The sequence below is a fragment of the Bacillus sp. SD075 genome (assembly GCF_017355165.1).
Classification (GTDB): Bacteria; Bacillota; Bacilli; order Bacillales; family DSM-1321; genus Peribacillus.
The window spans coordinates 115343-173013 of the sequence record NZ_JADILK010000003.1; the positions used below are offsets into that span (position 1 = coordinate 115343).

The 57671-nt window shown below is 42.6% G+C and carries 56 protein-coding genes (2 of these 56 running past the window's edge); 2 read left to right on the plus strand and 54 right to left on the minus strand.

The window, feature by feature from the left end:
* From xerC to IOC57_RS03990, 32 genes are all read right to left on the minus strand, one after another.
* Window positions 1-560, minus strand: the 5' portion of a protein-coding gene (gene xerC, locus IOC57_RS03835) for a tyrosine recombinase XerC (protein WP_207437485.1). It extends 343 nt beyond the left edge of the window; only the first 560 of its 903 coding nucleotides appear in the window; the start codon lies at window positions 558-560; its stop codon lies beyond the left edge, outside the window.
* 59 nt (window positions 561-619) lie between these two features.
* The gene (gene trmFO, locus IOC57_RS03840; RefSeq protein ID WP_207437486.1) at window positions 620-1927 is read right to left on the minus strand and encodes an FADH(2)-oxidizing methylenetetrahydrofolate--tRNA-(uracil(54)-C(5))-methyltransferase TrmFO; all 1308 of its coding nucleotides are present in this window, start codon (window positions 1925-1927) and stop codon (window positions 620-622) included.
* Between the two features lie 428 nt (window positions 1928-2355).
* Window positions 2356-4431, minus strand: coding sequence for a type I DNA topoisomerase (gene topA / locus IOC57_RS03845; protein ID WP_207437487.1), 2076 nt, complete (start codon window positions 4429-4431; stop codon window positions 2356-2358).
* A 264-nt stretch (window positions 4432-4695) separates the two neighbouring features.
* Window positions 4696-5562 (minus strand): DNA-processing protein DprA, encoded by an 867-nt coding sequence (gene dprA, locus IOC57_RS03850; protein ID WP_286184509.1) that lies wholly within the window; start codon window positions 5560-5562, stop codon window positions 4696-4698.
* Window positions 5563-5679: 117 nt separating this feature from the next.
* Window positions 5680-6582, minus strand: coding sequence for a succinate--CoA ligase subunit alpha (gene sucD / locus IOC57_RS03855; RefSeq protein WP_207437488.1), 903 nt, complete (start codon window positions 6580-6582; stop codon window positions 5680-5682).
* Between the two features lie 18 nt (window positions 6583-6600).
* Window positions 6601-7761, minus strand: coding sequence for an ADP-forming succinate--CoA ligase subunit beta (sucC, locus tag IOC57_RS03860; RefSeq protein WP_207437489.1), 1161 nt, complete (start codon window positions 7759-7761; stop codon window positions 6601-6603).
* Window positions 7762-8252: 491 nt separating this feature from the next.
* Window positions 8253-8525 carry an EscU/YscU/HrcU family type III secretion system export apparatus switch protein gene (locus IOC57_RS03865; RefSeq protein ID WP_207437490.1) on the minus strand — a complete coding sequence of 91 codons (273 nt, stop codon included), beginning with the start codon at window positions 8523-8525 and terminating at the stop codon, window positions 8253-8255.
* On the minus strand, window positions 8522-10441 hold the full coding sequence (locus IOC57_RS03870) for a hypothetical protein (RefSeq protein WP_207437491.1): 1920 nt from the start codon (window positions 10439-10441) through the stop codon (window positions 8522-8524). Before IOC57_RS03870 ends, IOC57_RS03865 begins: the two co-directional genes overlap by 4 nt.
* Window positions 10442-10453: 12 nt before the next feature.
* Complete coding sequence (locus tag IOC57_RS03875; RefSeq protein WP_396020764.1) at window positions 10454-11236, minus strand: ribonuclease HII; 783 nt, start codon at window positions 11234-11236, stop codon at window positions 10454-10456.
* Between the two features lie 155 nt (window positions 11237-11391).
* Window positions 11392-12264: a ribosome biogenesis GTPase YlqF gene (gene ylqF, locus IOC57_RS03880; protein WP_207437492.1), complete on the minus strand. Its 873-nt coding sequence runs from the start codon at window positions 12262-12264 to the stop codon at window positions 11392-11394.
* Between the two features lie 17 nt (window positions 12265-12281).
* Window positions 12282-12842: a signal peptidase I gene (lepB, locus tag IOC57_RS03885; protein WP_207437493.1), complete on the minus strand. Its 561-nt coding sequence runs from the start codon at window positions 12840-12842 to the stop codon at window positions 12282-12284.
* A 222-nt stretch (window positions 12843-13064) separates the two neighbouring features.
* A complete protein-coding gene (rplS, locus tag IOC57_RS03890) occupies window positions 13065-13412 on the minus strand; it encodes a 50S ribosomal protein L19 (RefSeq protein WP_034313702.1) in 348 nt (115 codons plus the stop codon).
* Window positions 13413-13542: 130 nt separating this feature from the next.
* The gene (trmD, locus tag IOC57_RS03895; protein WP_207437494.1) at window positions 13543-14277 is read right to left on the minus strand and encodes a tRNA (guanosine(37)-N1)-methyltransferase TrmD; all 735 of its coding nucleotides are present in this window, start codon (window positions 14275-14277) and stop codon (window positions 13543-13545) included.
* On the minus strand, window positions 14277-14795 hold the full coding sequence (gene rimM, locus IOC57_RS03900; RefSeq protein ID WP_207437495.1) for a ribosome maturation factor RimM: 519 nt from the start codon (window positions 14793-14795) through the stop codon (window positions 14277-14279). Before rimM ends, trmD begins: the two co-directional genes overlap by 1 nt.
* Before the next feature lie 10 nt (window positions 14796-14805).
* On the minus strand, window positions 14806-15192 hold the full coding sequence (locus IOC57_RS03905; protein ID WP_034313711.1) for a YlqD family protein: 387 nt from the start codon (window positions 15190-15192) through the stop codon (window positions 14806-14808).
* A 221-nt stretch (window positions 15193-15413) separates the two neighbouring features.
* Window positions 15414-15644: a KH domain-containing protein gene (locus IOC57_RS03910; protein WP_207437496.1), complete on the minus strand. Its 231-nt coding sequence runs from the start codon at window positions 15642-15644 to the stop codon at window positions 15414-15416.
* 13 nt (window positions 15645-15657) lie between these two features.
* On the minus strand, window positions 15658-15930 hold the full coding sequence (gene rpsP / locus IOC57_RS03915; RefSeq protein WP_034313715.1) for a 30S ribosomal protein S16: 273 nt from the start codon (window positions 15928-15930) through the stop codon (window positions 15658-15660).
* A gap of 153 nt (window positions 15931-16083) precedes the next feature.
* Window positions 16084-17424: a signal recognition particle protein gene (gene ffh, locus IOC57_RS03920; protein WP_063231885.1), complete on the minus strand. Its 1341-nt coding sequence runs from the start codon at window positions 17422-17424 to the stop codon at window positions 16084-16086.
* 11 nt (window positions 17425-17435) lie between these two features.
* Window positions 17436-17768, minus strand: a complete 333-nt coding sequence (locus IOC57_RS03925) for a putative DNA-binding protein (RefSeq protein WP_207437497.1) — start codon at window positions 17766-17768, stop codon at window positions 17436-17438.
* Window positions 17769-18010: 242 nt separating this feature from the next.
* A complete protein-coding gene (gene ftsY, locus IOC57_RS03930; protein WP_207437498.1) occupies window positions 18011-19027 on the minus strand; it encodes a signal recognition particle-docking protein FtsY in 1017 nt (338 codons plus the stop codon).
* A 27-nt stretch (window positions 19028-19054) separates the two neighbouring features.
* Window positions 19055-22618, minus strand: coding sequence for a chromosome segregation protein SMC (gene smc, locus IOC57_RS03935; protein WP_207437499.1), 3564 nt, complete (start codon window positions 22616-22618; stop codon window positions 19055-19057).
* 20 nt (window positions 22619-22638) lie between these two features.
* A complete protein-coding gene (rnc, locus tag IOC57_RS03940; protein WP_207437591.1) occupies window positions 22639-23382 on the minus strand; it encodes a ribonuclease III in 744 nt (247 codons plus the stop codon).
* A gap of 262 nt (window positions 23383-23644) precedes the next feature.
* The gene (locus tag IOC57_RS03945) at window positions 23645-23878 is read right to left on the minus strand and encodes an acyl carrier protein (protein WP_034313729.1); all 234 of its coding nucleotides are present in this window, start codon (window positions 23876-23878) and stop codon (window positions 23645-23647) included.
* A gap of 57 nt (window positions 23879-23935) precedes the next feature.
* On the minus strand, window positions 23936-24676 hold the full coding sequence (fabG, locus tag IOC57_RS03950; protein WP_207437592.1) for a 3-oxoacyl-[acyl-carrier-protein] reductase: 741 nt from the start codon (window positions 24674-24676) through the stop codon (window positions 23936-23938).
* Window positions 24676-25623 carry an ACP S-malonyltransferase gene (gene fabD / locus IOC57_RS03955; protein ID WP_207437500.1) on the minus strand — a complete coding sequence of 316 codons (948 nt, stop codon included), beginning with the start codon at window positions 25621-25623 and terminating at the stop codon, window positions 24676-24678. The genes fabG and fabD overlap by 1 nt, the downstream gene beginning before the upstream one ends.
* A 27-nt stretch (window positions 25624-25650) precedes the next feature.
* Window positions 25651-26640: a phosphate acyltransferase PlsX gene (gene plsX, locus IOC57_RS03960; protein WP_207437501.1), complete on the minus strand. Its 990-nt coding sequence runs from the start codon at window positions 26638-26640 to the stop codon at window positions 25651-25653.
* Between the two features lie 24 nt (window positions 26641-26664).
* Window positions 26665-27222 (minus strand): transcription factor FapR, encoded by a 558-nt coding sequence (fapR, locus tag IOC57_RS03965; protein ID WP_207437502.1) that lies wholly within the window; start codon window positions 27220-27222, stop codon window positions 26665-26667.
* Window positions 27223-27341: 119 nt separating this feature from the next.
* Complete coding sequence (gene recG / locus IOC57_RS03970; RefSeq protein ID WP_207437503.1) at window positions 27342-29393, minus strand: ATP-dependent DNA helicase RecG; 2052 nt, start codon at window positions 29391-29393, stop codon at window positions 27342-27344.
* Window positions 29390-30274: an L-serine ammonia-lyase, iron-sulfur-dependent, subunit alpha gene (gene sdaAA, locus IOC57_RS03975; protein ID WP_207437504.1), complete on the minus strand. Its 885-nt coding sequence runs from the start codon at window positions 30272-30274 to the stop codon at window positions 29390-29392. Before sdaAA ends, recG begins: the two co-directional genes overlap by 4 nt.
* 37 nt (window positions 30275-30311) lie before the next feature.
* Window positions 30312-30974, minus strand: coding sequence for an L-serine ammonia-lyase, iron-sulfur-dependent subunit beta (gene sdaAB, locus IOC57_RS03980; protein WP_207437505.1), 663 nt, complete (start codon window positions 30972-30974; stop codon window positions 30312-30314).
* A 208-nt stretch (window positions 30975-31182) separates the two neighbouring features.
* Complete coding sequence (locus IOC57_RS03985) at window positions 31183-32853, minus strand: DAK2 domain-containing protein (RefSeq protein ID WP_207437506.1); 1671 nt, start codon at window positions 32851-32853, stop codon at window positions 31183-31185.
* A gap of 18 nt (window positions 32854-32871) precedes the next feature.
* A complete protein-coding gene (locus tag IOC57_RS03990; protein WP_048684651.1) occupies window positions 32872-33234 on the minus strand; it encodes an Asp23/Gls24 family envelope stress response protein in 363 nt (120 codons plus the stop codon).
* Between the two features lie 252 nt (window positions 33235-33486).
* Here IOC57_RS03990 and rpmB point away from each other — a divergent pair, with 252 nt between their 5' ends.
* Window positions 33487-33675, plus strand: coding sequence for a 50S ribosomal protein L28 (gene rpmB / locus IOC57_RS03995; RefSeq protein ID WP_034313767.1), 189 nt, complete (start codon window positions 33487-33489; stop codon window positions 33673-33675).
* A 190-nt stretch (window positions 33676-33865) separates the two neighbouring features.
* Here rpmB and spoVM read toward each other — a convergent pair whose 3' ends face one another.
* The 17 genes from spoVM to IOC57_RS04080 form a co-directional block, all read right to left on the minus strand.
* A complete protein-coding gene (gene spoVM / locus IOC57_RS04000) occupies window positions 33866-33946 on the minus strand; it encodes a stage V sporulation protein SpoVM (protein ID WP_034313769.1) in 81 nt (26 codons plus the stop codon).
* 121 nt (window positions 33947-34067) lie between these two features.
* Window positions 34068-34721 (minus strand): thiamine diphosphokinase, encoded by a 654-nt coding sequence (locus IOC57_RS04005; RefSeq protein WP_207437507.1) that lies wholly within the window; start codon window positions 34719-34721, stop codon window positions 34068-34070.
* Window positions 34722-34801: 80 nt separating this feature from the next.
* Window positions 34802-35449 (minus strand): ribulose-phosphate 3-epimerase, encoded by a 648-nt coding sequence (rpe, locus tag IOC57_RS04010; RefSeq protein WP_207437508.1) that lies wholly within the window; start codon window positions 35447-35449, stop codon window positions 34802-34804.
* Window position 35450: 1 nt separating this feature from the next.
* Window positions 35451-36332, minus strand: coding sequence for a ribosome small subunit-dependent GTPase A (gene rsgA / locus IOC57_RS04015; protein WP_207437509.1), 882 nt, complete (start codon window positions 36330-36332; stop codon window positions 35451-35453).
* 23 nt (window positions 36333-36355) lie between these two features.
* Window positions 36356-38389, minus strand: a complete 2034-nt coding sequence (gene pknB / locus IOC57_RS04020) for a Stk1 family PASTA domain-containing Ser/Thr kinase (RefSeq protein WP_207437510.1) — start codon at window positions 38387-38389, stop codon at window positions 36356-36358.
* 5 nt (window positions 38390-38394) lie between these two features.
* On the minus strand, window positions 38395-39144 hold the full coding sequence (locus IOC57_RS04025; RefSeq protein WP_207437511.1) for a Stp1/IreP family PP2C-type Ser/Thr phosphatase: 750 nt from the start codon (window positions 39142-39144) through the stop codon (window positions 38395-38397).
* A 4-nt stretch (window positions 39145-39148) separates the two neighbouring features.
* Complete coding sequence (gene rlmN / locus IOC57_RS04030) at window positions 39149-40243, minus strand: dual-specificity RNA methyltransferase RlmN (RefSeq protein ID WP_063231900.1); 1095 nt, start codon at window positions 40241-40243, stop codon at window positions 39149-39151.
* Entirely contained in the window at window positions 40243-41595 is a 1353-nt protein-coding gene (gene rsmB, locus IOC57_RS04035; RefSeq protein WP_207437512.1) for a 16S rRNA (cytosine(967)-C(5))-methyltransferase RsmB, read from the minus strand. The genes rlmN and rsmB overlap by 1 nt, the downstream gene beginning before the upstream one ends.
* On the minus strand, window positions 41582-42541 hold the full coding sequence (gene fmt, locus IOC57_RS04040; RefSeq protein ID WP_207437513.1) for a methionyl-tRNA formyltransferase: 960 nt from the start codon (window positions 42539-42541) through the stop codon (window positions 41582-41584). Before fmt ends, rsmB begins: the two co-directional genes overlap by 14 nt.
* The gene (gene def, locus IOC57_RS04045) at window positions 42538-43023 is read right to left on the minus strand and encodes a peptide deformylase (RefSeq protein WP_207437514.1); all 486 of its coding nucleotides are present in this window, start codon (window positions 43021-43023) and stop codon (window positions 42538-42540) included. Before def ends, fmt begins: the two co-directional genes overlap by 4 nt.
* Window positions 43024-43118: 95 nt before the next feature.
* On the minus strand, window positions 43119-45530 hold the full coding sequence (gene priA / locus IOC57_RS04050; RefSeq protein WP_207437515.1) for a primosomal protein N': 2412 nt from the start codon (window positions 45528-45530) through the stop codon (window positions 43119-43121).
* A 6-nt stretch (window positions 45531-45536) separates the two neighbouring features.
* Window positions 45537-46745 (minus strand): bifunctional phosphopantothenoylcysteine decarboxylase/phosphopantothenate--cysteine ligase CoaBC, encoded by a 1209-nt coding sequence (gene coaBC / locus IOC57_RS04055; protein WP_207437516.1) that lies wholly within the window; start codon window positions 46743-46745, stop codon window positions 45537-45539.
* Window positions 46746-47007: 262 nt separating this feature from the next.
* Window positions 47008-47214: a DNA-directed RNA polymerase subunit omega gene (rpoZ, locus tag IOC57_RS04060; RefSeq protein WP_098371057.1), complete on the minus strand. Its 207-nt coding sequence runs from the start codon at window positions 47212-47214 to the stop codon at window positions 47008-47010.
* Between the two features lie 3 nt (window positions 47215-47217).
* On the minus strand, window positions 47218-47832 hold the full coding sequence (gmk, locus tag IOC57_RS04065) for a guanylate kinase (RefSeq protein ID WP_207437517.1): 615 nt from the start codon (window positions 47830-47832) through the stop codon (window positions 47218-47220).
* A 10-nt stretch (window positions 47833-47842) separates the two neighbouring features.
* On the minus strand, window positions 47843-48106 hold the full coding sequence (remA, locus tag IOC57_RS04070) for an extracellular matrix/biofilm regulator RemA (protein ID WP_034313813.1): 264 nt from the start codon (window positions 48104-48106) through the stop codon (window positions 47843-47845).
* A 53-nt stretch (window positions 48107-48159) separates the two neighbouring features.
* Complete coding sequence (locus IOC57_RS04075) at window positions 48160-49035, minus strand: YicC/YloC family endoribonuclease (protein WP_207437518.1); 876 nt, start codon at window positions 49033-49035, stop codon at window positions 48160-48162.
* 155 nt (window positions 49036-49190) lie between these two features.
* The gene (locus IOC57_RS04080) at window positions 49191-51869 is read right to left on the minus strand and encodes a calcium-translocating P-type ATPase, SERCA-type (protein WP_207437593.1); all 2679 of its coding nucleotides are present in this window, start codon (window positions 51867-51869) and stop codon (window positions 49191-49193) included.
* 417 nt (window positions 51870-52286) lie between these two features.
* Here IOC57_RS04080 and IOC57_RS04085 point away from each other — a divergent pair, with 417 nt between their 5' ends.
* On the plus strand, window positions 52287-54008 hold the full coding sequence (locus IOC57_RS04085; RefSeq protein ID WP_207437519.1) for an Rqc2 family fibronectin-binding protein: 1722 nt from the start codon (window positions 52287-52289) through the stop codon (window positions 54006-54008).
* A gap of 53 nt (window positions 54009-54061) precedes the next feature.
* Here the strand turns inward: IOC57_RS04085 and pyrE are convergent, their stop codons facing one another.
* The 5 genes in view from pyrE to carB are tightly spaced (each overlapping or abutting the next) and all read right to left on the minus strand, a layout consistent with a single transcriptional unit that may run on beyond the window.
* Window positions 54062-54697 carry an orotate phosphoribosyltransferase gene (gene pyrE, locus IOC57_RS04090; RefSeq protein WP_207437520.1) on the minus strand — a complete coding sequence of 212 codons (636 nt, stop codon included), beginning with the start codon at window positions 54695-54697 and terminating at the stop codon, window positions 54062-54064.
* Window positions 54691-55407, minus strand: a complete 717-nt coding sequence (gene pyrF, locus IOC57_RS04095) for an orotidine-5'-phosphate decarboxylase (RefSeq protein WP_207437521.1) — start codon at window positions 55405-55407, stop codon at window positions 54691-54693. Before pyrF ends, pyrE begins: the two co-directional genes overlap by 7 nt.
* Complete coding sequence (locus tag IOC57_RS04100; RefSeq protein WP_207437522.1) at window positions 55379-56320, minus strand: dihydroorotate dehydrogenase; 942 nt, start codon at window positions 56318-56320, stop codon at window positions 55379-55381. The genes pyrF and IOC57_RS04100 overlap by 29 nt, the downstream gene beginning before the upstream one ends.
* The gene (locus tag IOC57_RS04105; RefSeq protein WP_207437523.1) at window positions 56317-57096 is read right to left on the minus strand and encodes a dihydroorotate dehydrogenase electron transfer subunit; all 780 of its coding nucleotides are present in this window, start codon (window positions 57094-57096) and stop codon (window positions 56317-56319) included. Before IOC57_RS04105 ends, IOC57_RS04100 begins: the two co-directional genes overlap by 4 nt.
* A protein-coding gene (gene carB, locus IOC57_RS04110; protein WP_207437524.1) for a carbamoyl-phosphate synthase large subunit crosses the window boundary here: on the minus strand, window positions 57093-57671 show its 3' portion. 2628 nt of this gene lie beyond the right edge of the window; the window shows 579 of its 3207 coding nt (coding positions 2629-3207); its start codon lies beyond the right edge, outside the window; it ends in the stop codon at window positions 57093-57095. Before carB ends, IOC57_RS04105 begins: the two co-directional genes overlap by 4 nt.

A 57671-nucleotide genomic window follows, 5' to 3' on the forward strand; every position in this document is an offset into this window, starting at 1 on the left:
TGTGCATATCTACCAACCGGAACGTAGCGATCTTTTTTTCCTTTTCCATGGACCAGTACCGTCCCTAAGGAAAGATCGATATCCTGGAGTTTAATCTCACAACATTCACTTACGCGAATGCCTGTAGCATACAATAATTCCAGTAAGGCACTGTTTCTTATTCCTATCGGTGAATCTTTCTTTAAAGAAGAAAACAACTGATTCATTTCCTTCTCATAAAGAAAACGTGGCAGTCTTTGATCCTTTTTAGGTAAAGAAGCAAGAGAAAAAGGATTATCCTTCACATCACCTTCACGTAGTAAAAATTTATAAAGGCTCCGCAAACAAGAAGTTTTTCTTGCTACAGTGCGCTTAGAAAGTTTTTTCTCATATAAATTCGTTAAATACAACCGGACATCAAAATATTCAACGGACGTGATATCCTCTATGCCCTGTTCATTAAGGAACAGAAAAAATTCGTGAATATCACGTTTATAATTTTCAATGGTGTAATGTGAACTGTTTTTTTCAATTTGTAAATATTCAATGAAGGATGATAATGCCTTTTTTTGATTAATCATGGAAACACCTCGCAAAGGCTAATAAATAGTATCATACTTTAAAACAGCAGGCAAATATTTTACAAATTTTTCACAAAGTTCTGAATTGTGTCCAAAGCGCGTTTAGCATGCGTTTCGTTCCGCTCTTTTTTGGATTTGATTCTCACTTCAAGGTCTGGAAGCAACCCAAAGTTGGCATTCATCGGCTGGAAGCTCTTTCCATTCGTCGACGTTATGTACCTTGCCATGCTGCCCATCGTCGTCTCCGCAGGGAAAATGATAGGCTCCAATCCTTGGACGATCCTTGCAGCATTGATACCTGCAACCAGTCCCGATGCAGCCGATTCTACATACCCTTCGACGCCAGTCATCTGACCGGCAAAGAATAAATCGTCCCGATTCTTGAATTGGTACGTAGGCTTCAAAACATTAGGTGAGTTTATGAACGTGTTTCGATGCATAACTCCATAACGGACAATTTCGGCATTTTCCAAACCAGGTATGAGCTGCAACACTTCTTTTTGCGGCCCCCATTTCAAATGTGTCTGAAAACCAACAATATTGTAGAGTGTTCCTGCCGCATCATCTTGACGCAATTGAACTACAGCAAAAGGACGTTTTCCCGTTTTTGGATCTTCTAAGCCAACAGGCTTCAATGGACCAAATAACATCGTTTTCTTCCCACGTGAAGCCATCACTTCAATAGGCATGCAGCCTTCAAAAAAGATTTCTTTTTCGAATTCTTTAAGTGGGACTGTTTCAGCAGCAATCAAAGCTTCATAAAAGCGGTCAAACTCTTCTTCAGTCATCGGGCAGTTCAAATATGCTGCTTCCCCTTTATCATAACGGGATTTCAAATATACTTTATCCATATTGATGCTGTCTTTTTCAAGAATTGGTGCGGCAGCATCATAGAAGTATAAATATTCTTCATCCATGATTTGCTTTAAGCTGTCAGAAAGTAACTGACTTGTAAGCGGACCGGTTGCAATGACGGTAGGGCCTTCCGGAATTTCCGTCACTTCTTCATTAATGACCGTCACATTCGGATGACTTTTGACCCTTTCCGTAACAAGACCGGCAAATTCATGACGATCAACAGCTAAAGCACCGCCAGCGGGTACAGCACAAGCATCTGCTGCGGACATGATGACCGAATCCAGTATACGCATTTCTTCTTTTAATACACCAACTGCATTTGTTAAAGTATTTGCCCGAAGTGAATTGGAACAAACAAGTTCAGCGAATTTATCGGTATGATGGGCTGGCGTTTGTTTTACAGGACGCATTTCATATAGATCGACTTTAATTCCTCTTTTAGCTAACTGCCACGCTGCTTCACTTCCAGCAAGCCCAGCACCGATTACACTTACTTTTGTTTCTTTCATTTTTCGAACCTCCATGTATAGATATGATAAGACAGGATCATTTATCATTAAAACTGCTTTCATAAAAGTTTCATTTTTAACGATATCTATGTATTTATACCCGAAATACTCTTTCCTGCTAACGATTATTTTAAAGCATATGCCACAAAGCCGGCATTCTTCCTGCATTCCATCTTTTCTAAAAAGGGTAACGGATGCAAATAGGAATTATATCTTTAAAAGAATGTACTTGTCCATTGAATTTTACATCACATGGCCTAAATAAAAAAGTTTCAAGCTTTATCCATTTTCTTCTTGGAAGTAAATCCACATAGTATCATGATATCATACTTTCCTGGACATAAAGAAACCCGGCAGATGCCGAGTCAAGTTATATTTTGGGTTTCTCCATTTGTTCACAAGGAAAGTAACCGATTTCACGGTCTTTTCTATGCTTGGGGCATTTCTTTGAAATCACAATCCATGCACTGGACTTGGACGCCTTTTTTGAGTTTTTTCTCAACTAGTGTACCTTCACATTTCGGACAACTACGCGGCAGCGGTTTATCCCAAGATATGAAGTCACATCCAGGATAAGTATCACATCCGTAAAATATGCGGCGTTTTTTACTTTTCCTTTCAATGATGTTTCCTTCTTTACATTTTGGACATTTGACACCGATTTCTTTAACGATTGGTTTTGTGTTACGGCAATCCGGGAAATTACTGCATGCCATGAACTTTCCATAACGTCCCATCTTAAAGACCATCCCATGTCCGCATTCCACACAATCTTCACCTGCAGGTTCATCTTTGATTTCAATTTTCTCCATCTCAACTTCAGCTTTAGCCAAATGAACTGCAAATTCTTTATAAAATTCGTCGATGACCTTTACCCATTGAATATTGCCTTCCTCGACGCTGTCAAATTCCTGTTCCATCTTGGCAGTGAACTCTGCATCAAGAATATCCGGGAAGAATTCACGTATCAATTCAAGAACGATCTCACCAAGCTCTGTTGGGATGAACCGTTTATTATCCAAGGTAACATATCCCCGTTTTTGAATCGTATCCAAGGTAGGGGCATATGTAGAAGGACGCCCTATTCCCAGTTCTTCTAGGGTCTTGACAAGACGGGCTTCAGTATACCGGGGCGGTGGCTGTGTGAAATGCTGTTTAGGCTCGATATCTTTTGAAAAGAATTGATCTCCTTTTTTCACATCCGGTAGTGCATTTTCCTTTTCTTCCACCGAGTCATCGGACCCTTCAACATATACCTTCATGAAACCCGGAAATTTAACTTTTGAACCATTTGCCCTGAAGATGACATCCCCGTTATGCAGGTCGATGCTCATCGTATCCATGACCGCCGAGGACATTTGGCTAGAAACGAATCGTTCCCAAATCAATTTATAAAGACGGAATTGATCTCTGGATAAGAATTCCTTGACTACACCCGGTTCACGTAATGTGCTTGTTGGCCTGACTGCTTCATGGGCGTCCTGGGCATTGGTTTGTTTTTTCTCCTTGCGCTGTTCAACCTGAACATAATCTTTACCATAATTATTTTGAATGAAGGTATGGACTTCCTCTTTCGCAACATCGGAAATCCGAGTCGAATCAGTTCTCATATATGTGATTAACCCGACTGTACCTTCCTTACCTAGCTCGATTCCTTCATAAAGCTGCTGAGCAAGCATCATGGTTTTCTTTGCCCGGAAATTCAATTTACGTGCCGCTTCTTGTTGCAGGGAAGAAGTTGTAAAAGGGGCAGCTGGATTGCGCCTTCTTTCCTTTTTAGCCACAGCTCCTATCGTAAATTCGCCGCCAATTAAAGAAGCGAGCACTTTTTTGACGTCCTCTTCAGTATTTAATTCCTTCTTCTCGCCGCCAAGGCTGAAGAAGGAACCTTCAAACTGTTCTTTTCCTTTTACAAAATCAGCCTTGATTGTCCAATACTCTTCCGGGATAAAATCTTTGATTTCCTTCTCCCGGTCAATGATCATCCTAACAGCAACCGATTGGACCCGTCCCGCGCTTAAGCCTTTTTTTACCTTTTTCCACAAAAGCGGGCTTATATTATACCCGACCAAACGGTCCAAAACCCTTCTTGCCTGCTGGGCATCAACCAATTTCATATTTATTGGCCTCGGCGATTTAAATGATTCTTTGATAGCCTCTTTCGTGATCTCGTTGAATACCACACGGCAATCTGAGTTAACGTCAACATCAAGACTATGAGCCAAATGCCAGGCAATGGCTTCCCCTTCCCTGTCGGGGTCAGCCGCGAGATAGATTTTTTTCGCTTTTTTTGCAGCGGTCTTCAATTCTTTTAAAACCGGGCCTTTGCCACGGATAGTTATATATTTAGGTTCATATTCATGTTCAACATCGACACCCATTTGACTTTTAGGCAAATCGCGCACATGCCCCATGGAAGCCTTTACTTTATATTTTTTTCCCAAATAACGTTCTATTGTTTTCGCCTTTGCGGGCGATTCCACAATCACTAAGTATTCTGACATCCAATAAATCCTCCTCAAAGAGGTAATATAAATCTTCACTATTATTAATCATTCAAAAATCATTTGTCAACACCTCTTTACTTTTCAAAGCATGCTGATTCATTTATTTATAGATATTTTGACAAGAGGTGCCATTTGCAAAACTTATAACAGTTTTACAATATTTTCAACCTTTTTGTCTAATAATTCAACCCATCCTTCTAAAAAATCGCCCTATTTTCTATTTTCCCGTTTGTTTCTCCGTCTATCTTCTATATTATATTGTCAAAACTCTTCTTCGATCTGCCTGGAACTCAAAACAAGTTTGGCACCATCCTGAATCAATTGATTGGTTCCCAGAGATTCAGGGCTCGTAACATTACCAGGAAGCGCAAATACCTCTCTTCCTTGTTCCGAAGCAGCTTGTGCTGTAATAAGGGAACCGCTCCTTTCTTTTGCCTCGACCACGAATACTCCCTGTGATAATCCACTGATGATTCGATTCCTAAGCGGAAACATCCAAGGTTCCGCCTTCATTTCCGGTGTAGTCTCAGATATAAGCAGGCCTTTATTGATGATTTCTTCAGCAAGAGTAACATTGGATTTCGGATATATTTGCATAAGCCCTCCTCCTAACACCCCGATAGTATCTCCGCCTTCCCTTAATGTTATCTTATGTGACTCTGCATCGATTCCAGCCGCCACTCCGCTTATGATCACGAACTTTTTCTTTATGAGCGGTAATAGAATCGTTTTTAAAGCCTCCAGACCATACGAGGTTGGCTTACGTGTACCAACAACACCTAGCGTATTCTTCCTTGTTAAAAGCTTCTCATCACCTTTTAAATAAAGGACCCACGGTGGATCGAATATTTGCTTCAGCAAAAAAGGATATTCATCATCGAGGATCGTCAAACAATGGATTTGGTTATCTTCGTATTTTTTAAGTTTATCGATGGTATTGAGTGAGTGTAAATCTTTGAGAAAGAGGTTAAGCTTATTTGAAGGGATAGGGAGCATTTTTGCCCATTCAACGTACTTCGTCGTGAACAGGGAAGATAATGACGGATCTTTGGACATGATTGTTTGGATTGTTTTCCATCCTGCTCCGCGGCAATGATGGAGATGGATTAACTTTTCTTTTGTGTTCAATTGGAAACGCTCCTAATCGGATATTTTTAAAGGTAGGTTGATAGTGATGTACTTGGCCTCTTCCGAGGAAATTGGAGGAAAAAAGACCGACCCAAAAAAAGGTCGGCCCAGCTTAAATCAATGTGTTTTACAAGGTTCGTAAATATCTCTTTCTTTCAAGACGGAGATCAATGTTTCACCCATTACGGATGGAGTTTCAGCAACTTTAATTCCACATTCGTTCATAACGCGGATTTTCTCGTCTGCAGTCCCTTTTCCACCTGAGATAATGGCACCAGCATGTCCCATGCGTTTACCGGCAGGAGCCGTACGGCCACCAATGAAACCAACAACTGGCTTAGTCATATTTTCCCTCACCCAGATTGCTGCTTCTTCTTCTGCCGTTCCGCCGATTTCCCCGATCATGATCACCGCATGTGTTTCCGGATCTTCATTGAACGCTTTCAAAACATCAATGAAATCCGTTCCGTTAACGGGATCCCCACCGATACCGACAGCAGAAGATTGCCCAATGCCTGCTTGTGATAATTGGTGAACGGCTTCGTACGTTAAAGTTCCAGAACGAGAAACTACACCTACATGGCCTTTTTTGTGGATATACCCTGGCATGATACCAATCTTACACTCATCAGGAGTAATGACACCTGGACAGTTCGGTCCGATCAAGCGAGTTTTTTTGCCTTCCATATACCGTTTTACCTTGACCATATCCAGGACAGGAATATGTTCCGTGATACAAATGACAAGATCAAGTTCTGCGTCTACGGCTTCTAGAATTGCATCGGCAGCAAATGGAGCCGGTACATAGATAACAGATGCAGTCGCTCCGGTTTCAGTGACAGCTTCGGAAACTGTATTGAATACAGGTACCCCTTCCGCTTCTGTTCCGCCTTTGCCCGGAGTGACTCCACCAACGATTTTCGTGCCGTATTCCAACATTTGTTTTGTATGAAATAATGCTGTTGCACCAGTGATTCCCTGAACGATCACTTTCGTATCTTTATTAATATAAACGCTCATTATGTTCCCCCCTGCCTATTATCCTACAAGTGATACTATTTTTTGTGCCCCATCTGCCATTGATTCAGCAGCCGTAATATTTAAACCTGACTCTTTTAGAATCTTTTTGCCAAGGTCCACATTCGTTCCTTCAAGACGAACAACAAGAGGGACATCCAGGCCAAGCTCTTTAGCAGCAGCCACTACGCCTGTCGCGATGATGTCACATTTCATGATTCCTCCGAAGATATTAACGAAGATGCCTTTAACATTTTGATCGGATAGGATGATTTTGAAAGCCTCTTTTACTTTTTCCTCAGTAGCACCGCCACCAACGTCAAGGAAGTTAGCCGGATCTCCCATATAATGTTTAATGATGTCCATCGTTGCCATAGCAAGTCCGGCACCATTAACCATACATCCGATATTTCCGTCAAGCGATATGTAACTAAGGCCATGTTTTGATGCTTCAATCTCTTTTGCATCCTCTTCATCCAAATCACGGTACTCCGCGATGTCTTTATGGCGGTAAATCGCATTATCATCGAAATTCAATTTAGCATCAAGTGCCATTACATTGCCGTCGCCCGTAACCACTAATGGGTTGATTTCTGCGATCGAGCAATCTTTTTCAACGAAAGCAGTATATAAGTTAACCATCAGTTTGGAAGCTTTATTTATAAGTGAAGCCGGAATATTGATATTGAATGCAATCCTACGTGCCTGGAAACCAGTCAAGCCGACAACCGGATCGATTACTTCTTTGAAAATTTTCTCTGGTGTCTTTTCAGCCACTTCCTCAATTTCCGTTCCGCCTTCTTCAGAAGCCATCAATACGACACTGTTCGTAGCACGGTCTAGGACCAGCCCGATGTAATACTCCTTCGTTATGTCGCAGCCCTCTTCAATTAGTAAACGCTTAACTTCCTTACCTGCAGGTCCTGTTTGATGGGTCACCAGCGTCTTGCCAAGAATCTCTTGTGCATATGTACGTGCTTCATCAAGATTCTTCGCTACCTTGACTCCGCCAGCTTTCCCGCGGCCGCCCGCATGAATTTGAGCTTTGACGACAACAACTTCCGTACCTAACTCCTTCGCTGCTTCTACTGCTTCATCAACAGTAAAGGCAACCCGGCCATTTGGAACGGATACCCCGTATTGTCGCAATATCTCTTTCCCCTGATACTCATGGATATTCATTTCCCATCCTCCTTATCTACTAAAAAACAACTTTGAAATTTAATGCGTGTTTTCTCTACTATATTACAACAAAATTCTCTTTCGTGCATAATATTCTTTCGCAAAATTTTTAAAATATTATTACAATATACTTCTATACCCTTATGTAAAATGGGAAAAACCTTCTTCTGCATGGTGTTATTTTCTTATTAAAATCCTTGATTTTGGTTACGAAATTCTATTTCATAAAAAAGTAATTACAGTTATAAATCTATTAAAAGGGCTCCATTGAAAGCCTTTTCACCATATTCACTCAAAGATCTTATCAAAAAAAATTCCGGTTATCCTAGTCTTGATTCGACGGAAACGCAAAAGGACAAAGCCACGGCCTTGTCCTTTTGCAAATAATTTAGTATTTTTTTAATATAATGAAATTCCATTAGTGATTTCCCTAATATTCTACATAAACCAACAGAAATCCATTTGGTGAAATTACATCGATAATTAGGCTTCTACCGATTCAAGTCCCTGTCAACTTTATAAATGAAGGCAAATACCTCTGCAACAGCTTCATACAATTCTTCCGGAATCGTTTGATTTATATCCAATTGACCTAAAAGTGCAGCAAGAGATTCGTCCCTTTGGACCGGTATATCCAGTTTCATGGCCTTTCCCAGAATGTTTTCAGCCGTTTTCCCTTTCCCCTTCGCCAATATGACGGGCGCTTTGGATGTCTTTTGATCATACTTTAAGGCAATGGCCTCTTTTCGTTTATCATTTATCATATTCGAATATCCACCCCACTATATGAATCGGCTTCTGAAAAAGGAATCGGTTTCACTCTTAGGTCCCGCTCTATTTCATTCACGGGATTTACAAATGAAACACCTGATAATCTGTAATCCATTTTTCCCAGATTCTCTCTCAGGATATCAAGATATTGACCGGCTGCCTTTTCAAGGATCGCACCATGCCCATTTATGACCGTCACTTTTATGATTCGGTTTTGAACCTGCATGTCGATGACCGTACCTTTAAGGCGTTCCAATTCTAAATAAAATAGGATTCGGCAGTAATCCGGGTCTATTTTGCCATCTTTTGTTTTCTTTCCGCTCCATTGTAACGTTAGATCCGTTTGAGTAGACCCCAGATTGAGTGGAAGTGTAAGGAGTATATTCTGAATCGGCCCGTTTTCCTGTGAAAGGATCTGTTGAGCAGTGATCCGATTTAGGATTTGTTCTGCCATCTCCTTGATAGCTGCCGGAATTTGCTCATTCAGCAATTTAAGCAGCAGCGGTTTAAGCGTCTCTAAATCCTTCGGTAAATCCGCCATCTCCTCTCCAGAAAGATTACTGAGTGCATGTTCCAGCTGAAGACCCAGGATCTTGGTCAGTTCTTTCAGTTGGTGTGCAACAGAAGGTCCATTGGTGAAATCGATTGTTTGAAAATCAGCACCCAATACCTGTGAAAGGACCAGCTTCTCATTAATCCTAGCGTATTGGGCCTCAGGAAGCTTATTAAGCGACTGAAACAGCAATTCAGCCGCCTTACCCTTTGAATCAGCTACTTGCACTATGTCCTTATTCAAGTAGCCTATAAGGTCATTCACTTCTATTTTTCCGCCTACTGCATTTTTAGCTGCCGCTTCGTTATAAGCACTCTGGAGTAAATGAAAGGCAAGAGGGGAAAGTTTATCTGCAGAAATGTTTTTGCTCCGCATCGAGTGAATATCAATTGGCGGTTTTGCCTCCTCATGATCATGACTATTCCATATGCGGTTAATAGCGATTTCGATCTCTTCAACTTTTGCAAATGCTCCGCTTTTTGCCTCGGAAAGCAGCTGCAATCCTCTGTGTAATTTATCAATCGCTGAATTTTCAGGAATACCGGACCTAGCCTCAGCTCCATCTATTAAATTTTCCAGAAAGACAGATTCCGTAATTCCCTTTGGAAAGAATCCCGTCTTTTGGAGTAGGGAAAATGCACCAGATTTCATATCTGGAGTTGAATCGGGATTCAGCCAAGTTGTCAATAGTTTTTGCAAACCGCTTTGTTGAAGCTGGGTCTGTTTAGCAACATGTAAAGAGTCCAATACCTCCACAAGTTTGACGGCCGTCCTCGTTCCTGGCCCACTATCCTGAAGCTGCTGCTTAAAGCCGCTTAGTAGTTTGTGGAAAGGTTCACCTTTGGACTGTGTAAATAATGCATCAAATACCTCTTTTATAAAAGGCAGTTGCTGAATGAACATTGTTTTTATTACAGGCAGACCTACTTCTGCAGCATCAGCAGTTTTTAACCATTGTAAAGCGGACTGAAAAGTTTCCTTGGTTATCGGCAGACGATTTGCCAAGAGATATTCAGCAAGTTTCGTTGCGGCCGGTTCGAGCGTTATGCCAAGAAGAGCGATCAATTGTGAAACTGTTCCCTTTAAGCCGGTAATGGTCAAATCGGGGGAATTTAAGGATTTTAACACGACCTTCCCCTCAATTGGGTGTTGCACTTGAAACCAATACTTTTCTCCTGTCCGAAGCGGGATATCGAGAGTGGCAATCATTTTTTGATGGCCAATCTGTACCTCGGCCATTTGGTTAGGAAAAACCTTATTCACTTTCCCGAAAAGGATTTGCCCGTTTTTCAAACTCACAGTTCCTTTTATTTCAATGGGTGAAGATACGGGTTGACCGCTTGTTATGGATTGCACCACTCATCCCCCTTAGACCTTCGTTCGTGCAGCGATTTCCTTAACCGGCGCAAAACTTCTTCTATGCCAAGGTGTAAGCCCGTACATGTCGAGCGCTTCCAAATGTCTGCTTGTCCCGTAGCCCATGTGCTTTTCAAAACCATATTCCGGATATTTTTCACCATATTCCTTCATCATCCTATCACGGGTCACTTTCGCTATTATGGAGGCTGCAGAGATGCTAATGCTTCTTGCGTCTCCCTTTATGAGTGAAAGCTGCGGTATCGGCACATCCAGTTCCATGGCATCGATCAACAAATGATCAGGAAGTTCTGACAGATCGTTCAATGCGGCCACCATTGCCTTTTTCGTAGCTTGATAAATATTGATTTCATCAATTACTTGGCTATGTACAACACCAATACCTATGGATAGTGCTTCCTTAAAAATCATTTCATAAAACAGTTCCCTTTTTGACTCTGGAATCTTTTTAGAATCATTAAGCCCTGGTAAATAAAAAGATTCAGGCAGGATGACCGCACTCGTCACAACTGGTCCTGCCAGCGGTCCTCTTCCCACTTCATCGATACCAGCCAGGATGGAAAACCCCTGTTTTCGCAATTGCCTTTCAAATTCCGTCATTTCCGTGAAAGCATCCCTTACCTGTTGTTCTTTTTCATAAGCTCTATGCCATTTGCTTACTAAGTCGTTAACTCCCTTTCGTCCGTCCTCACGGCATTCTTGTAAAAATAAATCTTCGGGCTCTTTTATTGTCTTTAACTTTGAGGAGATTTCCTTAATGCTCATTGCAGTTATCATCTTTTATCACCCATCATATTAATTATCGGCAGACTTGCTTCCTTTCTACAGTTCAGACAAAAATACGGAGCGGAAAAGAGACATCAAAAAGAAAAAGCCTTTTCGACATCCAACTCCAGCTCCGTATTACAACAATTAGGTCAATGTTAATCTTATTCGGGGATATCATCCTCTTCATAATCCAATGGAACCTCAAACGTAAGCGGACCCATCTTTTCTGAACGGATTTCACGTACGACCAATTCTGCGGTTTTGTCATAATCGATGAAGCCCCCAGATGCTAAACAGCCCCTGAACTTTCCGACCGCATCGAACAATTCGAGCGTTTCCTGTGGAATTGCTTCCAGATTATAACGGGATTTCAATCTATCCGGATATTCTTTTTCCAAAAAGCGAAGGCCGTATAATGAGACTTCGTGCAAGTTTAAAATCGTATCCTTGATCGCACCTGTCAATGCAAGCTTCAAGCCTACTTCTTGATCTTCGAATTTCGGCCAGAGAATCCCCGGTGTGTCGAGCAATTCCAATTCCTTCCCAACTTTTATCCATTGCTGCGCTTTCGTGACGCCAGGTGTATTACCTGTTTTGGCAATGTTCTTTTTGGCAAGTCGATTGATTAATGTCGATTTCCCTACATTTGGAATACCTACTATCATGGCACGGATCGCTCTCGGCTTTATTCCTCTTGATTCCATCCGCTCATACTTTTCTTTTAAAAGTTTTTTTGAAGCAGCTGTAATCTGGTTTAAACCGTTTCCTGCCTGTGAATTAATGGCAATCGCCGTTTTCCCCTGAGATTTATAATGTTCAAGCCACATATTCGTTTTTACCGGATCGGCCATATCAGATTTATTCAAAAGGATAACCCTCGGTTTATGCTGAATGATTTCATCGATCATCGGATTTCGTGAAGATGCCGGAATCCGGGCATCCACAAGTTCAAAGATGATGTCGATCAGTTTTAATTTTTCTGTTACTTCCCGTCTTGCTTTGGCCATATGGCCAGGGAACCACTGTATTGTCAATGGAATCCACCTTCCTACTATTCCGCCAATCGAAAGCCTTCAATCGGCCAATAAACTAATTTAGTTTTTCCTAACACTTTATCGTAAGGAACGACACCTACGCCAATATGGCGGCTATCCTTACTAAAACGGCGATTATCCCCTAGGACAAATAGGTGGTCTTCAGGCACCGTTCCTTGTTCTATGACATCACTTAATGTAAAAGGTTCCGTCAATGCTCCGCCATCAATCAATTGTTCTTTATATTCATCCAAGTATGGCTCAGCATAAGCTTTTCCATCCACGTAAAGAGTATCATCTCTATATTCCACTTTTTCACCTGGCAATCCGATGACCCGCTTGATGTAATCTTTACCTTCTGGAGCTTCGAAAACGATAATGTCAAATCTTTTCGGTTCGCCAATCGAATAGGAAATTTTATTAACGATCATGCGGTCCGTATCCTTTAATGTCGGCATCATGGAATTGCCGTCCACAACGATAGGAGCCAGGAGGAAATAACGAATCAGCGTCGCCGCTATAACAGCGATTATGACCGCCTTTGTCCATTCCCACAATTCATTTTTCTTTTTCGCCATCCTTATCCACCCTTTTTGAAGCATATCAACAATCATTTTAACATGTTGTGTGCGCTATAGCGAGCAGGATTCTATATAGATATAGATTTCACCGTATGTGTATTCACCGTTTCTTAAAGTGCAAAAAGGGAGCCTGATAAACAAGCTCCCTTTTTGCATGATACTGTTTGGTTATTCACCTTATGTGGATCATGGTAAACCCGCATGAAGATATTCGAAGAATTAACGACGAATTTCTTTAATACGTGCTTTTTTACCACGAAGTTCGCGTAGGTAATAAAGTTTCGCACGACGTACTTTACCGTGACGGATAACTTCTAATTTCGCAATTTTTGGTGTGTGAACAGGGAAAGCACGTTCTACTCCAACGCCGTAAGAGATCTTACGTACTGTGAAAGTTTCACTAACTCCGCCGCCACGACGTTTGATTACAACGCCTTCAAACAACTGGATACGTTCGCGAGTTCCTTCAATAACCTTTACGTGTACACGTACTGTGTCACCAGGTCTGAATGATGGAAGATCTGAGCGAAGTTGTTCTTTTGTGATTTCGTTAATAAGATTTTGCATCGATTTCAACTCCTCCTGGACGCTCTTGCAAATACTTATTGTTTGCAGCGGAACATCGTTATAAGACTGAGCATTTTGCTCAAGTCACAAGGTATATCCTATCATACTATAAACGTCGATGCAATAGACATCAGTCTTCTTTTTTAATCTCGGACAATAATTTTTTTTCAACTTCCGATAGTTCATAACTATCGAGCAAATCCGGACGTCGAATCCAAGTTCTGCGCAGAGATTCCTTCATCCGCCATTCATCGATTTTTTTATGATTCCCGGATATTAGCGGATCGGGTACTTTCATCCCACGGAAATCTGCAGGTCTAGTATAATGGGGATGCTCTAACAAACCAGAAGAATAGGAATCAAGAATCGGGGAGTCAACATTTCCCAGAACGCCGGGCAGCAAGCGCACAACACTGTCGATAATGACCATTGCACCCAATTCCCCGCCTGTAAGCACAAAGTCACCAATCGATATTTCATCCGTTATGACATGCTCCCGGATGCGCTCATCATACCCTTCATAATGCCCACAAATAAAGATGAGATGCTTTTCTTCAGCAAACTCTTCGGCTTTTTTCTGCGTGTAACGCTCCCCCTGGGGACAAAGCAGGACTACCCTTGGAGTTAGCTCTCCTTGTCCTTTAAGAGCTTCCACAGCATCAAAGATCGGCTGTGCCTTCAATACCATTCCTGCACCGCCGCCATACGGATAATCGTCTACCGTCGAATGCTTATTATCTGCATAATCTCGAAAATTGGTTACCTTATAGCTGACTGCCTGCTTTTCCGCAGCCTTTTTTAAGATTGACGAACCAAATACCCCTTCGAACATTTCTGGAAAAAGCGAAAGCACATCGATTTTCATCAGTCTAAAAGTCCTTCCATCGGTGTAATGATGACCTTTTTAGAGGAAATATCCACTTCTTTTACAATTTGTTCAATATACGGGATCAGGATGTCCTTACTGCCAGCTTTCTTAATGACCCAAACATCATTGGCACCAGGCGTAAGAACCTCAATGATTTCCCCCACTTCCATACCTTCATCCGTAAATACAGAACAGCCGATGATTTCATGGAAGAAGAACTCCCCTTCGTCCAATTTACCAAGCTGTGCTTCCTTGACTTTCAGGACCCCGTTTCTAAAAGCCTCGACCTGTCCGACGTTATAATAGTTCTCGAACGTCAATAGGTTAAAGTTTTTATGGGTGCGATGCGACCTGACGATAAGCGGCAAGGGTTTTTTCTCCGTGTCCCTAAACAAATACAGAGTATTTCCCACTTTGTATCGTTTTTCCGGAAAGTCTGTTGAAGAAATAACACGGACTTCTCCTAAAAGACCATGTGTGTTGACAATTTTACCTACATTAAACCATTTTTCCATTCTTTCACCTCTAACGAATTTCCGAGACGATTCCATCTTTAATGACAATGGTCTTCGTTGCCATAATTTCGTCCCAATCTGCCCCAATTTCCACATCAATGATACTTTGAACTTCCCGTTCCTTCAATTCACTACCTGCGGGAAGGATCTCCAACTGCTCCATTTGAAATTCAAGCAGTTTAATTTTTTCTTGCCTCTGGTTTATTTCCTTTTCGAAATGAGCACGGAGACTGGCAGGTTGGAGAGTTCTTGTTTTTTCAAGTTTTTTCAGTTCAAAGCGAAGCTGTTCACTCTCTTTTTGAAGCTGAAGGCGTTTTGACTTGTATTTCTCGAGGAGCTGATTCTTGCTGGATTCCGTTAATACTTGGTTAACGATCACATTTTGGAGAATTTTCATTCCAGCACCTCCTATTATCTATGATTTCTTATTTCCTTCAAAAAATATGTATGATTGGGTAATCTTTTTGAAATGGGGGTCATTCTCTTAAGTATAACGTAAATCGGTAAAAGATGCGTCTTAAAAAGGCGTAAAGTTTAAAGTCAGGGTCTATTCAATTAGGATTTAAGTCAGAATTCCACTCTCTTGAAGTACAAAAAAAGGAGGGCTATTAACCCTCCTTATTCGGAAATCTCCAAATAGATTTTCTTCTGCTGTGAAGATCCTGCTGCATATACCACAGTCCGAATCGCCTTAGCAACACGCCCTTGTTTACCGATCACCTTGCCCATGTCCTCTTTATGGACGGAGAGGATATAAACAATCCGGTCGGATTCTTCCTTGGAGGTCACGATGACCTCTTCCGGATAATCCACAAGTGCTGAAACAATCGTTTCAACTAGTGCTTTCATCAACTACCGTCGATTACTTGCTGTTTTTTGCAACATGGAATTTTTCCATGATGCCTTGTGTTGAGAATAAGTTACGAACTGTATCAGATGGTTTAGCTCCATCTTGTAACCATTTAAGAGCAAGCTCTTCGTTGATTTCAACTTTAGCTGGTTGAGTCACCGGGTTATAAGTTCCTACCACTTCAATGTAACGTCCGTCACGTGGTGAACGAGAATCTGCAACTACAATACGATAGAAAGGAGATTTTTTAGCTCCCATACGTTTTAAGCGAATTTTTACTGCCATTTTAAATAAGCACCTCCGAATAGTTTCACACAAGATAGTATAATATCAAATGTCTTGCATGTTTGTAAAGGTTTTTTTCTTAACAGGTAAAAAAAGTGTTGAAATACATGGCTTCGACCCGAATTTCGCCTCAGTTTCTGCCAAAAATAAACCTTACATGAACGGGAATTTAAATCCCTTTTTCTTTCCTTTTTGCATGTTCGTAACCTGTTTCATCATCTTTTTCATTTCTTCGAATTGCTTCAGTAAACGGTTCACTTCTTGAATCGATCTGCCGCTTCCTTTGGCAATACGTTTCTTGCGGGATGCATTCATGGTTTCTGGATGTTCCTTTTCATGCGTTGTCATTGAACGGATGATAGCTTCAACATGACCGATCTGTTTCTCATCGATCTGAAGGTTGTCCATCCCTTTCATTTTATTCGCTCCGGGAATCATTTTCAGAATATCATCAAGCGGTCCCATATTCCGCACCTGACCAAGCTGCTCAAGGAAATCATCAAAAGTAAAAGTGGCTGTACGCATCTTTTTCTCTAATTCTTTCGCTTTTTCTTCATCTACATTGGCCTGTGCTTTTTCGATAAGGGTCAATACATCACCCATGCCGAGGATCCTTGACGCCATCCGCTCCGGATGGAACGCTTCAAGTGCATCCAATTTTTCACCCATACCGACGAATTTAATCGGCGTGTTGGTGACTGAACGAATTGAAAGCGCCGCACCACCACGTGTATCCCCATCAAGCTTTGTTAATACGACTCCTGTCAGGCCTAGCTGTTCATTGAAGCTTTGGGCTACATTGACCGCATCCTGACCTGTCATCGCATCGACAACCAGGAAGATTTCATCAGGTTTTGTCAACTCTTTGATATCCTTCAGTTCGCCCATCAAGTTTTCATCAACATGAAGGCGGCCTGCGGTATCAATCAACACATAATCATGATGTTCTTCCTTAGCTTTTTCAATTGCCTGTTTGGCAATTTCAACAGGACTCACCTGGTCCCCAAGGGAGAAAACAGGCATGCTTAATTGTTTGCCAAGTGTTTCAAGCTGCTTAATCGCCGCCGGACGGTAAATATCAGCCGCAACGAGCAATGGCTTGCGGTTGTATTTTTTTCTAAGAAGATTGGCAAGCTTTCCGGTGGTAGTCGTTTTACCAGCACCCTGAAGCCCTACCATCATAATGACGGTCGGTGGTTTCGAGGCAACGGCAATCTTGCTCTGTTCGCCGCCCATCAGCTCCGTCAATTCTTCCTTAACTACTTTAATTACCTGTTGACCGGGGGTTAAGCTTTTCAGCACTTCCTGACCTACCGAACGTTCACTGACACGTTTTACAAAATCCTTCACGACTTTAAAGTTAACATCCGCTTCAAGCAGGGCCAATCGAACTTCACGCATCATTTCTTTTACGTCCGCTTCGTTGACCTTCCCTTTTCCACGAATCTTTTGCATCGTGCTCTGCAGTCGGTCGGCCAATCCTTCAAATGCCATATTGCCGCCTCCTAATCCAACTTCTCAAGCGTTGTGATTGCGTCTAGCAGCTTCTCTTTTGAAAAGGAATCCTTTTCTATGAGTCCCTTCATATTCGCAATCCACTGGTTACGCTCTTGAAATTTTCGAAATAACAATAGCTTTGCTTCGTATTCCTCAAGCATCGCTTCTGTTCTTTTTATATTATCATAGACTGCCTGCCTACTGACTTCGTATTCATCGGCAATCTCGCCAAGAGAGTAATCATCCAGATAGTAGAGGGACATGTAGCTCTGCTGCTTCTCTGTTAACAACGATTGGTAAAAGTCATACAAATAATTAATCCGCGTTGTCTTTTCAAGCATCTTAGCAAGCCTCCCTGCTGTTAAGTGAAAACCCTTTACAAGTTTATATTGTAAAGCCTTGTTTATTTGATGTCAAGTCAAACTCCTTACCACTTGTTTGCAAAACTTTTTTTTCTTTTTTTATTGCTTTCTGCAATCGTTCCTCCAACTCGCCACTGTGAAAAAAATCCTGTATCATGCGGCTCATTAAAGCGAGGACAAAAAAACAGAAGAGAATAATCTCTTCCGGCTTACTATTTTTCTTACGCCTCTTCTTTATCGATGATATCAGCAAAAAGGCCATAAACATATTTCTCAGCATCGAATTCCTGTAAATCGTCCATCTTTTCACCTAGCCCGACAAATTTAACGGGAATGGCCAATTCATTGCGAATCGCCAAAACAATTCCACCTTTTGCGGTGCCATCAAGCTTTGTTAAAACAATTCCGGAAACATTGGTCGCTTCCTTGAATGTCTTGGCCTGAATAAGGGCATTTTGTCCAGTTGTTGCGTCAAGGGCAAGCAACACCTCGTGTGGCGCACCTGGTACTTCACGTTCAATTACACGTTTCACCTTTTCCAATTCCTTCATTAAATTTACTTTATTCTGTAGGCGACCGGCAGTGTCACAGATCAGAATATCAGCTTTTCGTGCCTTGGCGGCCTGAATGGCATCAAACATGACCGCTGCAGGGTCAGAGCCTTCACCCTGTTTGATCACACTCACACCTACACGTTCCCCCCAAACCTCAAGCTGCTCAATCGCACCGGCACGAAAGGTATCCCCGGCAGCCAATACGACCGATTTACCTTCCGTTTTGAATTTATGGGCAAGTTTACCGATAGTCGTCGTTTTACCTACCCCATTAACCCCTACAAACAAAATGACCGTCAAACCTTCTTCTTGTATATTCAGGCTTGATGTCGCTTCATCTTCACCTTGGTAGATTTCAACAAGCTTTTCGGAAATAACGGACTGCACTTCCCTCGTATCAGAGATATTGCGAAGCTTGACTTCCATTTTTAATTGATCAATTAGTTCCATCACAGTATCAAAGCCTACATCAGCCTGTATCAGAATTTCTTCAAGTTCTTCAAAAAAGTCCTCATCCACTTTCCGGTACCGGGCAACAAGTTCATTAACCCTTCCAGTAAAGGAATTTCTCGTTTTTGTCAAACCTTGCTTGAATTTTTCCCCTATAGATACTTCTGCTTCAACTGATTTTTCTTTTTCTTCCTGGGTCGTAAATTTCTCTTTTAGCTTTTTAAAAAAACTCATTGTCCCACTTCCTCTAATTCATGAATTTTAAACTTCAATAAAGTTTTCTGATTCTTCCATCCGGACTGAAACAAGTTTGGAGACGCCTGACTCCTGCATCGTAATGCCATATAGGACATCGGCCTCTTCCATCGTGCCTTTGCGGTGAGTAATCACGATGAACTGCGTTTCCCTGCTGAACTTCCTTAAAAATTGACTGAACCGGACGACATTCGCCTCATCAAGCGCTGCCTCGACTTCATCAAGGATACAGAACGGTACCGGACGCACTTTTAGAATGGAAAATAAAAGGGCTATGGCTGTCAATGCTCGTTCTCCCCCGGATAAGAGGCTCAAATTTTGCAGTTTTTTCCCAGGAGGCTGTGCAATGATATCTACCCCTGTATTTAGTAAATCATCCGCATTTGTCAGTTTCAGCTCCGCTCTGCCTCCGCCAAATAAAGCTTTGAAAACTTGTTCGAATTCTTCACGGATTGAATAGAAGGTGTCCGCAAAGCGCCGCTTCATTTCATCATCCATTTCATCGATGACTTGGAATAATGTATCTTTAGCCTGTTGAAGGTCTTCCTTTTGACTAAGAAGGAATTCATAGCGTTCAGCTACACGTGCGTATTCATCAATTGCACCTAGATTCACCGTTCCCAGTTCCTCGATAGCAAGCTTGATGAGCTTCACCCTTTTTTGAGCCTCTTCTGCAGGCATCATCAAAGGATACTGTTCTTTTGCACCTTCAAAGGAGAGGGTATATTCTTCTCTCAAATGGTCAAGGCGATTTTCCAGTTCGACATCCAGACGAGTTAATTTCACTTCTTCATCCTTTATCACTTCGACTATGCCTCTATAAAGTCGATTTTCTTCTTTCAAGGACAGTTCTAGCGTTTCAACTTCCTTTAGAAGCTCGTTTTTTTCCTGTTTTTTTATGGTGATTCCTTCAATTGCTCCATTTTTATCGAGCAATTTCTGTTGAGCCATATCTTCCAGGGACTCTTCCCCGCTTGAACTGTCTGTCATTTCATTGGTCAGAAGCCCTAAATCATCTTTGTTTTCGGCAAGTCTGCTTGTTTCCTTTGAAAGATCCGATTCAATGCGTTCCATTTTCTCTTTTTGGTTTTGTAGCTGCCCACGCTTAGAGGCCAGCATTACCCTCAATTCATTCGTTTCTTCAGCAAGACTCTCTTTTGAGGATTGTTGTGATTGCTTTTGTTCGGTCATTTCGGAAATCAATCGGTCCAACCCTTCAATTTCCGCTTTACATGATTCCAAAAGTTCTTCCAGCTCTTCAAGCCTTGCCGTTTTTTGCTGTTGTTCTTCTAAATAAGAATTTTTATCCAAATCATAAAGATGCAGCCGCTCATTCACATTTCTTTCCTGCAGCTCAACTTCCCGGAGTTCGCCTTTAAGGGTTTGTTCTTGTAATCGAAGTCTCTCTCCTGTTTTTCTGGTTTGTTCAAGCGTTTGCTCTTGAACACCCACATCCACTTTGAGCTGTTTGACTTGCTTTTCCAGCTGATTCGTTTTAGCTTCCATGGCAGCAAGTTTTTGATGGAGCTCTTCCAATTCTGTTTTCCTTGAAAGCAGGGAGGTCGTTTTTTGCTTTAAGGCTCCACCAGTCATTGAACCACCTGGATTGACGATATCCCCTTCAAGTGTTACGAAGCGGAAACGATGCTGCATCATTTTCGCCAGGTCATTTGCACCTTTTAAATCTGTGGTGATCATCACGGTTCCTAATAGGTTTTCAGCAATTGCTGCATGCCTATCATCATATTGGATCAATGAGGAACCCGTCCCCACAAAAGCTGAATGACTCTTCAGCATCGATAATTGGCTAGCTGATATCTCTCTTGCCTTTATGACTGATAAAGGTAAGAACGTCGCTCGCCCATACCTATTTTTCTTCAAAAAGGAAATGGCTTCCCGTGCATGTTCTTCGCGTTCCACGACAACATGCTGCATCGCTCCACCCAGAGCCGTCTCGATGGCCGTTTCATATTCCTTTGGGACTTTTATCAATTCTGCAACTGCCCCTTCAATGCCTCGAAGGGTTTCTTTCGCTTTCAAAACCTCTTTTACACCCTGAAAAAAGCCTGCATAATCATCTTCCATTTCTTCAAGCAGTTCCTTACGTGATTTTGCCTGTTGAAGGAATTGATAGGCCTTATAAAGAGTGGTTTCTTGTTTTTGATACGTATCTTTTGCCGCATTCAATTTATTCTGCTGATTTCGGAAATAAGTGACATGCTCTTCAAGCTGTTTTGTCATATTGTCCATCAGCTTTGAATATTCCACTTTTTTTGCAGTGATATCCATTCTTTCGGTTAAGAACTTTTCATTTTCCATATCAAGTTTGGCATTTTTATGTTCCTGCTGTGTTAGCTGCTGGAGCAGGTATTGTTTTTCGTTTTTAGCCGATGCTTGCTTGTTCAGCCACTCGATATAGTCACTCTTTTTCGCTTCGATCATCGCTTCGATATCACTATTGAATAGGCCTAGGCTTTTTTGTTTTTCATGTAAGGTTTCTTGAATCCCTTTCACTTCCAAGTTCAGTGCATTCAGGATTTCCGTTTCTCTTTCCTTTTGCAAAGACAGACGCTCGACAGCAGCCTCACCTTCCACAATCGCTTTTTCTAGCTGTGACTTGTTTTGGGCAGCATTTTTTTTCCGTTCTTTCAAAACCTCTTTACGGCCTTCAAGCTTTTCAAGTTCTTCGCTGGCATTCAGGAGAATTTCCTGCAGTCCATTGATCGATGTCTCGAGCGTCGCTAGACTATCCCTTAGCTTTTTGAGATGCGCTTCCCTGTCATGAAGCTGTCCTGCCATTTGCTGTTCCATTTCATTATGTTTTTCAAGTTCCTGCGACAGTTTTTCCCATTTTTCATAAAGTTCTTCTATTTCAAAAACAGTTAAAGCCACTTCTATTTGCTCAAGTTCGTCTTTCTTCGCCAAAAACTCCTTTGCGAGGGAAGACTGTATTTTTAACGGCTCCACCTGCCCCTCCAATTCATGGAGGATATCATGGACACGGTTTAAGTTATCCTGTGTTTCCGTCAGCTTCGATTCCGCTTTTCGTTTTCTTGTTTTATACTTCAAGACACCGGCCGCTTCTTCAAAGATCACTCGTCTCTCTTCAGCCTTACTGCTTAGGATTTCTTCCACTTTCCCTTGGCTGATGATTGAAAATGCTTCTCGACCAAGACCGGAATCCATGAAAAGATCTATGATGTCTTTCAGACGGCAACCTTGATTATTAATGAAAAATTCACTTTCTCCCGATCGATATACACGTCTTGTCACACTGACTTCATGAAAGTCAATCGGCAGGGAATTGGTCTCGTTATCAAGGGTCAATGATACTTCCGCAAAATTCAATGCTTTCCTCGTGTCACTTCCCGAAAAGATGATATCTTCCATTTTTGCTCCACGCAATGATTTAGCAGACTGCTCTCCAAGTACCCAACGGACCGCATCGGTCACATTACTTTTACCGCTTCCGTTTGGTCCAACCACTGCCGTGACACCAGGTACAAAATCAATCGAAATTTTCTCTGCGAAAGATTTAAATCCTACAACGTCCAAACGTTTGAGGAACATGACCTTTCCCCCTCTACTGTTCAACTATCTTGTTGATTTTTTTCTTTTAAAACGATCAATGCATGCTCGGCAGCATGCTGCTCCGCTTCTTTTTTGGACTTTCCTATTCCAGATCCCAGCTCTTCCCCATTCAGGGAGACGGTCGAAACAAACTCCCGATTATGAGCTGGTCCTTTTTCCTGCAAGATCTTATATTGCAGGACACCGATGGCATCCCGCTGGATCAGCTCCTGAAGCTGGCTCTTATAATCCATCACATGAGAAAAAGCACCCTCGTCTATCTTCGGATACACGACATTCGTCAAAAACTGCACAACTGGCTCTAATCCTTGATCAAGGTACAAAGCACCAATGTAGGCCTCGAATACATCCGCAAGCATGGCAGGCCGTTCTCTTCCACCTGTCATTTCTTCCCCTTTTCCGAGTAATACATATTCCCCGTAAGAAAGGCTATTAGCAAAAGCAACAAGGGAAGGCTCACACACAATGGCTGCCCTTAGTTTGGTAAGTTCACCTTCGCTCATCATCGGATATTTTTGATATAAGTATTTAGAGATGGTCAGTTCAAGTACAGCGTCCCCCAAGAATTCAAGCCTTTCATTATCTTCATAAGGCTTACGGCGATGCTCATTCACATAAGATGAATGTGTAAAAGCTTGTTTCAATAAATTTTCATCTTTAAAATGAAAACCCAGATTTTCTTGCAACTGCTTAAATTTATTATCCTTGATTGATGGTTTACGATTATTTCCGTTCCTACGCATCACACAAAACCCTCCAACGGTTCAAAAAGCATATTTTTCCAATATATAAAAAGAAACCTGGCAGGAATTCCTGTCAAGCTTTCCTATGTACCATCATACATTATTATCCGCTTAAAGAAAACTAATGGCAAAAGACCACTGCCATGCAGGCGGAGCATACCCTTGCACACGCTCATTCCCTTATCTGCCGCTGCATCAAACTTCTTTAAGCAATAAGAGAAAGCCCCGTTAAAAAACGGAGCTTTTAGTCAAATGACATTCATTACATAGTGCTTTGTATGTAATTCACAGCATCACCCACTGTGGCGATTTTTTCAGCGTCATCGTCCGAAATTTCCATATCAAACTCGTCTTCGAATTCCATGACTAGTTCAACTACATCCAGGGAATCGGCACCAAGATCTTCTTTGAAAGAAGCTTCAAGTTTTACTTCTGATTCTTCTACGTTCAAACGATCTACAACGATTTTAGTTACTCTTTCTAATACATCTGCCAATGTGTTCACCTCCCCTCAAGACATTATAAATTAATTTCGAAAAAAATCAAAGAAAACTTACATGACCATGCCGCCATCTACATGAAGAGTTTGCCCGGTCATATATTTGCTGGCCTCAGAAGCGAGGAAAGACGCCACTGCAGCAATATCTTTAGGGTCACCGAACCGTGCAAGCGGAATTTGGTCCAGCATGGCTTTTTGGACGTCTTCAGACAATTCACCAGTCATATCCGTGGAAATGAAACCTGGGGCAATCGCATTGACCGTAATGCCTCTTGAAGCAAGTTCCTTTGCCGTGGTTTTAGTCAGGCCGATCACACCAGCTTTAGCCGCTACATAATTAGCTTGCCCTGCATTCCCGCTGACGCCTACGATCGATGCCATATTGATGATCCTGCCGCTGCGCTGCTTCATCATTTGCCTTGTAACCGCTTTGGTGCATAGGAACACGCCTTTAAGATTCGTATTGATCACAGAATCCCATTCATCTTCTTTCATACGCATCAATAGGTTATCACGTGTGATACCTGCATTATTAACAAGGATATCCACTCTGCCAAACTGTTCGACGACCTCTTTGATCATGCTTGTCACCGAGTCACTATTTGCAACATCGCATTGGATGGCGAATGCTTTACGGCCCAATGCCTTGATTTCATCAACCACTTCATTCGCTTTAGCTTCACTGCCAGAATAGTTGATGGCAACGTCTGCTCCCTGACGGGCAAGTTCTAATGCAACTTCCCTGCCAATGCCTCGTGAAGCTCCTGTTACAAGTGCTTTTTTACTTTCGAGGATCATGCTTGTACCCCCTTCAAAGTTTCAATAGTTTTATTTAGAGTATCTATATCGGATACCGAGTGAATTTGAACGGAACGATCAATTTTCTTTATCAATCCGCCCAATACTTTCCCCGGGCCCACCTCGATGAACGTATCCACGCCCAATTCAAGTAGATTTTTTACACTGTCCTCCCAAAGTACCGGTGAATACAGCTGTTCGATTAATTTTTCTTTTATTTCAGCAGGTGCTGTAATGGGCCTGGCCGTTACGTTTGAAATGACAGGAATTTCTGCCTGTTTGAAGCTTACTTCATCAAGGACACCCTGTAACTTTTCTGCTGCCGGTTTCATCAATTCCGAATGGAACGGTCCACTCACTTCAAGAGGAAGAGCCCGTTTAGCCCCATTTTCCTTGGCTTTTGCACTGGCAAGTTTAACCCCTGCCGAGGTGCCTGAAATCACGATTTGCCCTGGACAATTAATATTGGCCAATTGAACGGATTCACCTGTGGCAGTAATTTCAGAAGTGACATCAGATAGAGGTTCCCGGTCCATTCCCAAAATCGCAGCCATTGAGCCTTGTCCATTCGGTACAGCAGCTTCCATGAATTCACCACGCTTACGCACTGTATATACGGCATCTTCAAAAGAAATTGCACCAGATGCCACTAATGCCGTATATTCACCTAAACTGTGCCCGGCTGTATAATCTGGTTTGATTCCCGCTTCTTCCAACTCCTTGACAAAAGCATAACTCGTGGTCAATAAAGCAGGCTGTGCATTATATGTCACCGTTAATTCTTGTTGTGTGCCATTAAAGATCAATTCAGAAAGTGAAAAATCAAGTTTTTCATCAGCTGTCCGAAAAATTTGCTGAGCACGCTCGTTTTCCTGAAATAAGCCATGCCCCATTCCTATTGATTGTGATCCTTGTCCTGGAAAGACAAAAGCAATTTTACCCATTTGTTACTCCCCTGCCTCTATGATTTATTATTGTTGTTTTTCTATCGTCTCCGCAATTGTCGATATGACGTCATTTCCAACCATATCGCGAGTCTGGCGTATTGCATTATAAACCGCATTCGCATCTGAAGAACCATGAGCCTTAATGACAGGGGCCTTCAAACCGAATAGGCCAGCACCGCCATACTCCGAGTAATCCATTTTATTTTTTATGCCTTTTAGTTCAGGCTTTACCATTGCTGCAGCCAACTTACTCTTGAGATTGCTCATCAAGGCTGCTTTCACCATTTTGAATACGCCCAAAGCAGTACCTTCCAGAGTCTTTAACACCATATTTCCCGTGAAGCCGTCCGTAACGACAACATCTGCCGGCCCGCTTAGGAGGTCCCTTGCCTCTACGTTACCTATAAAGGATATCTCCGATGATTGCTGCAGTAATGTAAAGGCATGTTTAGTCAGTTCATTCCCTTTTTTTTCTTCTGTTCCGATATTAAGTAATCCGACACGGGGCTTTTCGATTCCACGCACTTTTTGAGCATAAACAGAACCCATTATGGCGAATTGAAGGAGATGCTCCGGTTTCGCATCGGAGTTCGCGCCTACATCAAGTAGTACAAAACCTTTACCATCGATTGTTGGAAGGGTGGGAGCCAATGCCGGACGCTCAATACCTTCTATCCTTCCGACCACAAACAGGCCTGCAGCCATTAGCGCCCCGGTATTGCCTGAAGAAATGCAAGCATCGGCTTCTCCATCAGCCACCTGCTGTGCAGCCAATACCATCGAGGCGCCTTTCTTGCGGCGAACCGCACGAACAGGTTCATCGGTACTTAATATTTTTTCATCAGTATGTATAACCCTTATTCGGCCATGTTTCGCTAAGTATTGGTTAATCTCAGACTCATTGCCTATCAAGGTGATTTCCACATCGGAAAAAGTCTCGACAGCTTTCATCGCTCCCAAAACCTGTGCCTCGGGAGCATTATCGCCACCCATTGCGTCTATCGTTATCTTCATTTTATTTCATCCTTTACTAGCAAGTTAAGAGCGATACATTTCGAACTCGCCTTTAAAAACCAGTTCATTACCCACGTAGCTTTTAACCTCCACCACGGAACGATCGTTGGTGTGGTCCACGTTTTTGACCCTCGCTTTAGCTACCACTCTTTCATTTTCCTTTACAGAACGAGTAAATAAAATGGATGCTTTCGCAGTTAATGCCAATTCATCGTTTATGACTGCTACAGCCAATGAATTTGCTTGGGCAAAAAGGTGATGCCCCCTTGCAATTCCATTCCGCTTAAAGACATGCTCTTTATTTATATCCAAAATCGAAATTGCATTGTCATCTAAATTAAGATCAATTACTTCCCCGATGATTTCATCCAAAGGCAATGCCCTGATTTCGTCACTGAATTTTTTCTCGGCCACGCTTTTAATACGTTCACGCAGTTCCGGTATCGATAATTCAAGACGGTCAAGCCTAATGGTCTGGACGCTCACCGAATATTTTTCAGCCAGCTCCTCATCTGTTACAAAAGGATTCTGTTTAATCGTTTCGATTAATAATTGCTGGCGTTCCTTCTTATTTCTCCGCATATTGAAGGTCACCATCCGTAGTATTATGACTAGGTACTAATAGTAGTATATATATTTTAAAAACAGATTGCAAGATATAGCGTAAAATCTCACAATCTGCTATTGATTGTTTATTCAGTTCAGTCCAGTTTCTCTCCCGTAAATACGCCCGTTCCCTCTAAATAGTTCCGTAGTGGTGCATACTCCGGGTAATGCCAAAAGCTTTGGGAGGCAATCAATTTTGCAGCATCCGCCCTTGCCACTTCCAGGGTCCTGTAGTCATGGACCATGTCAGCTACCTTGAACTCGGGAAGGCCGCTTTGTTTTTTACCAAAGAAGTCCCCGGGGCCACGAAGTTCCAAATCCTTTTCAGAAAGGGCAAAACCATCGTTTGTTTCGGTCATGATTTTCATCCGTTCTTTGCCGACTTCCGTTTTCGGATCGGCCAGCAGGATGCAAAAGGACTGATCACTCCCCCGTCCAACCCTTCCGCGTAACTGATGCAACTGTGAAAGACCAAAGCGCTCCGCATCATAAATGACCATTACCGTTGCATTTGGAACATTCACCCCAACCTCGACAACCGTCGTGGAAACAAGGATTTGAGCTTCATTGATGCTAAACTGCTGCATCACTTCGTCTTTTTCATCCGCGGGCAGCCGTCCATGCATAAGTCCCACTTTGTACCTGTTCGCAAAGTACTGTGTCAGCATTGCATGAACATCAAGAACATTCTGTAAAGAATCGAGTTTCTCCGACTCCTCAATCAATGGGCAGATGACGTAAGCCTGTCTCCCTTTCTTTAGTTCCTTTTCGACAAAGGTTAATATCCGATCTAGCATTTGGTGTTTCGCCCAATAGGTTTCTATCGCTTTACGCCCGGCAGGCATTTCATCAATCGTTGAGACATCCATTTCCCCAAACGCTGTAATAGCGAGTGTTCGAGGGATCGGTGTAGCCGTCATGAAAAGTACATCTGGATTTGTGCCTTTTTCACGAAGGATTCGGCGCTGCTCCACTCCGAAACGATGTTGTTCGTCCGTTATGACTAGACCCAGGTTCCGAAAATTCACTTCATCCTGTATCAACGCATGAGTTCCTATCAAAAGATCTAACTCCCCGGATTCTAGCATTTGCAGTAGTTCCTTGCGCTTTTTGCCTTTTACCGAACTTGTCAACAATGCGACCTTTACTCCACTCGGTTCCAACATTGCCTTCAAGGATTGAGTATGCTGCTCAGCCAAGATTTCCGTCGGGACCATAAGTGCACCTTGGAAACCTGCTGTAATCGTCGCCTTCAGGCATATGGCGGCAACCACCGTTTTTCCAGACCCGACATCCCCTTGAAGTAGGCGATTCATCCTGTAGGGAGATTTCATGTCATTCATTATTTCCTCGACGACTCTATTCTGAGCGTTCGTCAAAGGAAAAGGGAGAGTGCCAACAAAGGCTTCCAGCTGCCCCATGTCAAACTCCTGGCCAATTCCTTTTGACTGCTCCCTCTGCACTTTACGAAGTGCCTGCATTTTAAGTTGAAACAATAAAAATTCTTCATATACAAAACGGCGTCGAGCCTTTTTTACATCATTGGCCGATTGAGGGAAATGCATGGTACGAAGAGCATCTTCACGCGGCATCAGCTTGTATGCCGCCAGTAATTGCGGGGGCAGATTTTCTTCTATCATTGTCCCATATTCAGAAAATGCATTGGAGATAAAGCGGCGGAGCCCTTTGACAGTAATGTTGCCCTTCACTGAATACACCGGTTCGAACTCTTTCTCCCGGCTACGATCACCAACGTGGCATTCCGAACCTGTAATGGTTTGGCGATGACGATCCCACTTTCCTGTTACCGTTACATTTTCGCCTATCGCAAGCTTTGGCTTCAGATACGGCTGGTTAAAAAAAATGACATTTATCAAATATCTTCCAGTCAGCACTTTAATTGTAAGCCTGGATTTTTTCTTTCCGAAGTACCCTAACGTGGGCACTGTATGAACCTTGCCTTCTACTGTAACCCGCTCATCATGTTCGACCGATTCTAAATCCCTCAATCGGTAATCTTCATAGCGATATGGGAGGTGCTCAAGGAGATCCGCGACGGTATGGATCTCCATTTCCCCCAATGCCGCTGCCGTTTCGGCCCCAATTCCTTTTACTGCTGTTATGGATTCCTGTAAAGTCGAGTTCACTTCTTATTCAGCTGTAAGCCAAAGATTTTCGCTTCCAACTCCCGCCCAGTCGGTGTAGCCGCTAAACCTCCTTGTGCAGTTTCCCTAAGAGCCGATGGCATCGTTTGCCCGATTTTGTACATCGCATCAATTACTTCATCACATGGTATACGGCTTGTGATCCCCGCTAACGCCATATCTGCGGCAACCATAGCATTGGCTGCACCCATGGCGTTCCGCTTCACACAAGGTACCTCCACAAGCCCAGCAACAGGGTCACACACAAGACCAAGCATGTTCTTTAATGTGATAGCCATCGCTTCTGCACTTTGTGCAGGTGTCCCCCCTGCCATTTCAACGATGGCTGCAGCTGCCATACCCGAAGCAGAACCCACCTCCGCCTGACAGCCCCCTGCGGCCCCAGAGATGGATGCATTATTTGCTACTACAAAACCAAACGCCCCTGCAGTAAATAGGAACTCAATTTTCTGTTCCCGATTCGGTTTTAATTTGTTTTGCAAAGCAAAAAGGGTTCCAGGCACAACACCAGCAGATCCAGCAGTCGGTGTCGCACAAATTGTTCCCATGGCTGCGTTCACTTCGTTTGTTGCCACGGCCTTGCTTACCGCATCCAATAGCAGTTCACCGGATAAGGAGTTTCCGGATTTAATATAATTCTGAAGAAGGACCGCATCCCCTCCCGTCAGGCCGGAAACGGACCGTACACCTTGAAGTCCCTTTTGAACCGCCTGTTCCATTACATCCAGGTTGACTCCCATCTGGTGGATGATTTCTTCACGCCCTTTTCCTGTTACTTCCATTTCTTGTTCTATCATCAGCGTTGAAATTTTTTTCTGCTTTGATTCAGCTAATTCTACTATTTCCGCTACATTTCGAAACATGATTTCTTCTCCTTCCTAAGTGGAAACGATTGCCCTATCAATCCACAATCCTTGCTACTTGAGTGATGTTGGGGAGTGCTGTAATTTCAGCGATGACGTGATCCTCCAGGTTATGGTCGACTTCAATCGTCATCAAGGCCATCTTCCCTTTCTCTTTTCGGGAAACTTCCATCTGGCCAATATTGATCTGATGCTTGGCTAATATGTTTGAAACATTGGCAATGGCACCAAATCGATCATCGTGAACGACGAGTATGGCAGGGTTGTGCCCGGAGAGCCTTAATTTAAACCCGTTCAGTTCGACGATTTCGATCTTTCCACCGCCAATCGATATTCCGACAAGTTCCAGTTCACCATCTTCATCACCAACTGTTATTTTTGCTGTATTGGGATGTTCCGGTACAGCTTCTTCTTCCCGAAAAGTAATTTTCAGTTTCTTTTTGCGTGCTATTTCCAGAGATTCTTTGATTCTCTCATCAAATGTATCAAAATCGAGTAAGCCTCCTACAATCGCTACATCCGTTCCATGGCCTTTATATGTTTTGGCAAACGATCCGTAAAAAGAAATATGGGCCCATTTTGGTTCCCGGTCGAATAAATTCCTGGCAACCCTACCGATCCTTGCAGCTCCTGCTGTATGGGAACTAGAGGGGCCGATCATGACAGGACCTATTATATCGAATACACTTCTAAATTTCATGATTTGCTCCTCCTTCTACACACTGGGAGTTAGTTTAATAATAAAGCTTGATATATTGTAATTACAATTACGCTGTCCGTAATCCTTCTTTTTCATAAAAATAAAACTGCATAGCCTAATGACATATGCAGTTTATTGCCTTTTATTTTTTTCATGACACTCCAAACATAGAGACGAATAAGTCTCCTCTATGTTCAAGGCCCTCTACTTATTCAATTGAAAAAATAAAAGAATATAAAGGTTGTTTCCCATTATGGACTTCAACTTCAACGTCTTCGAAATTCTCATTACAAAACGCAACAAGACCTTCGACATCTTCAGCAGCGGCATCTTCTCCATATAAAATGGTAAGGATTTCTGAATCTTCATCAATCATATGGGAGAGAAGATTTTTTGCCGCTTGTGTCATATCTTTATCCTTCACTTTGATTGTTCCTTCAGCAATTCCCATGAAGTCCCCGGTCTCGATTGTAAGACCATCAATGTTGGTATCCCGGACAGCATAAGTAATCTGGCCCGTTTTCACATGCGAAAGGGCTTCGTTCATCGCTTTTTTATTCTCTTCAGCATCAAGTGAAGGGTTGAAAGCCAACAATGCAGCCATTCCTTGCGGTACTGTTTTCGTCGGGATAACAGTCACATGATCCCCAAGTACATCTGCTGCCTGATTGGCCGCCATGATGATATTTTTATTGTTAGGCAAGATAATCACATGATCTGCATGTGACTCTTCGACAGCTTTAACGATATCCTCCGTGCTAGGATTCATCGTTTGTCCGCCTTCGATCACGGACTTAGCGCCGATGCTTTTGAATAATTCGCTGATGCCAGCCCCCATCGCCACTGACACTACAGCGTACTTCTCTTTGGTGGACGGTTTAGTTTGAAGCGGTGTATTCGTATCACCTACAATCGCAGTATGCTGTTCACGCATATTGTCGATTTTCATTTTTATTAAACTACCATATTGCTGTCCATAATTCAGGCACGTGCCAGGCTGTTCAGAGTGAATATGTACTTTGACAACTTCATCATCTGAGATGACTAATAAAGAATCTCCGTATTCACTTAAATCATTCCTGAATTTTTCTTCATCAAAAGATTCATTCGCAAGTTTTTCACTTTCCAACCGGACCATGAATTCCGTGCAGTAGCCATACACGATATCTTCCGTGTTCATATGCCCTTGTACATTCATGTGATGTTCGGCACTGATCATGTCATCCATGCTTGGGCCATTTGCAGATCGGACTGGAAGGGCTTCACCTTTCAGCTCAGCAAGGAAACCTTCATAAACAAATACCAACCCTTGCCCGCCGCTATCAACGACTCCCACTTCTTTTAAGACTGGAAGTAGATCCGGTGTGCGCTTTAATGAAGCATTGGCCTCCGTAACGATTTCTTCCATTACCTGAATAAGGTCCACATGCTCGGCTGCTGATGAAACCGCTTGCTTGGCTGCATCTTTTGCAACTGTTAAAATGGTTCCTTCAACAGGTTTCATAACAGCTTTATAAGCTGTCTGAACCCCTGCTTCAAAAGCTTGGGCAAATTCTTCACTATTGATTTCCGATTTATGTTCAATCGCTTTAGCAAAACCGCGGAACAGTTGCGATAGGATAACTCCCGAATTGCCGCGTGCGCCCATCAGCAGTCCTCTTGATAGGGACGTACCCACCTTCCCGATGTGTTCCTGGACGTTATTTTGCACTTCCTTCGCTCCCGAAGTCATCGATAAATTCATATTCGTTCCTGTATCTCCATCAGGAACAGGGAAAACATTCAACGCATCAACCATTTGGGCATTAGCCGCTAAATGGTTGGCACCTTGAATGATCATTTCTGCAAAGCGTTTTCCGTTTAAACTTGTAATTGACACAAAACTTTCCTCCTATACTTAAGGGTTCGTCACACGAACTCCCTGTACAAAAATGTTAACGGAATCAACAGCTAATCCTACAGTTTTGTCCAGAGTGTACTTTACCTTTGATTGCACATTATGTGCAACTTCCGAGATTTTCGTTCCATAACTTACGATAATATACATATCGATATGAACTTCTTCCTCTTCTTGTCGGACAATTACACCCTTTGTAAAGTTTTCTTTTCTTAAAATTTCGGCAATGCCGTCTTTAAATTGTTTTTTGGAAGCCATTCCTATAATTCCGTAGCAATCCACGGCTGCACCGCCTGCTACAGTAGCGATAACATCATTAGAGATATCAATTTGTCCATACTTCGTTTGTAATTCGATAGACATTTTCTTTTCCCTCCCAAAAAATCAAATCAACTAAAGACATTTTACTATAATGTCTATGGTTTTAAAAGTAAATGTCTACGGTACTATATATAATTCAATTTTGAAGTATGTATGTCAAGGTATTTTTCTTGAAAGTAATTAACTGAAGTATTGCATTCTAACGGTAGGTATGATAAATTATTAAAGTATTTTACAAAGACTTAAGACGACTGCGAAAAACTTAAGCTTGTTGTAGTTAGGAGGGAATTTAACATGGCACGTAAATGTGTAATCACTGGAAGAAGAACTCGTTCTGGTAACAGCCGCTCTCACGCAATGAACGCTAGCAAGCGTACATGGGGCGCTAACCTTCAAAAAGTACGTATTTTAGTTGACGGTAAACCTAAACGTGTATACGTTTCTGCAAGAGCTCTTAAATCGGGCAAAGTAGAACGCGTATAATGTTACGGCATCCTCTTAGGATGCCTTTTTACTTGTATTGGCCGGTATTTAATGGGGATGGTTACAATTCATTGATCAGCTCTAGCCCGCATCAAGAAAGGAAGCCTTCACCCATTAATGGAGGGCCGCCGCTATCATTTTCCGAAAAATAACACCTCCCTATATTCGAGAGGTGTCATGGAGATAAGTATCAGCCTTTTTTAAACGCTCCGAGCATAGCCCTTACCAAACTGCCCAGAACTTTTGGCAATTTAATCGTATAAAATTTCATCATGCCCCTCCTCTTTGCATCCCACAAATAAGATGAAGTGGAATTTTTCTATTACAACATAAGCTTTTAAGCGGATATAGGATGATCGTAATTATATCCGAATCTGCTCTAAGCATGAATTTTAATCACTGCTTCTTATCACCATTAATATGCCTTTCTCAAATGAAACATTCCCAGATTCGGAAATTAGTTCATTGCTAACGCAAAGCGTCGATCCTATTTGCAAACTTGCATCATTCAGTGGATATTTAAAACCCGAAAGAGTAATGCCGGTGACTTCCGCCGTTACAGGAAGCAATGACAAGTATTTCTTATCATTCAATACAGTGACCTCATATGAACCTGCAGTCTTTACTGTGAATATATTTTGCTGATCAACTATGTATATATCTATATCGCCATGGTAAGGGAGGACACTTTCTTTTTGGAGCAGCTGGATATTTCCAAGAAAATGGTCCATTCTCCCCCCTGTAGCACCCAGAATGTGAATTTCATTTGGCATTTGCCCTAATGCCCATTTAAATGCGATTTCTAAATCCGTTTCATCCTTTTCCGAAGAATATAGATTGATTTTTTCCAGCCTTTGCTCAATCTTCTTATATTCACCTTCCGAAACTGAATCAAAATCCCCAAAACCGCACTTAGGTTCGATACCTTTTTCAAGCAAGGACCATACCCCCCTATCAACACCGACCCAAAGATCAGTCTTCTCCTTATACCATGTAAGATCCGGCCAAAGACATTCAGGACCTCCAGCCATTATACTAATAATCATCTAAATCATCCTTTTCTATATAATTCAATTGATAAAAAAAACCGATCACCACCATACGAATATGATAGTGTCGGCTTATATCACTTTCCCCGGATCTTTTTAATCGCTGCGTGTCGATCTTCTTGATTATATATTGCCGAGCCGGCCACCAGGACTGTCGCCCCTTGTTCAATACATAGTTTAGCCGTTTCTTCATTTACTCCGCCATCAATCTCTATTTCTAAATTCTGATTATACATTCCTGCCATCACCTTCACTTCGGCAATTTTGGGCAGTACGGATTTAATGAACTTTTGCCCGCCAAAACCCGGATTAACCGTCATCAACAATACCATGTCAATATCTGCGATTATAGGTTGGATCAAGGAAGCTGGAGTGGCTGGATTAAGCACCACGCCTGCCTTCACACCAAAAGATTTAATCAATTGGATCGTCCGATGCAAATGAGTGCATGCCTCTACATGTACAGTTATATAATCGGCTCCCGCTTTCGCAAAAGCTTCGATATAACGATCGGGCTGTTCGATCATTAAATGAACATCAAGAGGAAGCTTTGTCACCGGTCGGATAGCATCGACAATTAGTGAGCCTATTGTAATATTCGGAACGAAATGCCCATCCATGACATCTACATGGATTAAATCCGCTCCGCCTCTTTCGACATCAAGAATTTCTTCTCCCAATTTTGCAAAGTTAGCTGATAAAATGGAGGGTGCGATTTTAACCATTTTAATACCTCGGCTTTCTATCTCTGATTTCTTCTAAGAATTGCATATAATGCTCATATCGGTAACGTGGAATTTCCCCGACATCAACCGCTTCCTTCACTGCACACTTCGGTTCTTTATCATGGAGGCAGGCCCGGAATTTACAGTCTTCCCCATGCTTATGCATTTCCGGGAAGCAATAGGATAACCGTTCAGCTTCCATTTCCATGAATTCGAGTGAACTGAATCCTGGAGTATCCGCGACAAGTCCAGAGCCAATATGAATCAATTCAACGTGGCGGGTGGTATGCTTCCCACGTCCCAGGTGTGAAGAAATATCATCCGTCTTTAAAGCCAATTCAGGATTGATCGCATTCAGCAAAGACGATTTCCCAACTCCGGACTGACCGGCAAATACACTGGTTTTTCCTTCTAAATACGGCACCAGTTCTTCAATTCCTCCTGCTGTAACTGAAGATGTCTCCAGTACAGTATAGCCAAGTTTCTGATAATCCTTGATATACTGGGACAATTTCTTTTGGTTTTCAGCAGTAACCAAGTCCAGTTTCGTCACGACGATAATGGGTTCGATTTCGTTATCTTCGATCAGCACGAGAAATCGATCAAGCAAGCCTGGACTGAAATCAGGTTCTACTGCCGAAAAGACAAGGATTGCCTGGTCTACATTGGAGATTTGCGGACGTATCAATTCATTCTTTCGCGGTTTTATTTCGGTCACGGTCCCGTCCGTTTTATTTTCCGCTTCAAAAACCACATAATCACCCACAAGTGGCGTTATCTTATTCTTCCTGAACAATCCCCGTCCGCGGCATTGATATACCTCTTGACCATCAAGGACATAATAAAATCCACTTAATGCTTTTATAATCTTTCCTTCGGGCATAACCACACTCCTAATTATTAGATTTATTCTGGATAAGAGACGGCTTGGTCGATGATGACCTGATTGTCCCGCATGACTTTATATCCTGCTTTCTTATCCGGGGAAACCATTAATTCGATCGTTCTATTGGCATTTTCCACGATAAAGAAAGTTTCTTTGGGCTCCGTCATGCTATTATTGATATCCTCAATGAAAATTTGTATTTTTTGCGCTTTGCCTGGTTCAACCGGTTCATACTCGATTTTAACTTCCTCCGTTACACTCTTAGGAGGAATCTCTTCTTTCCCTTTTGAAAGGACTACTTTCACAGTACTTCCCTTTTCCACCTTCGTTGCAGGTTCCGGTGACTGAGAAATAACAAGCCCCTCTGCTACGGAATCATCATAGACTTCTTCTTCGACCTCAACCTTTATTCCACTCTCACTTGAATAATCATTAAGGCCAGCTTCATTGAACCCCGTTAAGTTCTTCAAGCTAAGCAGATCTTCCCCTTTACTGACCGTTAACTCAAGTTCCGTTTCGGATGGTATGATTTCAGTGGCACCCGAAGGCGATTGTTCTATGATCGTGCCGGCAGCACTGTCATCATATTTTTCAGTCACGCTTATGTTTTTGAATCCCATTTTATCAAGCAGGGATTTAACATCAGAGTAGTCTCGACCTTCATAGCTGGACAATGAAATCGTCTCCTTACCAATACTTTGATAAATATCGATTTCTGCGCCTTCCTTGACCGTCTTACCTTCCTTAGGGTTGGTTTTAATCACAAGCCCAGCTTCAACCTCTTCATCTTCAATCTCGATCGTTTCTCCAATTTCCAAATCCAATTCAAGCAGATCAGTAATGGCATCATCCAATTCTTTCCCTTTAAGGTCAGGGATCGTCACTTCCTTCGAAACAAGGAGAGGAGGTAAAACAGTGACAGATAAAACAGCAAGCAGGGCGAGAACCAAAAAGGTGGTTACCAAGATGGCAGGCATATTCTTTCGTTTTTTACCTTTGTGTTCCGACTTACTTTTTTGTTTCTTCTGTTTCTTTTGTTTTTTCTGTTTCTTTTTCGATTTACTCTCTGCCTCTGATTCACTTTCTTCTTCGTCCGCATAGACTAATGTATTTTTTTCAGGACCCCTAATGATTGTCTCATCGATGCTTGAAAGTTGATCATCCGTTATGACGGGGATGGCTTTTGTTGCATCATGATCTTCGGGAATCGCAAAAGGCAGTTCATTTGAACGCTCCGGATTAAGCGACGTCCGCATGTCATCTTCCATTGAGTCCACGCTCTCATAGCGGTAATATGAATCTTTGGCTGTCGCTTTCAAGATAATATTTTCCACACTCTGAGGTATTTCAGAGTTCCAGCGTTTTGGCGAAGGAGTTTCCGATTGTAAATGTTTAAGAGCTATCGAAACGGCTGATTCACCCGAAAAAGGCAATCTCCCCGTCAATAATTCAAACATGACGATTCCAAGTGAATAAATGTCGGATTTCTTATTGGCCATACCGCCTCTGGCCTGTTCAGGAGATAGATAATGAACCGAGCCCAAGACTGCGTTGGTCTGCGTTATGTTTGTTGCACTTAGGGCCAATGCAATTCCAAAGTCCGTAATCTTGACGGTTCCTTCTTTATCAATCAAAATGTTCTGTGGCTTGATGTCACGATGGATGATCCCATTATGATGGGCATGGGAAATCGCTGCCGTTATTTGCTTCATGATATCCAAGGCTTCATCAATTGGGATTGGATAATATTTTTGTATGTACTGCTTAAGCGTAAAACCGTCCACGTACTCCATTACAATATAATAGATGGAATCTTCTTCACCAACATCATAAATACTTACGATATTTGGATGGGCCAAACTGGTTGCCGATTGGGCTTCCCGATTGAAGCGCTTGATGAACTCTTCGTCATTATTAAAATCCATGCGAAGGATTTTCAATGCAACATCCCTATCTAAGATCATATCCCTTGCAAGATAAACATTCGCCATACCGCCGCCGCCGACCATCTCGATCAGTTTATAACGGCCGTTGATTCTTCTACCAATCAACATTCAATTCACCTGCTTTCACTTTCTTCAGTAAATTGAACAAGCACAAGTGTGATATTATCTTCCCCACCGTAGTGATTGGCCTTATCTATTAATGAATTGGCCATTTCTTCAAGTGGCCGTCCATTGGTTACCGTTTCTTCCAGTTCCTGTTCACTCACTTTATTCGTCAAACCATCCGAACAGAGCAATAGTAAATCATTCTCTTCGAAGATAACCGTCAAAATGTCCATTTCCACTTGTATTTCCGTTCCCAAGGCTCGTAATAAAACATTTTTCCGTGGATGGTTTTCTGCATCTTCCTTCGAAATCTGCCCGGAACGGACCAGTTCATTAACAAGTGAATGATCTTCCGTGACCTGCTTAAAACCACTCTCATTATACAAATAACATCGGCTGTCCCCAATATTGGCAATGGTAGCAAACTTGTCTGTGCAAATGGCTGCAACAATAGTGGTCCCCATGCCCTTACATTCCGTATTCGCTTCTGCATGTTCAAAAAGCAACTGATTGACCAAGAAGATTTGCTGCTTCAGCCAATCCTCGGCATCATTTGCCGTTTCGATGCCGGTGGATACTTCCCAGCCCTTTTTCAGAAGGTCTATCGTCATTGCACTGGCTACATCCCCGGCACGGTGGCCGCCCATGCCATCTGCAACGATGGCAAGGCGAATGCCTTCCGAGTTCTTAAAGATCCCGCCATTATCTTCATTATGCTGGCGGACTTTTCCACGGTCTGTCCTAAATATTGCCCTCATAGGGTCACCTCGTCTCTTCTTTGCGCTCCTTGGCCCGAAGCTGGCCGCAGGCTGCGTCAATATCACTGCCTTGTTCCCTTCTGATCGTTACATTAATGCCGCGCTTCTTCAATGTTTTTTCAAACTCAAAAATTTGATCCCGAGGTGTACGTACATAGTTGCGTTCAGGTACATAGTTGACCGGTATTAAGTTGACATGGCATTTTATTCCGGTTATTAAATTTGCTAATTCTTCTGCGTGCTCCACTGTATCATTTTCGCCACCGAATAGACCATATTCAAAACTTACGCGGCGCCCTGTTTTTTCTGTATAGTATTTAATGGCTTCAATCAAGTCTGGAAGTTTGTAGGCTTTATTGATCGGCATCAATTTACTTCTCAATTCCGTGTTCGGTGCGTGAAGGGAAACAGCAAAGTTTATTTGCATGCTTTCTTCGGCAAACTTATAGATCTTAGGTATGATTCCACTTGTGGAAACGGTAATATGACGTGCCCCGATGTTCAAGCCCTTTTCATGGTTTATATTCTTCAGGAAAGACATCATATTGTCATAGTTATCAAACGGTTCACCGATTCCCATGATAACAACAGAACTAACGCGTTCTTCCGATTCGTCAAGTGCTTGCTGAACTTTAACGACCTGGGCAACAATTTCCCCTGATTCAAGATTCCGCTTTAAACCGCCAAGTGTCGACGCACAGAATGTACAGCCAATTCTGCAGCCTACCTGCGTTGTCACGCAAATGGAGTTTCCATATTCATGGCGCATCAGCACCGTTTCAATCGAATATCCATCATGGAGTTCAAATAAAAACTTTATCGTTCCGTCATTTGACGTTTGCTGAATCAACGTTTTCAATGTTGTGAAGGTGAATTGTGATTCCAGCTTATCCCGTAATGTTTTCGAAAGGTTGGACATATCTTCAAAACTGGAGACACGCTTTTTGTAAAGCCAGTCATATACTTGATCGGCACGGAATGCCTTCTCTCCATTTTGAATAAGCCATTCTTTAATTTGGTGAAGCTCTAATGAGTAGATCGATGGCTTTTCAGGTGTCGTGTCTTTTCTTACTCTTGATGATTTAGTTATTTCTGCCATTACAGCACCTTCTTTCTAAAACTCGCAATAAAGAATCCGTCACTGCTAAAATATTGCGGAAAAACTTGCAGCGTATGACCTTCGATAAATGGCTGAACGCTTTCAGGCATTCTTGTGGACAAGGTTGCATCGCTTTCAAAATCCGGATGGCTTTCCAAAAATGCCGCAGCGACTTTTTCATTTTCTTCTTTATCCACCGTACAGGTACTATATACTAACCTCCCGCCTTGCTTAACAAGCGGGGCAGCCGATTCCAATAATTGTTTTTGTATACTTGAGAGTTTCATTATATCATCTTTTGTTTTAGTGTACTTTACATCAGGCTTCCGGCGCATGACTCCCAACCCAGAACATGGTGCATCGATCAGGACCCTGTCAAACCCTTCCTTATTAAAGTGTTCTTGCACTTTTCTGCTATCAAGGGCCATTGTCTTAATGTTGTTTCTGAGTTTCAGGCGCTCCGCCTGCTCTTTAATGAGCTTGACCTTATGCTCATGAAGGTCGAGGGCATATACTTGTCCAGTGGTCAAGCCTTCTGCGATATGTGTCGTTTTCCCTCCAGGTGCAGCACAGCAATCAAGTACAGCATCATTTTCATTCGCACCCAATGCATGTGCTACAAGCATTGAACTCTCGTCCTGAATAGATAAATATCCCAATTTATAGCTTTCTGAATGAGCAAGATTCCCTTTATAACTGACAATTCCTTCAGGAACGACTTCACTTGCTTCCACATCAAATCCTTCTTCCGTTAATATGCTGATTAGTTCACGGCGTGAAATCTTCTTTAAATTAACCCGTCCCGTCTGTAATGGTGCCGTTAAGTTTATTTCACACATTTCCTTGGTTTTTTCATAACCAAATTGCTCTACCCAACGCTTGACCAACCAAATTGGATGACTTACTTCTATGGAAAGCCGTTCCAGTTCATCTTTAATATCATCTAAAGAAGGAACACCATTTCTTTGAATATTACGAAGCACACCATTCACCATGGAAGATGTACCCTTGTGACCGCGCTTTTTGGATATTTCGACAGCCTCGAATATGATTGCATGATCAGGCACTTTGTCTAAATAGACCATTTGATAAACGGAAAGTCTGAGTAAGTTGATGACCCAGCTTTGCGTTTTTTTAGGTTGTTTAATATACGGTCCCAAATAATAATCCAAAGTCATCTTCCGCTGAATGGTACCGTAGCTTATTTCTGTAAGCAAACCGCTGTCCACGGCGGATAACTGGTGCTTTTTAATCAAGTTGTTCAATAATAGGTTACTGTAGGATTGGTTTTTCTCTACAGATTCCAAAATATCGAGAGCGATTTCACGTACTCCCTTTTTAGTTTGCTTCATTATGTTCTCCTAACTTCATGCCTGCTTTAATGAACGCCCCGGCTCCGAGCAAGTAATCTTTCGACAGCATTTTTTTCTTTCCTGAAGGCTGCACTTCTGTTACTAGTATTGCCGTCTCATTACCTGTCGAAACGATGAAACCATCATTTTGTATATCAATGACCGTGCCCGGCAAGGCCTGTTTGCCGTCTTCAAGTTTCTTTACTTGCCAAATTTTCAATATCGAACCGTCTAAGGTTGTATAAGCAACAGGCCAAGGATTCAGGCCGCGTACATGGTTATAGATGTCTTCCCCTGATTTCGACCAGTCGATTTTTTCCTCCGACCGTTTGATATTAGGTGCAAAAGACGCTTTAGCCTCATCTTGCTTGATCGCCTGTAACTCATCATTAATAAGTTTCGGAAGTGTCTCTGCAAGTAAATCCGACCCTATCTTGCTTAATTTATCATGCAGTGTACCGACATTGTCTTCTTCCTCTATAGTAACTGCGGCCTGAGACAATATATCACCGGCATCTAATTTTTCCGCCATATACATGATGGTTATCCCAGTCTTTTCTTTCCCCTGTAAAATGGAATAATGGATGGGTGCCCCTCCACGCAGTTCAGGAAGCAGGGAGGCATGTACATTAATACAACCGTACTTAGGGGCATCCAACAATTCATTCGGAAGGATTTGTCCGAAAGCCGCCGTCACCACTAAGTCAGCATTCAATGCAATGATCTTTTCAAGTTCTTCTTTTTCACGTATTTTTTCGGGCTGATAAACGGGAATCCCCTGCTTTTCGGCTTCGACCTTAACTGGCGGTGGCGTTAGCACCTTTTTGCGTCCTACTGGACGGTCGGGCTGTGTGACAACAGCGATCACATCATACCCTTCATCAATGATTCTTTTCAATACCGGAACTGAAAAGTCCGGTGTACCCATAAAAATAATTTTTGTCATTCTTCTCCAAACCTTTCTAACTCTTCTTCCGAAATATACTGGGAAACCTTACTTGTAAATAAAACTCCTTGCAGATGGTCGATTTCGTGTTGAAGGGCCCTTGCGAGGAAGTCTTCCGCTTCTATCTCGAAAAAAGACCCTTTTCTGTCTTGTGCCCGAACTTTGACACGATATGGACGCGAAACTTCACCATATAAACTCGGGAAGCTCAAGCATCCTTCCACACCAGTCTGTTCGCCATCGATTTCCAGCACTACCGGATTAATCAGTTCGATTGCACCTGATCCTTCCTCTATTTCAACGACGGCCACTTGCTTTTTCACGCCAACCTGAGGTGCTGCAAGTCCAACGCCATCCGCCTCCACCATCGTTTCATACATGTTATTTAACAGCTTTGCCAACTTTTTATCAAAACTTGTTACTTTATCGCATTTTTGTTGTAAAATTTTTTCAGGAAACAAAACAATCGGTAAAATAGCCAAAATTAAAGGTACCCTCCTAGATATGAAAAACAACACTTCATTATATAAAAACGCAAGCTGTAGCAGCTCGCGGTAATCATCCATCTCTTAAACAATTACATCATGATCTGAGGATTTAAATCTATTGAAATCTGCAGATGATTCTGAGCGGTTTCTTTTTGGTAATGCTCCAAAAGAGTGCGTAAATGCTGATTCAGGTCAGGCTCTCGTTTGTATTTTATCAGACATTGATAGCGATATCTATTGTTGATTCGACTAATGGGCGAAGCAACCGGGCCCAATACGATAGAATCCCGATTCAATCGTGAGCCTAAATAATTGGTGATTTTCTCAGTTACACTCACCGTCTTCATTAAGTCTTCATGTGAAACGGTTATAAGGACAACATAATAATAGGGAGGGTAATGACTTTGCCTCCTTAGATGCATCTCCCGTTCATAAAAAGCATCATAATCCTGTAACGCAGAAAGCTCGATGCTGTAGTGCTCAGGCGTATAGGTTTGGATGACCACCTCTCCCGGAAGCTGATGACGTCCCGCCCTTCCGCTGACTTGAGTCAGCAGCTGGAATGTTTTTTCCGAAGAACGGAAATCAGGCAGATGTAGCATCGTATCAGCTGAAAGGACTCCAACAAGGGTGATATTAGGAAAATCAAGTCCCTTGGCAATCATTTGTGTGCCTAACAATATGTCGGCCTTCCCTTCACCAAAGGCATTCAGCAACCGTTCATGTGAACCCTTCTTACTCGTCGTGTCAACATCCATTCGTATTACCCGTGCTTCAGGGAGGATTTTTGCAAGCTCCTCTTCAACTTTTTGAGTTCCTGTACCGAAGAACCTTATATGTTCACTTTCACAATCAGGGCAAACGGAAGGCATTCCTTCTTCAAAGCCGCAATAATGGCATTTCATTATATCATTAAAGCGATGATATGTGAGTGAAATGTCACAATTAGGGCAGTTGATGACCAATCCGCAGCTTCGGCACATCACAAAGGAAGAATGTCCCCTTTTATTTAGCATCAGAACTGTTTGCTCCCCCTTCTCCAGCCGGTCTTTCAGCTTTGTAAAGAGCAGTTCCGAAAACATGGAACGATTTCCCGTTCTCAATTCTTCCCTCATATCTACAATATCCACTGCCGGCAACGCATTTTTATTCATCCTCTGGCTAAGGGTCAATAATTTATAGACGTTTTTCTTGGCTCTCGCAAAAGATTCAAGTGTAGGTGTAGCGCTGCCAAGAATAACCGGACATCTATATGATTTTGCTCTTTCAATGGCGACGTCTCTGGCATGGTACCTTGGCGTTTCTTCTTGCTTATAACTGGATTCATGCTCTTCATCAATGATAACCAGTCCCAGGTTTTCAAAAGGAGCAAACACGGCTGAACGCGCGCCAACCACCACTTTTACTTCTTTACGGTGAATTTTTCGCCATTCATCATATTTTTCACCTACGGATAAACCGCTATGCATGACAGCTACCTGCTCCCCAAATCGTTCCTTAAACCTTTTCACCGTTTGTGGCGTTAAAGAGATTTCAGGTACGAGCATGATGGCTTCCTTCCCTTTTTCGATGACAGAGGCAATTGCCTGTAGATACACTTCCGTTTTCCCGCTGCCGGTTACACCATATAAAAGGAAAACATCATGTTCATCATAATGAATTTTCTCGTGGATGGGCTTCAAGGCAGCAGCTTGTTCAGCTGTTAGTGTAAAGGGAGTGGATTTTTCGAACACACGGTTTTCATATGGATCACGGTATATTTCTTGGTCCATTTCCGCCAAGGCACCTTTTGACACTAGGGATTTGACGGTACCGCTTGATGTATTTATCAATTCAAGCAATTCTTTTAACGGAATTGGTTCTTGATGTTCAATAAAATAATGAAGGAGTTCCTGTTGTTTTTTTGCATGGCTGGACATGGCCGATGCCATTTCTTTCAGTTCCTTAGGGGAAAGCAAAGGTTTAATGACACGGACCGTCTTCTTATTAAGTCGGTTTTTCACATTATATACGAGCTCAAGATTGCCATTTTGCATTTCCTTTTGGAAGAGGGAAGCGTCCTCCCCTTCAATCACGTCTTTCCATGATATTGAATCATTTTTCCCGAAAAGGTTTTGAATGAAGGGAGGGAGCTGATCCTTTTTATCTACAACGACTTTGATCACTTTTTCATACTTTGCTTTCATCGCTGCCGGAAGCATGGCCTGTAGCGCTGAAATTTTAAAACACATCGCCTCTTTGGTCAACCAGTCACCCAACTGAAGCAATTCACCATTGAGGATGGGCTCCAAATCCATTGGTTCTTTTATATAGCGTAATTTCGCAAAGTCGCTTTTAGCTTTTAATCCTGTGACGAAACCCTGCACCATTCTTGGGCCAAAAGGGACGATGACTCGCATTCCGGGCTTTATGACTTGATTCCACTTTTCAGGTATGCGATAGTCGAATTCCCGATCCGTTTGTTTAGCAGGTACATCCACGATGACGGATGCTATATCCATAAGACATCATTCCTTTTGCTTGCGAGATACTTCTGCCAGGATGCTTTTAGCTATATCCGCTTTACTCATTTTTGGAAGTTCTGTCGCACTTCCATCTTTATCGTAAATGGTCACAATGTTCGTATCCGTTCCAAAACCTGCCCCTGCGACGGTAACATTATTGGCAACGATCATATCTGCATTCTTTTTGACTAATTTTCCTCTTGCGTATTCTTCAACGTTATTCGTTTCAGCAGCAAAACCTATCAAGATCTGATGAGTTTTATTTTCACCGAGTTCCTTAAGGATATCCTTTGTCCGTTCAAATTCAATCACATTTTCCCCTGGCTGCTTTTTCATCTTTTGAGCATGATAAATTTTCGGTTTATAGTCCGCCACTGCAGCCGTCATGATCACGACGTCACTGGAATCGAACTGATCGAATACCGCATAATACATATCAGCTGCTGATTCCACTGGTATTACTCTAGCCTTGGAAGGTGGCGTCAAGTTCACTGGGCCTGTAACCAATATTACCTCAGCGCCCATTTCTATTGCTTGCTCAGCTAGGGCATAGCCCATTTTTCCGCTGGAATGATTCGTCACGTAACGCACCGGATCGATTGCTTCACGAGTCGGTCCTGCCGTTATCAAATATTTCTTTCCTTTGAGAGGCTGTTGTCCTGATTTGTGTTCACCGAAGTATCGATTAAGGTGTTCTACGATTGTTTCTGGTTCCTCCAATCGTCCCTTCCCTACATAACCGCAGGCCAAATACCCTTCACCCGGTTCAATGAATTGATATCCAAACGACCGAAGTGTCTCCATATTTTTCTGAACCGCTGAGTGAGCGTACATGTGGACGTTCATTGCCGGCGCAACCCAAACAGGTGCTTCCGTTGCCAGTAGTGTGGTCGTGATCATATCATCCGCGATTCCATTTGCTACCTTACCAATGACATTCGCGGTTGCCGGAGCCAACAAGATGATATCAGCCCAATCAGCCAAGTCGATATGGGCTATGACTGAAGAATCCTTCTCATCAAAAGTATCTGTGTATACGTCATTTCTCGAAAGTGCTTGAAAGGTGAGCGGCGTCACGAATTTACGTGCCGATTCACTCATGATCACTTTAACATGTGCACCTTCCTGAGTTAACTTACTTGTCAGGGCAGCAGCCTTATATACAGCAATCCCGCCGGTGACACAAAGAAGTACTTTTTTATCGATAAGCATGCAAATTTCCCCTAACTATACATTCTTTTATTTTAATTATGACGGAAAACCGAAGAAATTTCATTTGAAATGCGCAATCTCCTATGGTTTTCCCGAACATTCCATATCTTTGCCCATTTTAATCAATGACTTCCGGTACTTTTTTTTGAAACCAAAACAAACAGGCCTGACACCTTGGCCGCAGAAAAGGAAGCACTTTCCAAATGTAACGCTCCTGTTTGCTTTAGGGTGTCAGACCCGATAGGTCAAACTATGTGTTCTTTTAGTTTTCCTCGTAAGAATTATCGTAAGTCAATTTACCGGAATGAATTTCTTCAAGGGCACGGCCTACTGATTTATGGGAAACCGGTTTAGTTACGAGGCAATTATCTTTAATTTGCATTTCCCTGGCACGTTTAGCTGCCACTGATACAAGTGAGTATTTTGAATCGATTTTAAGTAATAGAGAATCAATTGATGGATATAACATTATTTATTCCGCCTCCAACATTTTTTTATATAAAACAGCAACTCTTTCCCGACGGCAATGCTCGGCAATTACAATTGCATTAATTCTAGCACATGCGGAATCCACATGATCATTTTCAACAACATAATCATACAGATCCATAAGTTCTATTTCTTCCTTGGCCACTTTCATCCGTCCTTTTATCGCTTCCTCCGTCTCGGTTCCACGAGTAACGATACGGCTTTCAAGTTCGGTCAAACTTGGAGGTGCAAGGAAAATGAATAGTCCTTCTGGGAATTTCTCCCGGACCTGTTTAGCTCCTTGAACTTCTATTTCCAGAAATACATCTTTTCCAGAATCAATTGTTTCACGGACATAATCTACGGGTGTTCCATAATAATTACCGACGAACTCAGCATATTCCAGCAATTTTCCTTCTTCGATCAGTGCTTCGAATTCCTCACGTTTTTTGAAGAAATAGTCCACTCCGTCCACTTCACCATGGCGAGGCAGCCGTGTCGTCATCGAAATTGAATATTCGAATGCCGTTCCTGGCTGAGAAAAAATAGCCTTCCTTACAGTTCCTTTACCAACACCGGATGGACCGGACAAAACGATTAATAAACCTTTTTCTCTCATATTGTTTCAGTTACCCCTCTTCTACGCTGTCATCTCTATCTTGAAGCCGTGCAGCAACCGTTTCCGGTTGAACGGCAGATAAGATAACATGGTCGCTGTCTGTAATTATAACGGCCCTCGTTCTTCTACCATATGTAGCATCTATTAAGGACCCACGGTCTCGGGCGTCTTGAATGATCCTTTTAATCGGAGCCGATTCAGGGCTCACGATAGATACGATCCGGTTTGCGGAAACGATATTCCCAAAACCAATATTAATGAGCTTGATTGACATTTTTGTCCCCCATTCATATCTATTGTCACCTTGTTAGGTTCATCATAAACCGACTACTCGATATTTTGAACCTGTTCCTTTAATTTTTCAAGCAGACTTTTCATTTCCACCACTTCTTTAGTAATGGCCGAATCATTTGCCTTTGATCCAATCGTATTTACTTCCCTATTCATTTCCTGAACAAGGAAGTCCAGTTTTCTTCCAATTGGTTCACTATGGATAAGCGTCCTTGAAAATTGCTGTACATGGCTATCGAGTCTGGTCAGTTCTTCATTTATATCACATTTGTCAGCAAAAATGGCCGCTTCTGTAACAATGCGGCTATCTTCAATCAATCCTTCAGTCAGCTCGGCCAGTTTGATTTGCAGCCGTGCTTTATATTTTTCTACGACTGAAGGTGCATGCATTTTGACCCCTGCTACAATCTCATCAAACTTAATAAGCTGGCGTTTCATATCCAAGGCCAGCTCCTGACCTTCCAGATTCCGCATTTTTTTCAGATTTTCCAATGCCCCCGTTACCGCCTTCAATAACAGAATTTCCAAATCGGCAGGTACGGCAGGTACTTCTTCCGTCATGAAAATCGATTCAAGTTGCAGCATATCCTGTAATGTAATGGAACTTTCCAGATTGTATTTTCCTTTAACTTCATCCATCAAACCCACATACTGATCAGCAAGATCCCAATCGATCTTCACCTTTTTGGAAACCAGGCCCTCACCTTCCACTGTAATGAAGATTTCTACCCGTCCCCTTCTTATGTATTGATTCGCCTTCTTCTTCACCTTTTCTTCCAAAACCAAAAGCTGGCGCGGCATTCGAATCGTATATTCACAAAAACGATGGTTCACGGTCTTAATTTCGGCAAAAACCTTGACCTGTCCATTTTCCGCTTCATCTCTTCCATAGCCCGTCATACTGGTAACCATGGTTCCACATCCTATCAAACATAATGTAGTAATTTGGCCTCTAACATTCATCATATATTAGCTACAGTACGAAAACTTCAGCTCACAAATAAAATACTACAAAAATAAAAAGGCAATAGAGCAAGACTCTACCACCTTAAAGATTATATCATATATCATTGCGCTTTTCTTGCTAAAAAGGTTCCAGCCAGTAAAAAAGTTGGAATGGATGCCATTCCTATTACTAATAGCCAATCCCTCCCCGAAATCGGTACCGTATGAAAGATTGTTTGTAAAGGCTGTACATACATGACGGCTACCATCAATAATAGGGAGGACAATACCGCCCCCACTAGATAAAGGTTCCCGAATGGATTTCTCGAAAATATCGAATGTTCACTTCGGCAATCAAATACATGTATTAGCTGAGCTAGGACCAAGGTAGCGAACGCAATCGTTTGTGCATAAGCAAGGTTATCCGGATTTGCACGATATACTACATAGAATGCGATCAATGTAGAAATCCCAATCAGAAAACCGCGTGAGATAATCTTCCAGCCAAGCCCTCTTCCAAAAACACCTTCATTCGCATTTCTCGGATTCCTTTTCATTACATCTTCTTCTGCGGCATCCAGACCCAACGCCATCGCAGGCAGTCCGTCGGTTACAAGGTTCACGAATAAGATCTGGATTGGTATCAAAGGTAATGGCAAGGCACATAGCATCGCAAAAAACATGACCAAAATCTCCCCAACATTGGAAGCAAGCAGATAACGGATGAACTTCCTGATGTTTTCATAAATATTCCTGCCTTCTTTGATGGCCGATTTAATCGTGGCAAAATTATCGTCAACCAAAATCAAGGAAGAAGCTTCCTTAGCGACATCAGTCCCGGTGATGCCCATGGATATACCTATATCCGCTGATTTTATCGCAGGAGCATCATTGACGCCATCTCCTGTCATTGCAACGACATGTCCTTTATTTTGCAAGGCTTTCACGATTTTCAACTTATGTTCCGGGGAAACGCGGGCAAATACCGAAACACTTTCTACAACTTCCTCAAGTTCCCCGACTTCCATGTCCGCCAATTGCCGACCTTCCAGTACACGGTCTTTTCCTTTTAAAATACCAAGATCTTTAGCTATTGCCTTTGCGGTTATTACATGGTCGCCAGTAATCATGACAGTTTTGATCCCGGCATCCCGGCATTCCTTAACTGCCTGCTTCACTTCCGGTCGTGGGGGATCAATCATACCCTGCAGCCCCATGAAGGTCAGATTGCGCTCAGCTTCGGTTTCATGAAGCAAAATCGTTCCTTTTGAAAGAGGTTTATAACCAACAGCTATCATTCGAAGTGCCTGCGATGCAAGCCCATTCATGTCCTGTTGCACCCTTTCCTTACTCTCCCGATTTAATATTTCCGACCTTCCTTCCCAAAGAATCGTGTCGGACTGGGCGATCAATACGTCAGGTGCCCCTTTTACGATGACGAAATGATTATCTTTATCATCTTTCACTATGACACTCATCATTTTGCGGCCCGAGTCAAATGGAAACTCCTTCACTATCGTAAACCTCTTAGACAAGTGTTCCCTCGTCAATCCAGCTTTCATTGCCGCGACTAACATCGCACCTTCTGTCGGATCACCGTCTAAAATATATTGTTTACCATTCTCCTTTAACTCAGCTTTATTACAGAGCATGCCGAATGTAATTATTTGAAGCAAGGCATTATGGTTTTTCGGTGCAACTGAAACCCCCTCTAAAGAAAACTCTCCGACAGGATTATAACCAGTACCGCCGACATCCCAAGTTTTCCCTCCACTCCAAACCTTCGTCACCGTCATTTTGTTTTGTGTCAGTGTACCTGTCTTATCTGAGCAAATCACCGTTGCGCATCCAAGCGTTTCTACTGCAGGGAGCTTGCGGACAATCGCTTTTTGTTTGATCATACGCTGAACGCCTAAAGACAAGGCTACGGTCACAATGGCTGGCAGGCCTTCGGGAATCGCTGCAACAGCCAAGGATACTCCGGCCAAAAACATAGTATAGAGGTCATGCCCTTGAATGACGCCAGTCAGGACCACGATTACAGTTAATACTAAAGCCATGACGATCAAAATTTTGCCTAGTTGCTCCAACCGCCGTTGAAGCGGTGTTTCTTTTGTTTCTGCAGTCTGTAGGAGGTCCGCAATCTTGCCCATTGCCGTATTCATTCCTGTAGCGGTTACGATTCCGACTCCATTTCCTCTTGTTACCATCGTTCCCATAAAAGCCATATTTTCCTGATCACCGATACCTTCGACCTCATTCACCAACGGATCGGAACATTTAACAGCTGGAAGTGACTCGCCGGTAAGTGCAGACTCTTCTATTTCAAGGCTTGAATGGTCGATGATCCGTAAATCGGCACCAATTCGGTCACCGCTCGAGAACTTCAGGATATCCCCTACAACGACTTCTCTCGAAGGGATTTTCAGCCATTGGCCATCCCGAAGAACGTTAACTTGCGGCGCTGCCATTTCCTTTAGGGCATCCAGGGATTTTTCAGCTTTCCGTTCTTGAAAAAAACCAAGTAATCCATTTAAAAAAACAATCGCCATGATGGCAATCGCATCAATATATTCACCCAATATCCCGGAGACTAATGTCGCGGCAAGTAAAACTATAACCATAAAATCTTTGAATTGGGCGAAAAATAAAAGAATGGCAGACTGTTTTTCCCCTTCTTTCAATTCGTTAAAGCCATGCTTACGCAGCCTGTCCTTAACTTCATCATCGTCCAAACCGTGTGTAACGTTTGTTTGAAGCGCTTTCTCCATTTCTTGATTATTCATTTCCTTGAACTCCATCAAGTATCACACATCCCTTTGAATAGAATGAATTAGGCTCCTGTATACATCTTAACAGGCGCTCTTTGCTTTACTCATCCGACACCTGCCTGCTTACCGATACATAAAACAACCTGCTCTTCTTCCATGATTATTCAGACTCGTCCAAAATAATGCTATAATTAAACAGAATTGCGGAAAGAAGAACGATCCGGATAATAAAATGAATGAACGACCGCTAATCATGATGAATGGACAAAATCCAATTAATCTCAGAACCTAAAGAAGCAGCCATTCAATATTCCTGAACTGCAACTCCTGCTTTTCACCCAGTACGCTTAAATTTGTGATACAGCTAAAAGGTCAGCCCTGATGAATTGATAACACCTAGCAAAATGAGTATCTTAGAAAATCTTATGTAAAGGAAGTAAAAATAGAATGTCATTTGATGGATTATTTACGAAAGCGATGACGGAAGAAATCGCTTCTTTATTAAAAGGTGGACGAATCAATAAGGTCCATCAGCCTTATAAAAATGAAGTAATACTGGTTGTTCGTGCTGGAGGTAAAAACCATAAGCTCCTATTATCAGCACACCCAAGTTATTCAAGGGTGCAATTGACCGAGGAAAGTTATGAAAATCCCAAAGAAGCACCCATGTTCTGTATGCTTCTTAGGAAGCACCTCGAAGGCTATACAATAGAAGATATTTATCAATATGAACTTGATAGGATGATCATTTTTGAAGTGAAAGGCCGCAATGAACTCGGTGATGTCTCACAAAAGCAGCTAATCATCGAAATCATGGGGCGTCACAGCAACATTGTTTTAGTCGATAAAGAACGGAAAATGATTTTGGACAGCATTAAACATGTTTCACATGCCGTTAACAGTTATCGGGCGATATTGCCCGGCCAGGAATATAAGGCTCCGCCCGCACAAGAAAAGAATAATCCCTTTGAGGCTAACGAGGACGAGATCAGGAAGAATATTGACTTCAATGCAGGAAAGCTGGATCGACAGCTTGTTGCCCATTTTTCAGGAGTTTCACCATTAGTTGCAAAGGAAGCCGTCTACCGGGCTGGACTTGCCAACAGCACGACCCTTCCATCGGCTTTTTTAAGGATTATCCAAGAAATCTCGGAGCAGAACTATGCTGCGACGATCAAACAAGATGGAAATAAAGAAGTTTTTTATATGCTTTCACTGGAGCATCTGAATGGGAATCAACGTACTTTTTCTTCATTGAGCGAGATGCTCGACCGCTATTACTTTGGAAAGGCAGAAAGAGATCGGGTTAAGCAAAAGAGCCAGGATGTAGAACGTTTCATTAGTAATGAAATCGAAAAGAACTCAAAAAAAATCGGGAAGCTCGAACGCACATTAAAAGATACGGAACGCGGAGAACAGTATCAGTTGTTCGGTGAACTGCTTACAGCTAATCTATATCAAATGAAAAAAGGCATGAAGGAAATAGAAGTCGTCAATTATTATGATGAAGAACAAAGTATGGTCACCATCCCGCTTGACCCATTAAAAAATCCATCAGATAATGCACAAAAGTACTTCTCCAGATACCAAAAGTCCAAAAATGCAGTTGGAGTCGTCCAAGAACAAATCGAAAAAACAAAATTGGAATTGGCCTACTTTGAAGCCTTGCATCAGCAGCTCCTATCAGCGTCACCCAGAGATATAGAGGAGATTCGCGAAGAACTGCAGGAAGAAGGATACATTCGGCAAAAAAAGAAAAAAGGCATGAAAAAGCCCGCAAATGCAAAACCGCAGCTTGAAACTTATTATGCTACAGATGGAGACCTCATTTTTGTCGGGAAGAATAATAAACAAAATGATTATCTGACGAACAAGTTTGCACGCCGTGATGAAATATGGCTTCATACCAAAGATATACCTGGCTCACATGTTGTGATTCGAAATGAAACGCCAAGTGAAAAAACGATAAAAGAGGCAGCCGTATTAGCAGCTTTCTTCAGTAAAGCAAAGCAATCGAGCTCAGTCCCCGTTGACTTCACACAAGTTCGCCATGTTAAGAAACCGAATGGTTCTAAGCCCGGGTTCGTGATCTACGACCAGCAGCAGACCGTATATATTACACCGGATGCCGATACCGTCATATGCTTAAAGGAAGCGGTAAAGGATTAAATGGTAAAAAACATAGAGGTGGCCCAATCTACTTGATTGGGCCACCTCTATGTTCATGCTGAAATCCAAGCCGTATCAGCAGGATTTTCTCGCCATTTTTTTAGTTTTTCCAATTCTTCTGCTGTGATGTACCCTTTTTCATTAGCGACTTTTATCAAAGTAGAGTAGTCACTCAACGAATGGTTAATAATGCCCTCAGCATCGAATTTTTCTTTTCCCTTTTCCAATCCATAAGTAAAGATCGAAACGACCCCAAGAACATCACAGCCAGCTTCTTTCAGCGCGTTAACAGCAGTAATCACACTTCCGCCGGTTGAAATCAAGTCTTCTACAACCACCACTTTTTGTCCTGGAACTGCGCGACCTTCGATTTGATTGCCCTTTCCGTGTTCCTTGGCTTTGGATCGAACATAGCACATCGGTGCATTTAATTTTTCACTCACCCAAGCTGCATGCGGAATGCCGGCAGTTGCTGTACCTGCAATCAGTTCAGCCTCAGGGAAATGCTGTTCGATCAATCCTTTCAATCCTTCCGCTATTTCATTGCGAACCTCTGGGTATGACAGGGTCAAGCGGTTGTCACAATAAATGGGGGATTGAATTCCAGATGCCCAAGTAAAGGGGTCATTCGGCTGTAAGTACACTGCTTTTATTTCCAATAGATGTTCCGCTATCTTATTATTTAACATGATATTCCCTCCCAAGCTGCTTTCATATCCAAATACGCCTTTAATGGATCTGCCGCCCCCGTTATGGCTCTCCCTACAACGATGGCATCCGCCCCAAAATCCCTAGCCTGTTCAGGCGTGGCAATTCTCTTTTGATCATGCGTCATCCCACCAGCACTTCGGATTCCAGGTGTGATTGTTAAGAATTCATGGCCAATACGTCCATGTATGTTCCTTACTTCATGTGTGGAACAGACGACGCCATCCAATCCTGCCTTTTTAGTAAGTTTTGCATACTGGAGGACCGAATCCTCCAGTAATCCGGCAATGTTTTGTTCTTCATTCATTTGTTCTTGTGACGTGCTCGTCAGTTGGGTAACCCCTATGCATAATGGACGTTTTTTCCCAGCGGACGTTCCCTTATCCAGACCTTCCATGGCTGCTTCCATCATCTTTTGTCCACCAGCCGCATGTACATTGACCATGTCAGCACCTAAAGTTGCCAATCCTGCCATGGCCATTTTGACGGTATTCGGAATATCATGAAGCTTCAAGTCCAAAAACACATCGTGTCCTTGCTCTTTTACGAAAGAAATTATTGATGGACCATTCTGATAAAATAATTCCATCCCCACTTTCACAGCCAGTTTTTCCGAATGGAACTGTTTTAGGAATTCTTCTGTTTGAATGAGGTCAGGGAAATCAAGAGCGATGATTAGCGACTGTTTCATTTTGCTTCCAGCTCCTTCCGGTACATTCTGAAATATGGTCGAACCCAAGCTCATCCAACAATTTCGGTAATTCTTCGATGATGGTCGGGCATACAAAGGGATCCACGAAGTTCGCAGTTCCCACCGCAACAGCACTGGCACCCGCATAGAAAAATTCAATGACGTCTTCCGCTGTAGCGATGCCGCCCATTCCGATTATTGGAATAGACACTTGCTGGCTAACCTCATAAATCATCCGGAGCGCGACAGGTTTTATTGCAGGACCCGATAATCCACCCGTTCTGTTAGAAAGGATCGGTTTGCCAGTTTTTAAATCCAATCTCATGCCGACTAATGTATTTATCATTGTCAACCCGTCGGCCCCGCCATCTTCCACTGCTTTGGCCATTTCCACAATATTACTGACATTTGGTGAAAGTTTCACATATACAGGGACCGAAGATACTTCCTTGACCGCCTTGGTTACCTCTTTGGCAACTTCCGGAACCGTACCAAAAGCTATACCACCTTCTTTGACATTCGGACAAGAGATATTCAATTCGAGTGCTTTTACATTCCCCACCTTACTTATATCACTTGCAACCTTTACATAGTCAGCTATTTGCGAACCCGCAACGTTGGCGATGATGGGAACATCATACCTGCTTAGCCAGGCCAATTCTTCACGGATGACCTTTTCTAGACCAGGATTCTGCAGACCGATGGCGTTCAGCATTCCCGAGGAAGTTTCTGCAACACGCGGAGTCGGGTTACCGAACCTCGGCTCAGGAGTGGTCGCTTTGATCATGATCGCCCCAAGAATATCCAAGTCGAAAAATTGACTGTATTCACGGCCGAATCCAAAGCAACCAGATGCTGGCATGACCGGGTTTTTCAAGTGTAATCCTGGTAATTCAACTGAAAGCCTGCTCATAATACCACCTCTCCTGCCCGGAATACGGGTCCATCGCTGCATACCTTTTTATAACTGAAACCAGTTGGATCATCCCCTGTATGACACACACAGGCAAAGCATGCACCGATGCCGCATCCCATTCTTTCCTCGAGGGACAGGTAAAGCTTTTTCTCGCGATAGCCCGCTTCCAACGCTCTTAACATTGGTGTGGGCCCGCATGAAAAGATCGTTGCAAACTCTTCCTCCAGGTTGTCTATTACAGTCGTAACAAATCCTTTTGTCCCATATGATCCATCCACCGTGGCAATATAGGTATCACCTAATTCACTGAATTCCTTTTCGTAAAAGATGGCTGACTTGGTCTGGAAGCCTAATACATGGATTACCCTAACCCCTTTTGCAACCAACATCTGTGATAATTGATACAGGGGCGGGACACCAATCCCGCCACCAACCAATAATGCCGTTTCACCCTGTTTGGCCTCATGAACGGGAAATCCGTTACCAAGGGGTCCAAGGATATCGACCGCTTCCGCCTCTTTACGCTGTGATAACAGCGTCGTTCCTTTACCTTCAGCCCGGTATATCATCGTGAACTGTTTTTTACTGCTGTTGTAAGAAGAAATTGAAATCGGGCGTCTTAACAATGGCTCAGTGCCTTCTGTTGTCTTGACTTGGACAAACTGGCCTGGTTGATTCATCTCTGAAACCAATTCACCTTGCAGAGTAAGTTCAAAGATGGATGGGGCCAGTTCCTTATGATTTAACACCTTCATTCTTTCCTTCTTGATCATATATAGCTCACCTCACGACTTTTTTCCGTTTTTCCCATTGCTTCTGCCGAGAAGGTCATTGATTCTATCACCCTTAAAATAGCTTCTGCCGTATCAAGTGATGTTAAGCATGTCACTCCATTTTCAACCGATTCACGTCGGATCCTGAAACCATCCCTGGCAGGCTGCTTACCTTTTGTCAAAGTATTTATGACAAATTGTGCTTCCCCGTTCCGGATAACATCCAGTAAGTTTGTACCTTCCTCGCCAATTTTACCGACAATCGCAGTCGGGATTCCGGATTGCTCCAATAAGGCAGCAGTTCCGCTGGTGGCTATAAGCTTGAACCCGATATTATGGAAACGTCTTGCTAAAAGCAGCGCTTCTTGCTTATCTTTATCCGATATCGTCAATAACACCGAACCATGCCCCTTAATTTTGAAACCGGAAGCGACCAGCCCTTTATATAAAGCCTTCTCAAGGGTGCTATCTTTCCCCATAACTTCACCAGTCGATTTCATTTCAGGTCCGAGTGAGATGTCCACACCTCTTAATTTTGCAAAAGAGAAGACCGGCACTTTCACATAAACCCCAGT

Bases quoted from the DNA above. Each gene is read 5' to 3' on its own strand.
- IOC57_RS04085 (WP_207437519.1), top strand. From the start codon at position 52,287: ATGTCATTTGATGGATTATTTACGAAAGCGATGACGGAAGAAATCGCT.
- IOC57_RS04105 (WP_207437523.1), bottom strand. From the start codon at position 57,096: ATGATCAAGAAGGAAAGAATGAAGGTGTTAAATCATAAGGAACTGGCC.
- sdaAB (WP_207437505.1), bottom strand. From the start codon at position 30,974: ATGAAATTTAGAAGTGTATTCGATATAATAGGTCCTGTCATGATCGGC.
- trmFO (WP_207437486.1), bottom strand. From the start codon at position 1,927: ATGAAAGAAACAAAAGTAAGTGTAATCGGTGCTGGGCTTGCTGGAAGT.
- pknB (WP_207437510.1), bottom strand. From the start codon at position 38,389: ATGTTGATTGGTAGAAGAATCAACGGCCGTTATAAACTGATCGAGATG.
- plsX (WP_207437501.1), bottom strand. From the start codon at position 26,640: ATGAAGATAACGATAGACGCAATGGGTGGCGATAATGCTCCCGAGGCA.
- topA (WP_207437487.1), bottom strand. From the start codon at position 4,431: ATGTCAGAATACTTAGTGATTGTGGAATCGCCCGCAAAGGCGAAAACA.
- rpe (WP_207437508.1), bottom strand. From the start codon at position 35,449: ATGGTTAAAATCGCACCCTCCATTTTATCAGCTAACTTTGCAAAATTG.
- IOC57_RS04080 (WP_207437593.1), bottom strand. From the start codon at position 51,869: ATGGAGTTCAAGGAAATGAATAATCAAGAAATGGAGAAAGCGCTTCAA.
- spoVM (WP_034313769.1), bottom strand. From the start codon at position 33,946: ATGAAATTTTATACGATTAAATTGCCAAAAGTTCTGGGCAGTTTGGTA.
- IOC57_RS03990 (WP_048684651.1), bottom strand. From the start codon at position 33,234: ATGTCTATCGAATTACAAACGAAGTATGGACAAATTGATATCTCTAAT.
- rsmB (WP_207437512.1), bottom strand. From the start codon at position 41,595: ATGAAGCAAACTAAAAAGGGAGTACGTGAAATCGCTCTCGATATTTTG.
- ffh (WP_063231885.1), bottom strand. From the start codon at position 17,424: ATGGCATTTGAAGGATTGGCCGACCGACTGCAGAGCACGATGCAAAAG.
- pyrE (WP_207437520.1), bottom strand. From the start codon at position 54,697: ATGTTAAATAATAAGATAGCGGAACATCTATTGGAAATAAAAGCAGTG.
- ftsY (WP_207437498.1), bottom strand. From the start codon at position 19,027: ATGAGTTTTTTTAAAAAGCTAAAAGAGAAATTTACGACCCAGGAAGAA.
- fapR (WP_207437502.1), bottom strand. From the start codon at position 27,222: ATGCGGAGAAATAAGAAGGAACGCCAGCAATTATTAATCGAAACGATT.
- IOC57_RS04005 (WP_207437507.1), bottom strand. From the start codon at position 34,721: ATGATTATTAGTATAATGGCTGGAGGTCCTGAATGTCTTTGGCCGGAT.
- IOC57_RS03910 (WP_207437496.1), bottom strand. From the start codon at position 15,644: ATGAAAGCACTAGTTGAAACGATTGTTTCAGCACTTGTGGATTATCCG.
- fabD (WP_207437500.1), bottom strand. From the start codon at position 25,623: ATGGGTAAAATTGCTTTTGTCTTTCCAGGACAAGGATCACAATCAATA.
- sucD (WP_207437488.1), bottom strand. From the start codon at position 6,582: ATGAGCGTTTATATTAATAAAGATACGAAAGTGATCGTTCAGGGAATC.
- priA (WP_207437515.1), bottom strand. From the start codon at position 45,530: ATGGATATAGCATCCGTCATCGTGGATGTACCTGCTAAACAAACGGAT.
- pyrF (WP_207437521.1), bottom strand. From the start codon at position 55,407: ATGAAACAGTCGCTAATCATCGCTCTTGATTTCCCTGACCTCATTCAA.
- IOC57_RS03905 (WP_034313711.1), bottom strand. From the start codon at position 15,192: ATGAAAATTCTCCAAAATGTGATCGTTAACCAAGTATTAACGGAATCC.
- sucC (WP_207437489.1), bottom strand. From the start codon at position 7,761: ATGAATATCCATGAGTATCAGGGGAAAGAGATATTGCGACAATACGGG.
- fmt (WP_207437513.1), bottom strand. From the start codon at position 42,541: ATGACAAAAATTATTTTTATGGGTACACCGGACTTTTCAGTTCCGGTA.
- smc (WP_207437499.1), bottom strand. From the start codon at position 22,618: ATGTTCCTCAAACGTTTGGACGTTGTAGGATTTAAATCTTTCGCAGAG.
- rpoZ (WP_098371057.1), bottom strand. From the start codon at position 47,214: ATGTTATATCCATCAATTGATTCTCTATTACTTAAAATCGATTCAAAA.
- rnc (WP_207437591.1), bottom strand. From the start codon at position 23,382: ATGCGTAGGAACGGAAATAATCGTAAACCATCAATCAAGGATAATAAA.
- gmk (WP_207437517.1), bottom strand. From the start codon at position 47,832: ATGAGAGAAAAAGGTTTATTAATCGTTTTGTCCGGTCCATCCGGTGTT.
- IOC57_RS03925 (WP_207437497.1), bottom strand. From the start codon at position 17,768: ATGCTTGAAAAGACAACGCGGATTAATTATTTGTATGACTTTTACCAA.
- remA (WP_034313813.1), bottom strand. From the start codon at position 48,106: ATGTCAATCAAGCTCATTAATATTGGTTTTGGGAATATCGTTTCCGCA.
- rlmN (WP_063231900.1), bottom strand. From the start codon at position 40,243: ATGGCAGAAATAACTAAATCATCAAGAGTAAGAAAAGACACGACACCT.
- IOC57_RS03865 (WP_207437490.1), bottom strand. From the start codon at position 8,525: ATGATAAATGATAAACGAAAAGAGGCCATTGCCTTAAAGTATGATCAA.
- coaBC (WP_207437516.1), bottom strand. From the start codon at position 46,745: ATGCTTATCGATAAAAAAGTACTTCTTTGTGTCACCGGCGGGATTGCT.
- sdaAA (WP_207437504.1), bottom strand. From the start codon at position 30,274: ATGTTTCGAAATGTAGCGGAAATAGTAGAATTAGCTGAATCAAAGCAG.
- rimM (WP_207437495.1), bottom strand. From the start codon at position 14,795: ATGGAAAAATGGTTTAATGTAGGTAAAATTGTCAACACACATGGTCTT.
- rsgA (WP_207437509.1), bottom strand. From the start codon at position 36,332: ATGCCCGAAGGAAAGATTATAAAAGCATTAAGTGGATTTTATTATGTC.
- rplS (WP_034313702.1), bottom strand. From the start codon at position 13,412: ATGCAAAATCTTATTAACGAAATCACAAAAGAACAACTTCGCTCAGAT.
- IOC57_RS04025 (WP_207437511.1), bottom strand. From the start codon at position 39,144: ATGAGGGCAATATTTAGGACAGACCGTGGAAAAGTCCGCCAGCATAAT.
- lepB (WP_207437493.1), bottom strand. From the start codon at position 12,842: ATGGCGAAAAAGAAAAATGAATTGTGGGAATGGACAAAGGCGGTCATA.
- IOC57_RS04100 (WP_207437522.1), bottom strand. From the start codon at position 56,320: ATGAGCAGGCTTTCAGTTGAATTACCAGGATTACACTTGAAAAACCCG.
- IOC57_RS04075 (WP_207437518.1), bottom strand. From the start codon at position 49,035: ATGGTTACCAGTATGACGGGCTATGGAAGAGATGAAGCGGAAAATGGA.
- rpmB (WP_034313767.1), top strand. From the start codon at position 33,487: ATGGCACGTAAATGTGTAATCACTGGAAGAAGAACTCGTTCTGGTAAC.
- trmD (WP_207437494.1), bottom strand. From the start codon at position 14,277: ATGAAAATCGATGTGCTTTCGCTTTTTCCAGAAATGTTCGAAGGGGTA.
- rpsP (WP_034313715.1), bottom strand. From the start codon at position 15,930: ATGGCAGTAAAAATTCGCTTAAAACGTATGGGAGCTAAAAAATCTCCT.